Source organism: Planobispora rosea (assembly GCF_014648175.1).
In the GTDB taxonomy this organism is placed as follows: domain Bacteria; phylum Actinomycetota; class Actinomycetes; order Streptosporangiales; family Streptosporangiaceae; genus Planobispora; species Planobispora rosea.
Map to the genome: position 1 here is coordinate 114284 of NZ_BMQP01000004.1, position 57526 is coordinate 171809.

General features: G+C 72.3%; 52 protein-coding genes (1 of these 52 only partly in view). 11 read left to right on the plus strand and 41 right to left on the minus strand.

The window, feature by feature from the left end:
* Positions 1-42: 42 nt before the first annotated feature.
* Positions 43-354, plus strand: a complete 312-nt coding sequence (locus IEZ08_RS05260) for an AzlD domain-containing protein (protein ID WP_068922713.1) — start codon at positions 43-45, stop codon at positions 352-354.
* On the opposite strand, the gene IEZ08_RS05265 is transcribed toward IEZ08_RS05260, so the two are convergent.
* Both IEZ08_RS05265 and IEZ08_RS05270 read right to left on the minus strand, forming a co-directional pair.
* The gene (locus tag IEZ08_RS05265; protein ID WP_068922712.1) at positions 323-1591 is read right to left on the minus strand and encodes a sensor histidine kinase; all 1269 of its coding nucleotides are present in this window, start codon (positions 1589-1591) and stop codon (positions 323-325) included. The genes IEZ08_RS05260 and IEZ08_RS05265 overlap by 32 nt on opposite strands.
* Positions 1591-2277 carry a response regulator transcription factor gene (locus tag IEZ08_RS05270; RefSeq protein ID WP_068922711.1) on the minus strand — a complete coding sequence of 229 codons (687 nt, stop codon included), beginning with the start codon at positions 2275-2277 and terminating at the stop codon, positions 1591-1593. The genes IEZ08_RS05265 and IEZ08_RS05270 overlap by 1 nt, the downstream gene beginning before the upstream one ends.
* 141 nt (positions 2278-2418) lie before the next feature.
* Here IEZ08_RS05270 and IEZ08_RS05275 point away from each other — a divergent pair, with 141 nt between their 5' ends.
* Both IEZ08_RS05275 and IEZ08_RS39345 read left to right on the plus strand, forming a co-directional pair.
* Positions 2419-4551 (plus strand): MMPL family transporter, encoded by a 2133-nt coding sequence (locus IEZ08_RS05275; protein WP_189241775.1) that lies wholly within the window; start codon positions 2419-2421, stop codon positions 4549-4551.
* Positions 4552-4653: 102 nt separating this feature from the next.
* Positions 4654-6285: a serine/threonine-protein kinase gene (locus IEZ08_RS39345; RefSeq protein ID WP_203863226.1), complete on the plus strand. Its 1632-nt coding sequence runs from the start codon at positions 4654-4656 to the stop codon at positions 6283-6285.
* A gap of 101 nt (positions 6286-6386) precedes the next feature.
* Here the strand turns inward: IEZ08_RS39345 and IEZ08_RS05285 are convergent, their stop codons facing one another.
* From IEZ08_RS05285 to IEZ08_RS05295, 3 genes are read right to left on the minus strand one after another with little or no spacing between them, the layout of a single operon-like run.
* Positions 6387-7316: an RluA family pseudouridine synthase gene (locus tag IEZ08_RS05285; protein ID WP_068928632.1), complete on the minus strand. Its 930-nt coding sequence runs from the start codon at positions 7314-7316 to the stop codon at positions 6387-6389.
* A gap of 2 nt (positions 7317-7318) precedes the next feature.
* Positions 7319-8068: a signal peptidase II gene (locus IEZ08_RS05290; RefSeq protein ID WP_068922708.1), complete on the minus strand. Its 750-nt coding sequence runs from the start codon at positions 8066-8068 to the stop codon at positions 7319-7321.
* Complete coding sequence (locus IEZ08_RS05295; protein ID WP_068922707.1) at positions 8032-8451, minus strand: TraR/DksA family transcriptional regulator; 420 nt, start codon at positions 8449-8451, stop codon at positions 8032-8034. The genes IEZ08_RS05290 and IEZ08_RS05295 overlap by 37 nt, the downstream gene beginning before the upstream one ends.
* Before the next feature lie 465 nt (positions 8452-8916).
* Between IEZ08_RS05295 and ileS the strand changes: the two genes are divergently transcribed.
* Complete coding sequence (gene ileS / locus IEZ08_RS05300; protein ID WP_068928631.1) at positions 8917-12084, plus strand: isoleucine--tRNA ligase; 3168 nt, start codon at positions 8917-8919, stop codon at positions 12082-12084.
* Positions 12085-12312: 228 nt separating this feature from the next.
* Here the strand turns inward: ileS and IEZ08_RS05305 are convergent, their stop codons facing one another.
* From IEZ08_RS05305 to mraZ, 18 genes are all read right to left on the minus strand, one after another.
* Positions 12313-13935 carry a hypothetical protein gene (locus tag IEZ08_RS05305; RefSeq protein WP_189241776.1) on the minus strand — a complete coding sequence of 541 codons (1623 nt, stop codon included), beginning with the start codon at positions 13933-13935 and terminating at the stop codon, positions 12313-12315.
* 78 nt (positions 13936-14013) lie between these two features.
* Positions 14014-14871 carry a DivIVA domain-containing protein gene (locus IEZ08_RS05310; RefSeq protein WP_068922705.1) on the minus strand — a complete coding sequence of 286 codons (858 nt, stop codon included), beginning with the start codon at positions 14869-14871 and terminating at the stop codon, positions 14014-14016.
* Positions 14872-14922: 51 nt separating this feature from the next.
* Positions 14923-15216, minus strand: a complete 294-nt coding sequence (locus IEZ08_RS05315) for a YggT family protein (RefSeq protein WP_068922704.1) — start codon at positions 15214-15216, stop codon at positions 14923-14925.
* A gap of 79 nt (positions 15217-15295) precedes the next feature.
* Positions 15296-15802: a cell division protein SepF gene (locus tag IEZ08_RS05320; RefSeq protein WP_068922703.1), complete on the minus strand. Its 507-nt coding sequence runs from the start codon at positions 15800-15802 to the stop codon at positions 15296-15298.
* A gap of 120 nt (positions 15803-15922) precedes the next feature.
* Positions 15923-16627: a YggS family pyridoxal phosphate-dependent enzyme gene (locus tag IEZ08_RS05325; RefSeq protein ID WP_068928630.1), complete on the minus strand. Its 705-nt coding sequence runs from the start codon at positions 16625-16627 to the stop codon at positions 15923-15925.
* 203 nt (positions 16628-16830) lie between these two features.
* Complete coding sequence (ftsZ, locus tag IEZ08_RS05330; RefSeq protein WP_189241777.1) at positions 16831-18204, minus strand: cell division protein FtsZ; 1374 nt, start codon at positions 18202-18204, stop codon at positions 16831-16833.
* Positions 18205-18452: 248 nt separating this feature from the next.
* The gene (locus tag IEZ08_RS05335; RefSeq protein WP_068922701.1) at positions 18453-19124 is read right to left on the minus strand and encodes a cell division protein FtsQ/DivIB; all 672 of its coding nucleotides are present in this window, start codon (positions 19122-19124) and stop codon (positions 18453-18455) included.
* Between the two features lie 251 nt (positions 19125-19375).
* Positions 19376-20782, minus strand: coding sequence for a UDP-N-acetylmuramate--L-alanine ligase (murC, locus tag IEZ08_RS05340; RefSeq protein ID WP_068922700.1), 1407 nt, complete (start codon positions 20780-20782; stop codon positions 19376-19378).
* Between the two features lie 151 nt (positions 20783-20933).
* On the minus strand, positions 20934-22022 hold the full coding sequence (gene murG / locus IEZ08_RS05345) for an undecaprenyldiphospho-muramoylpentapeptide beta-N-acetylglucosaminyltransferase (protein WP_068922699.1): 1089 nt from the start codon (positions 22020-22022) through the stop codon (positions 20934-20936).
* A 27-nt stretch (positions 22023-22049) separates the two neighbouring features.
* The gene (ftsW, locus tag IEZ08_RS05350) at positions 22050-23540 is read right to left on the minus strand and encodes a putative lipid II flippase FtsW (protein ID WP_084779921.1); all 1491 of its coding nucleotides are present in this window, start codon (positions 23538-23540) and stop codon (positions 22050-22052) included.
* Positions 23537-24913 carry a UDP-N-acetylmuramoyl-L-alanine--D-glutamate ligase gene (gene murD / locus IEZ08_RS05355; protein WP_068922698.1) on the minus strand — a complete coding sequence of 459 codons (1377 nt, stop codon included), beginning with the start codon at positions 24911-24913 and terminating at the stop codon, positions 23537-23539. Before murD ends, ftsW begins: the two co-directional genes overlap by 4 nt.
* Positions 24914-24962: 49 nt before the next feature.
* A complete protein-coding gene (gene mraY / locus IEZ08_RS05360) occupies positions 24963-26018 on the minus strand; it encodes a phospho-N-acetylmuramoyl-pentapeptide-transferase (RefSeq protein WP_068922697.1) in 1056 nt (351 codons plus the stop codon).
* Positions 26015-27490, minus strand: a complete 1476-nt coding sequence (locus tag IEZ08_RS05365) for a UDP-N-acetylmuramoyl-tripeptide--D-alanyl-D-alanine ligase (protein ID WP_189241778.1) — start codon at positions 27488-27490, stop codon at positions 26015-26017. The genes mraY and IEZ08_RS05365 overlap by 4 nt, the downstream gene beginning before the upstream one ends.
* A gap of 12 nt (positions 27491-27502) precedes the next feature.
* Positions 27503-29047 (minus strand): UDP-N-acetylmuramoyl-L-alanyl-D-glutamate--2,6-diaminopimelate ligase, encoded by a 1545-nt coding sequence (locus IEZ08_RS05370; RefSeq protein ID WP_068922695.1) that lies wholly within the window; start codon positions 29045-29047, stop codon positions 27503-27505.
* A gap of 40 nt (positions 29048-29087) precedes the next feature.
* Positions 29088-30815 carry a peptidoglycan D,D-transpeptidase FtsI family protein gene (locus tag IEZ08_RS05375; RefSeq protein ID WP_068922694.1) on the minus strand — a complete coding sequence of 576 codons (1728 nt, stop codon included), beginning with the start codon at positions 30813-30815 and terminating at the stop codon, positions 29088-29090.
* Positions 30816-31510: 695 nt separating this feature from the next.
* Complete coding sequence (gene ftsL / locus IEZ08_RS05380; RefSeq protein ID WP_141703828.1) at positions 31511-32080, minus strand: cell division protein FtsL; 570 nt, start codon at positions 32078-32080, stop codon at positions 31511-31513.
* Positions 32058-33056 carry a 16S rRNA (cytosine(1402)-N(4))-methyltransferase RsmH gene (rsmH, locus tag IEZ08_RS05385; protein WP_068928628.1) on the minus strand — a complete coding sequence of 333 codons (999 nt, stop codon included), beginning with the start codon at positions 33054-33056 and terminating at the stop codon, positions 32058-32060. Before rsmH ends, ftsL begins: the two co-directional genes overlap by 23 nt.
* Positions 33057-33437: 381 nt before the next feature.
* Entirely contained in the window at positions 33438-33869 is a 432-nt protein-coding gene (gene mraZ, locus IEZ08_RS05390; RefSeq protein WP_068922692.1) for a division/cell wall cluster transcriptional repressor MraZ, read from the minus strand.
* A 657-nt stretch (positions 33870-34526) separates the two neighbouring features.
* Between mraZ and IEZ08_RS05395 the strand changes: the two genes are divergently transcribed.
* From IEZ08_RS05395 to IEZ08_RS05405, 3 genes are read left to right on the plus strand one after another with little or no spacing between them, the layout of a single operon-like run.
* The gene (locus IEZ08_RS05395; protein WP_068922691.1) at positions 34527-35504 is read left to right on the plus strand and encodes an AAA family ATPase; all 978 of its coding nucleotides are present in this window, start codon (positions 34527-34529) and stop codon (positions 35502-35504) included.
* A gap of 55 nt (positions 35505-35559) precedes the next feature.
* Positions 35560-36816: a DUF58 domain-containing protein gene (locus tag IEZ08_RS05400; RefSeq protein ID WP_307815301.1), complete on the plus strand. Its 1257-nt coding sequence runs from the start codon at positions 35560-35562 to the stop codon at positions 36814-36816.
* On the plus strand, positions 36813-39245 hold the full coding sequence (locus IEZ08_RS05405) for a transglutaminase TgpA family protein (RefSeq protein ID WP_189241779.1): 2433 nt from the start codon (positions 36813-36815) through the stop codon (positions 39243-39245). The genes IEZ08_RS05400 and IEZ08_RS05405 overlap by 4 nt, the downstream gene beginning before the upstream one ends.
* 342 nt (positions 39246-39587) lie before the next feature.
* On the opposite strand, the gene IEZ08_RS05410 is transcribed toward IEZ08_RS05405, so the two are convergent.
* From IEZ08_RS05410 to IEZ08_RS05475, 15 genes are all read right to left on the minus strand, one after another.
* Positions 39588-39986 (minus strand): SCO2097 family morphological protein, encoded by a 399-nt coding sequence (locus IEZ08_RS05410; RefSeq protein WP_068928627.1) that lies wholly within the window; start codon positions 39984-39986, stop codon positions 39588-39590.
* 147 nt (positions 39987-40133) lie between these two features.
* Positions 40134-41372 carry a DNA polymerase IV gene (locus tag IEZ08_RS05415; protein ID WP_189241780.1) on the minus strand — a complete coding sequence of 413 codons (1239 nt, stop codon included), beginning with the start codon at positions 41370-41372 and terminating at the stop codon, positions 40134-40136.
* 37 nt (positions 41373-41409) lie between these two features.
* The gene (locus IEZ08_RS05420) at positions 41410-42168 is read right to left on the minus strand and encodes a methyltransferase domain-containing protein (protein ID WP_068922687.1); all 759 of its coding nucleotides are present in this window, start codon (positions 42166-42168) and stop codon (positions 41410-41412) included.
* A gap of 250 nt (positions 42169-42418) precedes the next feature.
* Positions 42419-42829 (minus strand): transcription antitermination factor NusB, encoded by a 411-nt coding sequence (gene nusB, locus IEZ08_RS05425; protein ID WP_068922686.1) that lies wholly within the window; start codon positions 42827-42829, stop codon positions 42419-42421.
* Positions 42829-43389, minus strand: coding sequence for an elongation factor P (gene efp / locus IEZ08_RS05430; RefSeq protein WP_068922685.1), 561 nt, complete (start codon positions 43387-43389; stop codon positions 42829-42831). The genes nusB and efp overlap by 1 nt, the downstream gene beginning before the upstream one ends.
* 26 nt (positions 43390-43415) lie before the next feature.
* Positions 43416-44519 (minus strand): M24 family metallopeptidase, encoded by a 1104-nt coding sequence (locus IEZ08_RS05435; protein ID WP_068922684.1) that lies wholly within the window; start codon positions 44517-44519, stop codon positions 43416-43418.
* A 121-nt stretch (positions 44520-44640) separates the two neighbouring features.
* The gene (locus IEZ08_RS05440; protein ID WP_141703826.1) at positions 44641-44991 is read right to left on the minus strand and encodes a phosphatase domain-containing protein; all 351 of its coding nucleotides are present in this window, start codon (positions 44989-44991) and stop codon (positions 44641-44643) included.
* Between the two features lie 7 nt (positions 44992-44998).
* On the minus strand, positions 44999-45811 hold the full coding sequence (locus IEZ08_RS05445) for an SDR family NAD(P)-dependent oxidoreductase (protein WP_068922682.1): 813 nt from the start codon (positions 45809-45811) through the stop codon (positions 44999-45001).
* 172 nt (positions 45812-45983) lie between these two features.
* The gene (locus tag IEZ08_RS05450; protein WP_068922681.1) at positions 45984-46322 is read right to left on the minus strand and encodes an ArsR/SmtB family transcription factor; all 339 of its coding nucleotides are present in this window, start codon (positions 46320-46322) and stop codon (positions 45984-45986) included.
* Positions 46319-46771 carry an SRPBCC family protein gene (locus IEZ08_RS05455; protein ID WP_229802933.1) on the minus strand — a complete coding sequence of 151 codons (453 nt, stop codon included), beginning with the start codon at positions 46769-46771 and terminating at the stop codon, positions 46319-46321. The genes IEZ08_RS05450 and IEZ08_RS05455 overlap by 4 nt, the downstream gene beginning before the upstream one ends.
* A 224-nt stretch (positions 46772-46995) precedes the next feature.
* Positions 46996-47328, minus strand: a complete 333-nt coding sequence (locus tag IEZ08_RS05460) for a hypothetical protein (RefSeq protein WP_141703824.1) — start codon at positions 47326-47328, stop codon at positions 46996-46998.
* A 174-nt stretch (positions 47329-47502) separates the two neighbouring features.
* Positions 47503-48798 (minus strand): dicarboxylate/amino acid:cation symporter, encoded by a 1296-nt coding sequence (locus IEZ08_RS05465; protein ID WP_068922679.1) that lies wholly within the window; start codon positions 48796-48798, stop codon positions 47503-47505.
* A 78-nt stretch (positions 48799-48876) separates the two neighbouring features.
* On the minus strand, positions 48877-48960 hold the full coding sequence (locus tag IEZ08_RS40590; RefSeq protein ID WP_373294331.1) for a putative leader peptide: 84 nt from the start codon (positions 48958-48960) through the stop codon (positions 48877-48879).
* Positions 48961-48999: 39 nt separating this feature from the next.
* Positions 49000-49287, minus strand: a complete 288-nt coding sequence (locus tag IEZ08_RS05470; protein WP_189241781.1) for a hypothetical protein — start codon at positions 49285-49287, stop codon at positions 49000-49002.
* 223 nt (positions 49288-49510) lie between these two features.
* Positions 49511-50551 carry an LLM class F420-dependent oxidoreductase gene (locus IEZ08_RS05475; RefSeq protein ID WP_068922677.1) on the minus strand — a complete coding sequence of 347 codons (1041 nt, stop codon included), beginning with the start codon at positions 50549-50551 and terminating at the stop codon, positions 49511-49513.
* Positions 50552-50821: 270 nt separating this feature from the next.
* Between IEZ08_RS05475 and IEZ08_RS05480 the strand changes: the two genes are divergently transcribed.
* Positions 50822-51697 (plus strand): endonuclease/exonuclease/phosphatase family protein, encoded by an 876-nt coding sequence (locus IEZ08_RS05480; protein WP_229802934.1) that lies wholly within the window; start codon positions 50822-50824, stop codon positions 51695-51697.
* Positions 51698-51712: 15 nt separating this feature from the next.
* Here IEZ08_RS05480 and IEZ08_RS05485 read toward each other — a convergent pair whose 3' ends face one another.
* From IEZ08_RS05485 to IEZ08_RS05495, 3 genes are read right to left on the minus strand one after another with little or no spacing between them, the layout of a single operon-like run.
* On the minus strand, positions 51713-52276 hold the full coding sequence (locus IEZ08_RS05485) for a nucleotidyltransferase family protein (RefSeq protein ID WP_068922675.1): 564 nt from the start codon (positions 52274-52276) through the stop codon (positions 51713-51715).
* The gene (locus IEZ08_RS05490) at positions 52273-53496 is read right to left on the minus strand and encodes a vWA domain-containing protein (protein ID WP_229802935.1); all 1224 of its coding nucleotides are present in this window, start codon (positions 53494-53496) and stop codon (positions 52273-52275) included. The genes IEZ08_RS05485 and IEZ08_RS05490 overlap by 4 nt, the downstream gene beginning before the upstream one ends.
* Positions 53480-54376, minus strand: coding sequence for an AAA family ATPase (locus IEZ08_RS05495; protein ID WP_068928625.1), 897 nt, complete (start codon positions 54374-54376; stop codon positions 53480-53482). Before IEZ08_RS05495 ends, IEZ08_RS05490 begins: the two co-directional genes overlap by 17 nt.
* A 120-nt stretch (positions 54377-54496) precedes the next feature.
* Here IEZ08_RS05495 and IEZ08_RS05500 point away from each other — a divergent pair, with 120 nt between their 5' ends.
* From IEZ08_RS05500 to IEZ08_RS05510, 3 genes are all read left to right on the plus strand, one after another.
* Positions 54497-55837, plus strand: coding sequence for a TrkH family potassium uptake protein (locus IEZ08_RS05500; protein WP_068928623.1), 1341 nt, complete (start codon positions 54497-54499; stop codon positions 55835-55837).
* Complete coding sequence (locus IEZ08_RS05505) at positions 55830-56498, plus strand: potassium channel family protein (protein WP_229802936.1); 669 nt, start codon at positions 55830-55832, stop codon at positions 56496-56498. Before IEZ08_RS05500 ends, IEZ08_RS05505 begins: the two co-directional genes overlap by 8 nt.
* A 118-nt stretch (positions 56499-56616) precedes the next feature.
* On the plus strand, positions 56617-57526 hold the 5' portion of the coding sequence (locus IEZ08_RS05510) for a putative bifunctional diguanylate cyclase/phosphodiesterase (RefSeq protein WP_176728445.1). Its footprint extends 1448 nt past the window's final position; 910 of the gene's 2358 nt are visible here — the first part of the coding sequence; its start codon is at positions 56617-56619; the stop codon falls past the right edge of the window.

The following is a 57526-nucleotide window of genomic DNA, read 5'->3' on the forward strand; positions in this document are numbered from 1 at the left end:
CCGTCCGGCACCTCCGGCACCCCTCGTCCGGGGAGGACGCCGATGAGCGTGTGGCAGGCCGTCGTGGCCGTCTGCCTGGGCTGTTACGCGTTGAAGCTGGCCGGTCTCTCGGCGCCGCGCCGGGTGCTCGACCACCCGGGCGTGCAGCGCTTCGCCGCGCTGGTCCCGGTGGCGCTGCTGGCCGCGCTGATCGCGGTGCAGACCTTCGCCCACGGCCAGGCCCTGGAGCTGGACTGGCCGCGCACCGCCGGGCTGGGGGCCGCCGTGCTGGCGCTGCTGCTGCGCGCGCCGTTCCTGGTGGTCCTGGCGGCCGCGGCCGCCGTCACGGCCCTGCTCCGCCTGGCCGGTCTGTGACGGGGAGCGCCGTACGGCCTGCGGCCCGAAGCTCCGCACGGTCCGCGCCCGGAAGCGTCACGCGGAAGACCGCGCCGCCGCCGGGGCGGGAGTCCGCCTCCGCCCGGCCGCCGTGGGCGGCGGCGACCGCGGCCACGATGGACAGCCCGAGGCCCGCCCCGCCCCGGCCGCGGTCGTCCTCCCTGGCGCGGCCGGCGGTGCGGGGGACGCGGTAGAAGCGCTCGAAGACGAGCCTGCGCTGCTCCTCGGTGAGGCCGGGGCCCTCGTCGGCGACCTCGATCACCGCCTCCTCCCCGGCTCTCAGGACCCGGACCGCGGCCGGGGTGCCCGGCGGGGTGTGGGCGAGCACGTTGGCCAGCAGGTTGCCGGTCACCTGGCGGAGCCGGGCCTCGTCGCCGGGCACCTCGACCGGCCCGCCGTACTCGGCGGAGATCGGACGGCCCGGCTCGACGGCGCGGGCGTCCGCCACCGCGTCGGCCACCAGCCCGGTCAGCTCGACCGGGGCGCGTTCCAGCGGGCGTCCCTGGTCCAGGCGGGCGAGCAGGAGCATCTCGTCCACCAGCGTCCCCATCCGGGCCGCCTCCGCCTCGATCCTGCGCATCGCCGTGGCCAGGTCCTCGGGGCGGGTGGCCGCGCCGCGCCGGAACAGCTCGGCGTAGCCGCGGATGGTGGCGATGGGTGTGCGCAGCTCGTGGGAGGCGTCGGCGACGAAGCGGCGCAGCCGGTCCCGCGACTCCTCCCGGTCCCGGAACGCCTCCTCGATATGGCCGAGCATCGCGTTGAGGGCGTGGCCGAGGCGGCCCGCCTCACTGCCGGCCGGAGCCGTCTCGATCCGGCGGTCGAGGTCGCCCGCGCCGATGTCCGCCGCCGCCTCCACGATCCGGTCCAGCGGACGCAGGCCCCGGCGGACCAGGTGGGCGGCGAGCAGGGTCAGGCAGGCCAGCGTCACCACCGAGGTGACGATCATGACGCGGGCCACCCGGCCGGTCAGCTCGTCGGAGGCGGCGAGCAGCGCCTGCGGCGTGTCCATGGCCAGCAGCCGGGCGCCGCCGGGCCCGCGCCAGTCCTGCAGCGCGCCGAAGGTGGCCCCGGCGACCGTGCCGAGGGCCAGGGCGACCAGGCCGACGACCGTCACGACCAGCCGGCCGCGCAGGGAGACCGGCAGCCGGGGCCGCAGGGTGCCGGGGAAGCCCGGATGCTCAGCGGAGCCGGGAGAAGCGGCGGGGCGGGGCGGCATCAGTCTTCCCGGGGCAGGCGCAGGACGTAGCCCACACGGGGCACGGTGTGGATGAGGGGCGGCCCGGAGACGTCGACCTTGCGGCGCAGGTAGCTGATGTAGGTCTGGACGACGCCGTCGTTGCCGCCGAAGTCGTACTCCCACACGTGGTCGAGGATCTGCCGCTTGGAGACCAGCCTGCCCGCGTTGGCGGTCAGGAAGCGCAGCAGCTTGAACTCCGTGGGGGTCAGGTCGATGCGCCGTCCGTCCCGCCGGACCTCGTAGGCGTCGTCGTCGATGACGAGACCGGCGAAGGCCAGGCGGCCGGTCTCCGGCCCGGCGCGCTCCGTCCGCCGCAGCACCGCACCGATCCGGGCGACGAGCTCCTCCAGGCTGAACGGCTTGGTGACGTAGTCGTCCCCGCCCATCCGCAATCCGCCGATCTTGTCCTCGGTCGCGTCGCGGGCGGTGAGGAACACCACCGGCACCTGCGATCCGGCGGTCCTGATCCGCCGGCACACCTCGGTTCCCGGCACGTCGGGCAGCATCACGTCCAGGACGATCAGGTCGGGGCGGAAGGATCCCGCCGCCGACAGCGCCTCCGCGCCCGTTGCCGCCACCGCCGTCTCGAAGCCCTCGTAACGCAGGGCGGTCGCCACGAGGTCGGCGAGGTACGGCTCGTCGTCCACCACCAGTATCCGGCTCACCCCGCCAGTCTCCCCCGGCCGATCTTCAAAAGGTCTTAGAGAACTCTGTGAAACCCGGCCCGCAGAGATTCACAGGGATTCACAGAGCGCTCCGAGAACGGCCACACGGCCGCTGAAGATCACTCTGGTGCGCTGGAGGCCATGGAGAGACTCTCGGTTTCCGTCCTGAGACACAGGCGGCTGGTCACGCTGCTGGCCGTATGCGCGTTCCTGGTGGGACTGGCCGCGACCCCGTTCGCGATCCAGCGCCTGTCCGAGGAGTACGCCCACCCCGGGATGCCCGCTTTCGAGGCCAACCGGGAAATCGTCCGGATCTACGGCAACGGCGGTTACCAGCGGCCGTTCGTGCCGGTCGTGGTCCTGCCCGCCGGCATGCGGGCGGAGGAGGAGAAGGAAGTGATCGGCAGGGCGTTCGCGGCCGTCTCGGCGGAACTGCCCCGGGCCCGCGTGGTCTCCTACGCCGACACCGGCGACGCGCGGCTCGTCGGCGCGGACGGCCGGACCACGTTCGGGCTGGTCTTCCCCGGCACGTACTCGGACGGCAGCCCGCCGGGCGGCGGACTGGGCGAGACGCCCGACGAGGGACCGGTGATCACGGCGGTGATGGCCCGGGTCCTGCCGCGGGGCAGCACCGTGCACGTCACCGGCCTGGACGCCCTGGCGCCGAGCGTGGACGCGGGCGGAGTGGACGTGCCCACCAAGATCGGCATCGGCGTGGCCGCCACCGTGGTCGTGCTGTTCCTCGTCTTCCGGTCGGCCCTGGCGCTCGTACCGCTCCTGGTCTCCGCCCTGGCGATCTTCGCGTCGTTCGCCGTGATCCTGCTGCTGACGCTGGTGATGACCGTGCACGACGTGGCGCTGACCACCATGCCGCTGCTCGGCCTGGGCATCGCCGTCGACTACTCGCTGCTGCTGGTGGCCCGGTGGCGGGAGGAGCAGGCCGGCGGGTACCGCGGCGACGAGGCCGTGCACCGGGCGATGCGGGGAGCCGGGCGCGCGGTGCTGTTCAGCGGGATCGCGGTCGCGATCGGCCTGGTGACCATGGTCGTGCTGCCGGTCCCGTTCCTGCGCAGCCTCGGCCTGGCAGGCATGATCATCGCAGTGGCGAGCGTGGCCGTCACGCTCACCGTCCTGCCGGTCCTGCTCGCCCTCGCCGGGCGGCGGCTGGACGCCCGGCGCAGGGCCGGGGACAGGCCGTTCCGCCGGGAGGCGGAGGCCGGGCACGCCTGGTCGGCCTGGGCCCGCGGGGTGGTACGGCTGCGCCGGCCCGCCGCGCTGGCGGCCGGCGGCCTGCTGGCCGTCCTGGCCGTGGCCGCGCTGGACGCCGATCTCGGTCTGCCCGAGAGCGGCGACCTGCGCACCTCGGGCGCCGGGTACGAAGGACTGTCCGCGCTGCGCCGGGCGGGCGTCCCGGCCGGTTCCATCACCCCGTTCGACGCGCTGGTCACCGGCGACCCGGCGCGGGCCGTCGCGCGGATCGAGGCCGTCGAGGGCGTCGCCGCCGTACTGGCGCCGGACACCCCCGCCTGGCGGCGGGACGGCACCGCGGTCGTCACCGTGCTGCCGGTCGCGGAGAGCGGCGCCGCCGCCGGGCAGGAGATCGTCACCCGGGTCCGGGAGGCGGCGGGCGCGGACGTCCGGATCGGCGGCGGCGCCGCGCAGAGCATGGACTTCCGGGCGCACGCGTACGGGGCCTTCCCCTGGATGCTCGGGCTGATCGCGCTCGTCACGTTCGTGACGCTGGCGCGGGCGTTCCGCTCCCTGCTGCTGCCGGTCAAGGCGATCGCGCTCAACCTGCTCTCGCTGGGCGCCGTGGTCGGCGCGATGGTCCTGCTCTGGCAGTACGGCTGGGGCACCCGCGAACTGCTCGGCATCCAGCCGACCGGCTCGATCGGCGAGTTCGTCCCCTTGACGATCTTCGCTTTCCTGTACGGCCTCAGCATGGACTACGAGGTGTTCCTCCTGGCCAGGATGCGCGAGGAGTACGACAGGTCAGGCGACACCGGCCACGCGGTGGTCGAGGGGGTGGGCCGTACCGGACGCCTGGTCACCTCGGCCGCGCTGATCCTGTTCGTCTCCTTCACCGCCCTGGCCATGACCCCCGAGCTGGACGTGAAGGTGTTCGCCAGCGGCTTGGCCCTGGGCATCCTGCTGGATGCGACCCTCATCCGGGGCGTCCTGGTCCCGGCGGTGGTCGCGATGATGGGCCGGTGGAACTGGTGGCTGCCCGCCTGGGCGGCCCGGCCGCTGCGCGTGGAGCCGTCACCCCGATGAGCCCTCCGACGCGGGCGGAGCCGTCACCTCAGCGGACCATCCGACGGCGAACCATCCGCGATGCCCGGATTATCCCGCCAGATCCAGGGTAGCCGCAGGCTCATGTCCGACTCTCAAGAGCTCATCGCCGACCGGTACCGGCTGCTGGAGCATATCGGTCACGGGGGAATGGGCACGGTCTGGCGGGCCCGGGACGAAGTGCTCGGCAGGCATGTGGCGGTCAAGGAGGTCATCCCCTCCCCCGATCTGACCGCCCCGGAGCGCGAGGTCTTCACCGTCCGCACGCTCCGGGAGGCTCGGGCCGCCGGGCGGATCGGCCATCCCGGCGTGGCGACCGTCTACGACGTGATCGAGGAGCGCGGGCGGCCGTGGATCGTCATGCAGCTCGTGGACTCCCGGACGCTCGGGGCCGCGATCAGGGACGACGGCCCCCTGCCCCCGTACGAGGTGGCCCGGATCGGACTCGACGTACTCGGCGCGCTGGTCGCCGCGCATCGCGTGGGCGTGCTGCACCGCGACGTCAAACCGGACAACGTGCTGCTGGCGACCGACGGCCGGGCCGTGCTGACGGACTTCGGCATCGCGGTCCTGGAGGGCGACTCCTCCGTGACCAGGACCGGTGCGATCATCGGCACCCCGGCCTTCATCGCGCCGGAGCGGGCGGCGGGCGGCCCGGCGGAGTTCGCCTCGGACCTGTGGTCGCTCGGCGTGACGCTGTACATGGCGGTCGAGGGGCACTCCCCCTTCCAGCGCGCCCACCCGCTGGCGACACTCGCGGCGGTCATGCATGACGCCCCGGCCCCGCTCCGGCGGGCCGGAGCACTGGGACCGGTGATCTACGGTCTGCTCCACAAGGACCCCGCGCGGCGGATGTCCGCCCAGGAGGTGCAGCGGCACCTGATGGCGATCGTCTCCGGGATCGCCCCGGAACCCACCATGCCGTCCGTGCCGGTCGTCCCGCCCGCCGAACCCGGCTCCGAGCGGCCGTCCGCGGAACCGGCCGACGGAACGCCGGCCGTACCGCCCGTGGTGCCCTCCGCCGCGGCTCCTGCCGCTCCCCCGCCGGCCGCCCCCGGGCTGCCCGGCGGGGCCGTTCCCCGGCCGGGGCGCCGCCGCTCCCTGATCGCCGCGACGACGGCGACGACCGTCGCGGTCGCCCTGACCGCCGGGGCCGCGGCCTGGATCACCTCGAAGGACACGGCCGTGGAACCGCGGAGGGCGCCCGCCTCCGTGAGCGTCCCCTCCACCGGGGCGTCCCCCTCGGAGGGACCCGTGGAGTCGAACTCCGCCGAGGACGCGGGCGGCCCGTCCGCGGAGACGGGCGGGGGCCTGCCCTCCTCCCCGCCGGCCTCGGACGGCCGTGGGGAACGCACCCGGGAGCCGTCCGGCGAGCCCTCGGAGAAACCCTCGGAGAAACCCTCGGACAAGCCGTCGGAGAAACCCTCGGAGAAGCCCTCCCCGGACGAGACGGACGACGACGGCTCCGGTGGCGGGTCCGGCGACGACGAGGGGCAGGATCCCGGCAGGAACGAGGACTCCCCCGGCCAGGTCGACCCCCGCAGCGAGGTGAACGTCTCCGACTCCGACGGACTCGGGAAGGAGTCCGGGAAGGAGACCAAGACCGGCACGAAGGCCAAGGACGACAAGCGCAAGGACGACAAGCGCAAGGGCGACAAGGCCAAGGACGACAAGGGCGGCAAAGCCAAGGGCGGCAAGGTCGAGGGCAGCGCGTAGGACGTGCCGGCCGGTCCCCGCCACGGCGGGAGATCCCGCGGGGCCCGTCCGGCGCGACGGCGGGACGCGCCCGGCGGGCCGGGCCCTCCCCGCCCACCGCCCTACATGTCGCCGCTGACGGCCTTCAGGGCGTGGGCCAGGTCGGCGGGGTAGTCGGTGGTGAAGCTGACCCACTCGCCCGTCGAGGGATGCTCGAAGGCCAGGGAGACGGCGTGCAGCCACTGCCGTCCGACACCCAGGCGCGCGGCCAGGGTCGGGTCCGCGCCGTACAGCATGTCCCCGACGCACGGGTGGCGCAGCGCCGACATGTGGACCCGGATCTGGTGGGTCCGGCCGGTCTCCAGTTTGATGTCGAGCAGCGTCGCGGAGCGGAACGCCTCGATCGTGTCGTAGTGGGTCACCGAGGGCTTGCCCCCCGCCACGACCGCGAACCGGCCGTCACCGAAGGGATGCCGGTCGATCGGCGCGTCCACGGTGCCGCGCAGCGGGTCGGGATGGCCCTGGACCAGCGCGTGGTAGCGCTTGTCCACCGTGCGCTCCTTGAAGGCCCGCTTCAGGTGGGAGTAGGCGTGCTCGCTCTTGGCCACCACCATCGCACCGGTGGTGTTGGCGTCCAGCCGGTGCACGATGCCCTGCCGCTCCGCGGCGCCGCTGGTGGCGACCCGGTGGCCGGTCCCGAGCAGCCCGCCGATCACGGTGGGACCGGTCCAGCCGGTGGTCGGGTGGGCGGCCACGCCGACGGGCTTGTTGACGACCACGATGTCGTCGTCCTCGTAGACGATCGTCATGCCGGGGATGGGCTCGGCCACCGGAGTGGGGGCGGCGGGCGGCGGCGGCAGGGTGACGTCCAGCCACTCGCCGCCCTGGATCCGGTCGGACTTGGCCGCGGGCGCGCCGTCCACCAGCACGTCGCCGGAGGCGATCAGCTCGGCGGCGCGGGTGCGGGAGAGCCCGAACAGCCGGGACAGGGCGGCGTCCAGGCGCTCGCCCTCCAGCCCGTCGGGAACCGGGAGGCTCCTGTGGTCGGCCATGGTCATGCGCCCCCTTTCCGCCCGGTCTCGCGCGTCCCGTCGATCTGGTAGCCCCGCCAGGCGAAGAACACCGCGAGGATGCCGCCGCAGACGATCCCCGCGTCGGCGACGTTCCAGACCGGGAAGTGACCGGGGAAGGTCTCGATGAAGTCCACGACGTGGCCCTGGAAGGGCGCGTCCCGGCCGAAGCCCGAGGGCCAGCGGAAGACCCGGTCGGTCAGGTTGCCCAGCGCCCCGCCGAGCAGCAGGCCGAGGGTGACGGCCCACGGCAGGCTGCGCAGGTGGCGCGCGGTGCGCAGGATCGCGATCACCACTACGGTCGCCACGCAGGTGAAGACGATCGTCATCCCGACGCCGAGGTTGAAGGCCGCCCCGGGGTTGAAGAGCACCCGGAACTGGAGCAGATCGGGGATGACGACCACCGGATCCCGGCCCTCGAGGGTTCTCAGCACGACGGTCTTCGTGATCAGGTCGAGGACGTAGACGATCGGCGCGATCGTCGCGAGCACGGCGATGCGCCGCGCCGCCGGCGGGGCGGCGGGAGCGGCTGCGTCCTCCGAGGCGGCGGCCGGCTCCTCCCTGCCGTCGCCGGCGGCACCGGCCGGGCTCCCCGGAACGGTACCGGCGGCACCGGCGGCCGGGCTCCCCGGGCCACCGGCCGGGCTCCCCGGGACGACACCGGACGGCGGCGTCCCGGCCGGCTGCTCGTCGCCGGTCAGCGGCGCTCCTCCCGCTGTTTGCAGGCCACGCACAGCGTCGCCCTCGGGAACGCCTGCAGGCGCTCCTTGCCGATCGGCTGGTGGCACGATTCGCACACTCCGTAGGTCCCCGCGTCGATCCGGGCGATCGCTCGCTCGTTCTGCGCGATGAGGTCGCGCGAATTCAGGGTAAGGGCGATCTCGCGTTCCCGTTGATACGTCCGGGCCCCGGCGTCGGCCTGGTCGTCCCCCGCACCGTCGGTGACGTCGTTGGATGCGATCTCCGACTCCGCCCGGGCGATCTCGGCGGTCAGTTCCTCGATCTCCGTGGCCAGCCGCTCGCGGACCTCGGTGAGTTCCTCGGCCGTCCAGGGGGCGGCGGGACCGTTCTGTGCCGGAACCACCGCGTTCTTCTCCGCGCGTACGGTCGTGGCCATGTCGGCCTCCTCACTCGGTCGAACCCCTACCAGGGCGGTAAACGGTGCGGGAAGCTTAGGCCGCCCATAACAGAACGGCAAACGCCCCACTAACCTCTTTGCCAATCCCGTACCATCCGCGCTCTTCCTCCTCATTCCGCTCCGCGGCGGATATCGGGAAGCCGGGAAGGCGCCGCGTGCGTTATCGTTTGAGTTCGCAAGGCGTCGACGGGGACGAGTACGTCCGGACCTCCTCGCACGAGCGACCCGGGGACGGTGGAAGCCCGGGGCGAGAGCCGGAGGGAAGATCACCCCTGAGCCGCCGGAAGAACGGTCCCCTGCCCGCTGGGGGGCTCAGTAGACCCGGCCGCGTCCCCAAAGAAGAGGGCTTCCGCCACGCGGAGGCCAAGGAGGGTGGTACCGCGGGACCGCACGGTCTCGTCCCTCCACGCCACTGCCAGCACCAGCGTGGAGGTCCCGGTTCCGATGTCCGCCCATTTCCGCCCCCTTCCCGCGCAGGTCGATCTGCCCGCGCTCGAACACGAGGTGCTCGGTCGCTGGCGGGACGGCAAGATCTTCGAGCGCTCGGTCGAGCAGAACGCCGGGGGTCCCGCCTGGGTCTTCTACGAGGGCCCGCCCACCGCCAACGGCATGCCCGGCGTCCACCACATCGAGGCCCGCGTCTTCAAGGACGTCCTCCCCCGGTACAAGTCCATGCAGGGCTACAGCGTGCCCCGCAAGGCCGGCTGGGACTGCCACGGCCTGCCCGTCGAGGTCGGGATCGAGAAAGAGCTCGGCCTGTCCGGCAAGAAGGACATCGAGGCGTACGGCATCGCCGAGTTCAACGCGCGCTGCCGTGAGTCGGTGCTGCGGCACGTGGACGCCTTCGAAGAGATGACCGAGCGGATGGGGTACTGGATCGACCTGTCCCAGGCCTACCGCACGATGGACCCGGCCTACGTCGAGTCCGTCTGGTGGTCGCTCAAAGTAATCTTCGACAAGGATCTCCTCTTCCGTGACTTCCGGATCACGCCGTACTGCCCGCGCTGCGGCACCGGCCTGTCCGACCACGAGCTGGGCCAGCCCGGCGGCTACGAGACCGTCTCCAGCCCGTCGGTCTACGTCCGGATGCCCGTCGTCTCCGGCCCGCTGGCCGAGCTCGGCGCGTCCCTGCTGATCTGGACCACCACGCCCTGGACCCTGGTGTCCAACACGGCGGTGGCCGTGCACCCCGAGGTCGCCTACGTCGCGGCCCGCCCCGCCGGCTCCGACGAGGTCCTGGTCGTCGCCGCGCCGCTGCTGCACGCCGCGCTGGGCGAGGACGCCGAGGTGCTGGCCACCTTCCAGGGCGCCGAACTGGAGCGCACCGCCTACACGCGGCCGTTCGAGCTGGTCGACATCCCCGGCGCCCACTACGTGGTCCTCGGCGACTACGTCACCACCGAGGACGGCACCGGCCTGGTCCACCAGGCTCCCGCCTTCGGCGCCGACGACATGGCGACCTGCAAGCGGTACGGCCTGCCGGTGGTCAACCCGATCGGCCCCGACGGCCGTTTCCTGGAGGACGTGCCGCAGGTCGGCGGCCAGTTCTTCAAGGACGCCGACGAGGGCCTGACCGCCGACCTGCGCGAGCGCGGCCTGCTGTACCGGGGCAGCCACTTCGAGCACAGCTACCCGCACTGCTGGCGCTGCCACACCGCGCTGCTGTACTACGCGCTGCCCGCCTGGTACATCCGCACCACCTCGATCAAGGAGCAGCTCCTCGCCGAGAACGAGAAGACCAGCTGGTACCCCGGGACGATCAAGTGGGGCCGCTTCGGCGAGTGGCTGCGCAACAACGTCGACTGGTCGCTGTCCCGCTCCCGCTACTGGGGCACCCCGCTCCCGCTGTGGGTCTGCTCCGCCGACGAGTCGCACGTCACCTGCGTCGGCTCGCTGGCCGAGCTGAGCGAGCTGTCCGGCCAGGACGTCTCCGGCCTGGACCCGCACCGCCCCTACGTGGACGACGTCGTGCTGCCCTGCCCCTCCTGCGGGGCCGAGGCGCGCCGGGTGCCCGACGTGATCGACGCCTGGTACGACTCGGGCTCGATGCCGTTCGCCCAGTGGGGCGCGCCGTACCAGAACCCGGAGATGCTCGAGACCGCCTACCCGGCGCAGTTCATCTGCGAGGGGACCGACCAGACCCGCGGCTGGTTCTACTCGCTGATGGCGGTCGGCACCCTGGTCTTCGGCCGCTCCTCCTACGAGAACGTGCTCTGCCTCGGCCTGATCCTGGCCGAGGACGGCCGCAAGATGAGCAAGCACCTGGGCAACGTGCTGGAGCCGATCTCGCTGATGGACCAGCACGGCGCCGACGCCCTGCGCTGGTTCATGGCCTGCTCCGGCTCGCCGTGGGCGGCCCGCCGGGTGGGCCACGCGACCCTGGAGGAGATCGTCCGCAAGGTCCTGCTGACCTACTGGAACACGGTCTCGTTCTTCACGCTCTACGCCAACGCCGAGTCCTGGGCCCCGTCCATGATCGGCCAGGCCCCGGCGTACGGCGAGCGCCCGCTGATCGACCGGTGGGCCCTGGCCGAGCTGCACCGGACGGTGGCCGAGGTCACCTCCTCGATGGACGAGTTCGACACCGCCCGGGTCGGGCGGCGGCTGGCCGAGTTCCTCGACGACCTGTCCAACTGGTACGTGCGGCGCTCCCGCCGCCGGTTCTGGTCGGGTGACGTCTCCGCCTTCGCCACCCTGTACGAGTGCCTGGAGACCGTCACCCGGCTGATGGCGCCGGTGGTGCCGTTCGTCACCGACTACGTCTGGGACGTGCTCCGCGAGGACGAGAGCCCCGCCTCGGTCCACCTGGCCTCCTGGCCGCAGGTGAACTCCGCCCTGCTGGACCCGGCGCTGTCGGAGCAGATGGCGCTGGTCCGCCGCCTGGTGGAGCTGGGCCGTTCGGCCCGTGCCTCCAGCGGGGTCAAGACCCGTCAGCCGCTCGGCCGCGCGCTGGTCGGCGCCCCGGGCTGGGCCGCGCTCTCCGCCGAGCTGCGCGAGCTGATCGCCGAGGAGCTCAACGTACAGACCCTGGAGGACCTGTCGGGCTTCTCGGCCGATCTGGTCTCCTTCACCGTCAAGCCCAACTTCCGGGCCCTGGGCAAGCGGTTCGGCTCCCAGACGAAGCTGGTGGCCGCCGCGGTGACCGCCGCCGACGCCGGGGAACTGGCCCAAGCCCTGCGGGGCGGGTCGCCGGTCTCGCTGGAGGCCGGTGAGCTGGGCACGGTGGAGCTGACCGCCGAGGACGTGATCGTCACCGAGCAGCCGAAGTCCGGCTGGGCGGTGGAGACCGGCGCGGTCGACACCGGCACCGGTGAGACCGTCGCCCTGGATCTGGCCATCACCGACGAGCTGCGCCGCGCCGGCCTGCTCCGCGACGTGATCCGTCTGGTCCAGGAGGCCCGCAAGGCCACGGGCCTGGCCATCACCGACCGGATCGACCTGTGGTGGTCCACCGGCGACGCCGACCTGGCCGAGGCCCTGCGCACCCAGGGGGGCACCGTGGCCGACGAGGTCCTCGCCCTGTCGGTCACCGAGGGCGCCGCCGAGGACGTCCCGTCCCACCAGGACTCCGACCTGGGCCTCACCTTCCAGCTCCGCCGCACCACCGCCTGACCCCGATACGCGCGGAGGGGCCCGGGGAACACCCCGGGCCCCTCCGCGCGTTCGACCGGGCCCCTCGAAGGCGCCCTCCGGCCCTCACGGAAGCACCAGGCGCGCCCCGCTACGACGCTCCCTCCGGACGCCCGTACCCTCCCGCAGGGGCACCGGGCATGGCGCCGGTACGGCGAGGGGGTACGGCGGGGTACGGCGCCGTGAGCGGCGATCAGCCGGTTACCGGGGCTACTGGCAGACCGAGCAAGCGCTCAGGCCGGATCTCTCGGCCTCGGCCCGGGACATGGTCTGCAGGCCGTCGTCGTCCACACCTCTGATGAGGGGGCAGGCGGTGCCGTGGAAACGGCGGGTGCCCATGATGACCTTCACCATCCCGGGCCGCTCCGCGGGCCTGTCCGCGGGCCGGTCGTCCTCCGGCGAAGCACCGTTCTCGTCTTCCTGAACCACGACGGCGGGGATCCCCCCGGGAGAGGTGTCCCTGTCGTCATCGGCCGGGGCCTCGGCGACGTCCTTCTCCGCGGCGGACGGGGTCCTGCCCGTCTCCGGGCTCTCGGCCGTCCCGGTCTCATCGGGAGACGCCGTCCTCGCCGTCGGCTCCTCCGTCAAGGTGGGGCCGGCCGATACCGGCTGCCCGGCGCGCCCGGGTGCGGTCTCGGCCGGCTCCACCGGCTCGGATGGGCCGGTCTGCTCCGCGGCGTCCCCGCGCACGGCGGCGGACTCCGCGACGGAACTCCGCGCGGCGGGGCCTTGCGGCTCCGCCACCGGAGGCTTGACGACCACGGTCTCGAAGGCGGTGTCCTCCGCGTTCTCGGCGTCCTTGGTGTCCTCGGTGTCCTCGGCGTCCTCGTCCTGCGGCCGGATATCGGACGGGGAGCCCATGGGCTCCCCGGGCCCGGACTCTGTGACTCCGGACTCTGCGGCCTCTGGCTCCGCGGCTCCGGGCTCCGCGGCTCCGGGCTCCGGCGCCGCGACGGGCTCCGTCCCCCTCTCAGGTCCGGGTCCGGGTTTCGGCGCGGTCGCCGCAGAGGACGCGATGTCGCGGCTGAACCAGCTGGTCGCCGCGGAGTCCTCGGCGGGCGGGGCGGGCGGCGTGGGCGCCTGCACCGGGAACGCCGGGGCGGCGGACGGAGTGGCGGACCCGTAGGGAGGGGCGAACCGGGCGGTGGCCTCGGAGACGGCCGGTTCGGCAGAAATCTGCCTGGAGGCGACCGGTTCGGGAGATGCGGGCCTGGAGGCGGCCGGGGGCGCCTGTTCCGCGAAGGACGCCGGGGAGCCCTGCCCCTCGGCGGTCTGCGGCGGCCTGGCGGGCCCCTGTGCCTCCTGGTCCTGCGCGGGGGCGTCCTGCGGCACGAGTCCGGCGGTGAACTCGGGCAGGCACGTGGTGCACGGGGTGAAGCCCTCTGCCCGGGCCTCCTCGTGGGTGAGCTCCTCGTACTCCCTGCCGGCCAGCTGGCGGCACCCGGCGACGTGGTAACGCCTGCGGCCGGGGATCACCAGGACGATCGACTCGGCGTCCAGCACGCCCGGCTGTCCCGCCGGGGCGGGGCGGGGCGGGGTCGCGGCCGTCTGCCTCGTGCCGTGCGGCGTCGCGGGCCGGCCCGCCGGAATGCGCTGCGGGTGAGACGCCATGGGCGGTGCGGGCACCGGCCCGGCCGGTCCCGTCCCCGGATGGGGGGACGGTGGAACCGCCCCGGCACGCCCTCCGCCGGGGAACAGTTCATGGCGTCGCAGCAGCGCCCCGATCACCAGGAAGACCGCAGACAGCATGCTGACCGCGATCGACCATATGACCAGGGGCGGCCTGCCCAGCACGACGCCCGCGATCAGCAGGACGACGGCCGTCAACACCAAACCAGCGCTGATAAGGATCACAGAGGAACTCCCGGGTACGGGTCAGGGGAATGACCCGACACCTTAGCGGTGGTCTCGTCAGCGACGATCGTTGTGCGGGCCCTCGGCACCCTGGAAGGCTCCGGGGTGCGGCGCGGGCTCACCGCCGAACGGGTTGGCGGGACCGGCCTGCAGGGGCTGCTGGGGCCCGGGAGCGCCGGCGTGGGACATGGCCGGCGGCCCGCCCACGATCGGGAAGCCTCCGCTGCCCTCGGCCGCGACGTTCAGCTCGGCCAGCTGGTTCTCCAGATAGAGCTTGAGGCGGCTGCGGTACTCACGCTCGAAGCTGCGAAGCTCCTCGACCTTGCGCTCGAGCTCGTCGCGGTTCTGCACCAGTGAGCCCATGGCCTGGCGGTGACGCTCCTGCGCGTCGCGCTCCAGCGTCTCGGCGCGGGCGCGGGCGTCGCCGATGACCTGCTCGGCCTGGCGGCGGGCCTTGGAGAGGATGTCGTCGGCCTCGCGGCGGGCCCGGGTGACCGTCTCGTCCGCCTCCCGGCGGGCGTCGGCGATCGCCTGGTCGGCCGTCTGCTGGGCCAGGGCGAGCACGCGGGCCGCGGTGTCCATGTTGTCCTCGGCGGGGGGCATGCCCATGCCGACGGGGACCGGCTGCTGCTGCACCGGCTCGGGAGCGCGCATCGGCTCCGGCTGCGGCGGCATCATCATCTCGGGCTTGGGCTCGACGGGCGCCGGCGCCATGGCCATGCCCATCCCGCCGGGCACCTTGCCCCGCATGCACTCCGCCAGCTTGGCGCGGAGCTCCTCATTCTCCTGGATGAGACGGTCCAGCTCGGACTCGACCTCGTCGAGGAAGGCGTCGACCTCTTCCTCGTCGTAGCCGGGCCTGAGCCTGGTCGTACTGAACTGCTTGTTCCGCACATCAGCGGGTGTCAGCGGCATTTTTCGGTCTCCTTGGCGCGCTTGGAGTCTGTCCTGAGGGACGGTACCCGATCAACGAGGTGGAAGCGCGGACACGAGTTGGATCAAGACCAAGACCACAATGAAGAGCACTGTGAAGCTTAGGTCAAAGGCAACCGTACCCAACCGGAGTGGCGGAATGAAACGGCGGAGGAACTTGAGAGGTGGGTCGGTGGCCGTGTATATGGCCTCCGCCAGTACCAGGACGGGCCCCGTGGGACGCCACTGGCGCGCGAACGCCTGCACCGTCTCAAAGATCATTCTGCCGATCAGCAGAACCAGATAGAGGGCCAGGACGAAGACCAGGATCCCGCTAACGATCTCCACGCTGTTGTCCTGCCTCCGTCCTGGTCCACTGCCCCCAGAAGGACGGGGTGGGCTTCGACTCGATGTGCATAGTGGAACTCTAACTCTGGTTGAAGAACCCGCGTTCCGCGATTCGGGCCTTGTCCTCGGCGGTCACCTCGACATTGGCAGGGGACAACAGGAACACCTTGTTGGTAACACGTTCGATGCTCCCGTGTAGGCCAAAGACGAGACCTGCCGCGAAATCGACGAGTCGCTTCGCGTCACTGTCAACCATCTCTGTCAGGTTCATGATGACCGGGGTGCCGTCGCGGAAGTGCTCCCCGATCGTCCGCGCCTCGTTGTAGGTGCGGGGATGAAGCGTCGTGATGCGAGCCAGATCGGTCGTACGACGCTCCAGGACGGCCGTGGCGGGCCGCGGAGCGGGCACCCCGGGATCGGTGGTGTCGTCCTCGCGTTCGTGGACCGTGCCGCCCCGCTCGTCACCACCGCGGCGCGAGTCGTCGAACTCCTCGTACTCGTCGTCGGTGTAGACGTCGTACCTCTCGTAGCGGTCATCCTCCACAAGACCGAGGTAGACCGCCATCTTGCGCATCGCGCCGGCCATCGTCGCTTCTTCCTCCGTCTTACTTCGATTGACCCGGGGTGGCAGCCATCCCCCCTTGGAGCTCACCGCCGATCGACCACTGACTGAACCTGTGAACGCCAAGGCCCACTTGGAGGGACATTACCTGACGAAGGGCTTGCGGCGACCGAGCAACGCCGTACCGACGCGGAGGTGTGTCGCGCCGTTCGCCACCGCCTCGGCCAGATCGCCGCTCATACCGGCGGAAATGATGTCGGCCCCCGGATGCGTGTCCCGTACGGCCTGCGCCAGCTCCCGCAGCCGGGCGAACGCCTTGCCCGGTTCCTCCTCCAGCGGGGCCACGGCCATCACCCCGCCCAACCGGAGCCCCGGGGCCGCGGCCACCGCGTCCGCCAGGGCCGCCACGTCCGGCGGCCGGGCACCCCCCCGCCCGGGGTCGTCGTCCAGCGCCACCTGAACCAGGCAGGTGACCTCGCGACCGGCCCTGGTCGCCTCGCCGCTGAGCGCGGCGACCAGGCGCGGGCGGTCCACCGAGTGCACGACGTCGGCGTAGCCGACCACGGAGCGGACCTTGTTGGTCTGCAGCTGGCCGATGAAATGCCAGGTAAGACCGAGATCAGCGCATTCGCGCGCCTTGGCGGCGGCCTCCTGGTCACGGTTCTCGCCCACGTCCCGCACCCCGAGCTCGGCCAGAAGCCGCACATCGGAGGCGGGATAGGTCTTGCTCACCGCGATGAGGGTCAGTTCCTCACGCGCCCGGCCCGCCGCCCGGCACGCCTCGGCTATGCGCGCCTCGACCCCGGCCAGACCGTCCGCGATCTCATCCCGTCGTGTTTCCGTTGTCACGTTCCCGCCGCTCAAATGCAGACAAACCAGCGGAATCCATTCTCGCGGCAGGGGCGGGATCCGCCACCACCGGTCCCCCGCGAGGGAGCGGACCGATGGACACGCGGCCGACGCAGGAGGGCGCACGAACGAGCGAAGCGAGTGAGCCAATGGACACAGCAGCACTGCGAACGCGGCCGACGCAGGAGGGCGCGTGAGTAATCTCACTTCAGGAAGTCGGGCACGTCCAGGTCCTCCCCCTGCTCCTCGAAGATCACCGGACCCTTGCGGTCGGCGGGCCTCGGGACGATGGAGGTCGGCTGCGCCGGCTCGGGCGTCGGCCGCGGGATGCTCACCGGTGGGTGCTCCCGCTGCTCCCGCTGCTCCCGCTGCTCCGGCTGCTCCACCGGCGGGGCGAGCTGGACCTGCGGCGGCGTGGGCGGGGTCTCCGTCACCGGAGCGGGCTGGGGCTGCGGCGGGGTGACCGGCCGTACCGGCGGGGGCGGCTGCACGGCCCTGGGCTCCGGCCGGGGCTCGCTCTTCACCGTGGGAGTCGCCGGGCGGGCGGGGGCGGTCGCGGGCGGCGGGGGGGCCGGGCGGGCCGCCGGCGTGCGCGTGGCCGTCTGAGGCGCCGTGGCCTTGGTGTTCGTGGGGACCTCGTCGAACCCGGCCGCGATCACCGTGACCCGGACCTCGTCGCCGAGCGCGTCGTCGATGACCGTACCGAAGATGATGTTGGCGTCCGGGGCCGCGGCGTTGGAGACGAGCTGGGCCGCCTCGTTGATCTCGAACAGGCCGAGGTCGGAACCGCCCGCGATCGAGAGCAGCACGCCGTGCGCGCCGTCGATGCTGGCCTCCAGCAGCGGGCTGGAGACCGCCATCTCCGCCGCCGCGACCGACCGGTCGTCGCCGCGGGCGTGGCCGATGCCCATCAGCGCCGAGCCCGCGTCGGACATGACCGACTTCACGTCGGCGAAGTCGAGGTTGATCAGACCGGGGGTGGTGATGAGGTCCGTGATGCCCTGGACGCCGGAGAGCAGCACCTGGTCGGCCGCCTTGAACGCGTCCAGCACGCTCACCTGGCGGTCCGAGATCGACAGCAGCCGGTCGTTCGGGATCACGATGAGGGTGTCGACCTCCGCGCGCAGCGTCTCGATGCCGGCCTCGGCCTGCATCGCCCTGCGGCGGCCCTCGAAGCTGAAGGGCCGGGTCACCACGCCGATGGTCAGGGCGCCCAGGGACCGCGCGATGTTCGCGACGACCGGAGCGCCTCCGGTGCCCGTGCCACCGCCCTCTCCCGCCGTCACGAACACCATGTCGGCGCCCTTGATGACCTCTTCGATCTCCTCACGGTGGTCCTCGGCCGCCTTCCGGCCGACCTCGGGGTTGGCCCCGGCACCGAGACCGCGCGTGAGCTCACGCCCGACATCCAGCTTGACGTCGGCGTCACTCATGAGCAGCGCCTGGGCGTCGGTGTTGATGGCGATGAACTCGACGCCCTTGAGTCCCTCCTCGATCATCCGGTTGACGGCGTTGACTCCGCCGCCGCCGATTCCAACAACCTTGATGACCGCGAGGTAGTTCTGCGGTGCTGCCACGACGAGGGGCCTTTCCGCTCGTTGACTTGCAATTTCATGCGGCACGGGGTCGTGCCGTCGTTTTCTCAACCCTCAACCTCAAGTTGAGATTTAGATTTATGTCAACCTGAGGATTGATACGGACAGTAGGAGCTACGCTCCAGGCGGGTCAACTAACCGCGCCGCAAGCACGCCCGGCGTGTCGCACCTGTCCTTTTCGCCAGACGCCCCGGCGGACGCCCCGAGGCCGCCCGCGACCTCGGGAGACGTCAGTCCACCGCGACGACGTCCGGCGAGCTCACATCATAGGAGTCCGCCGGTTGCCGGAGCAGGGCGGTCAGGACCCGCGCCTTGTCCTCTGCCCGGTCACGCCCGCCCCACATCACCGAGCGGCCGTCCCTCAGACGCAGCGAGACGGCCTCCGGGGACGGCGCCACCACCTCCGCCACCCGCCGGAGCAGTTCCTCCGGGAGCACGCCCACCACGGCCAGCGCCGCCTCGGTCGCCGGATCGCCGGGGCCCGGGCGGGACAACCGCAGCACCGGCAGGGTCGGCGGGGCGATGTCCTTGATCTCGACCACCACCCCGTGCCGGTCCACCACCGCGGCCTTGGCGCCCATCGGCACCGCCGCCACCGGCTCCCGCTCGACGACCTCGATCACCAGCGTGCCCGGCCAGTGCCGATCGGCCCGTACCGACTCGATCCGCCGGATCGCGGCGATGCGCCCCTCGACCTCGGCCAGGTCCACGGTGGCCAGGGGCTTGCCGTCGGCCACCCCCGCCGCCCGCTTGATCTCCGGAGCCGGGACGGCGAGATTGCCGGACACCCGGACCTCCCGGACACCGAGGACCGGTGAGACGAACACCAGCCAGGCCGCCGTACCCACGACCCCGACGGTGAGTAACGCCAGGAAGGCCGTCCGCCAGGCCCTGTTCGCCACGGCGCCCCTCCCACCGCGACGCCGCGCACCGCGGTCCGGAGACTGCGGGCGCTCCTCAGTCGGTTCACCGGCGCCCCCTCGCTGTGCCGACGGCGACGCTGCGCGCCGCGGCTCGGGGGCTGATAACCGGCTCCCGCCCTCGTCACGTCCTCGCTTCGCTTGCGGGCGCTCCTCAGTTGGTTCACCGGCGCCCCCTCGCTGTGCCGACGGCGACGCTGCGCGCCGCGGCTCGGGGGCCGATGGCCGTCGGCTCACCGGGAGGACAGCTCCGCCACGATCAGGGGGCCCAGTTCGGTCACGTCACCCGCACCCATGGTGAGGACGATGTCGCCCGGTCTCGCCCGGCCGGCCACCAGCGCGGGCACGGCCTCGCGCAGAGGAGCGTACTCGACCTGGGCGGCCGGGAGCGGTACCTTCTCCGCCACCAGGGCCCCGGAGACCCCCGGCTCGGGATCCTCCCGCGCGCCGTACACATCCAGGACGATCGCCTCGTCGGCCAGCCCGAGCGCGGCGCCGAACTCGTCGGCGAAGAACCTGGTACGCGAGTACAGGTGAGGCTGGAAGACCGCGATGACCCGGCCGGAGCCGGAGAAGGAGGCCACCACGTCCCGCGCGGCGCGCAGGTCGGCGGCGAGCTCGGTCGGGTGATGGGCGTAGCTGTCGAAGACCGCCACCCCCCCGGCCTCTCCCTTGGCCTCGAAGCGCCGCTTGGCCCCGGTGAAAGCGGCCAGACCATCGCATATAGCAGAGAAGGGGACACCCAGCTCCGCGGCCACGGCGATGACGGCGGCGGCGTTGAGGGCGTTGTGGCGGCCCGGAACGGCCAGCCTGACCTCACCCTGGCCACGGACCGTGAACCGCACGCCCATGCCGTCGGGGACGATGTCACCCACCTGGAGGTCGGCGCCCTCGGCCTCGCCGTACGTGATCACCTTCAGGCCGCGCCCATGGGCGAGCGGCACCAGCTCCGCCGAGCCGGGATCGTCGACGCAGACCACCAGGGATGTGCCGATCCTCTCGACGAAGCGGGCGAAACTATCGTGGACCGCCCGCGGATCGCCGTAGTTGTCGAGGTGGTCCGGCTCGACGTTGGTCACCACCGCGATGTCGGGGGCCAGCATCAGGAAGGAGCCGTCGCTCTCGTCCGCCTCGGCCACGAACACCTCGCCCGTGCCCTCGTCGGCACCCAGGCCCGTGGTGACCAGCTGACCTCCGACGCAGTAGGACGGATCGGCGCCGCACTGCTGCAACGCCACCGTGAGCATCGAGGTGGTGGTGGTCTTGCCGTGCGTCCCCGCCACCGCGACCGCGGCCCGTCCGGTCATCACCGAGGCCAGCGCGGCGGCCCGCGGGATCACCCGCAGGCCCCGCCGGAGCGCCTCGCCCAGCTCGGGGTTGGAGTCGCGGATCGCGGTGGAGACCACCACGGTGTCGACGTCCTTGATGTGCGAGGCGGCGTGCCCGATATGGACGACGCCTCCCAGCTCGCGCAGGGCGGTCACCATCTCCGAACCGCGCGCGTCGCTGCCCGAGACCGGGACACCCCGCTTGAGGAGAATGCGCGCGATACCGGACATCCCGGCCCCGCCGATCCCGATGAAGTGGACCCGCCCGAGATCCTCGGCCGCGACCGGCTCCACCAGTTTGACCAAGCTCATCGGTCGCTCACCGCTCCTCATTCGCTACGCGGACGATCTCATCCCTCGACCGCCCACTCCGCTCACCGCGTCGGGCTCGCTCCCCGCTCATCGGTCGCTCACCGCTCCTCATTCGCTACGCGGACGATCTCATCCCTCGGACGGCCGCCCATCACGATCTTCCCTGCGACGCGATCTGGAGCACCCTCCGGGCCAGTGTCACGTCGGCGTCCTTGCGGCCCATCCGGGAAGCGGCCTCCGACATGGCCACCACACGCTCGGGGTCGGACAGGATCGGCAGCACGTTGCCGATGATCCACTCCGGCGTCAGGTCGGCGTCGTCGACCATGATCCCGCCGCCCGCCTGCACGACCGGGGCGGCGTTGAGCCGCTGCTCGCCGTTGCCGTGCGGGAGCGGGACGTAGGCGGCGGGCAGGCCCACCGCGGTCAGCTCGGCGCACGTCATGGCTCCGCTGCGGCACAGGGCGAAGTCGGCGGCGGCGTAGGCGAGGTCCATCCGGTCGACGTACTGCAGCACGACGTACTGCGGGTCACCGGGAGGAGGCTCCTGCTCCAGCGTGTTCTTCGGGCCGATGACGTGCAGCACCTGGACGCCCGCCCGGCGCAGCGCGGGGGCGGCGGCCAGGGCTGCCCGGTTGAGCGACCGCGCGCCCTGGGAGCCGCCCGTGACCAGAAGGGTGGGCAGGTCGGCCTCCAGCCCGAACCAGGAGCGCGCCTTGTCGCCCATGGACAGCCGGTCCAGACCGACGATCTCGCGCCGGAGCGGGATGCCGATGTGCTCCGCCTTGGGCAGAGGGGTGTCCCGGTGCCCGGTGAACACGTGGTCGGTCAGCCGCGCGCCCAGCCGGTTGGCGAGGCCGGGACGGGGGTTGGCCTCGTGCACCACGATCGGCACGCCGCGCCGCCGGGCCGCCAGGTAGGCGGGGGTCGCCACGTAGCCGCCGAACCCGACCAGGACGTCGGCCCGGACCCGGTCCATGATCTGCGCCGCCGTGGAGATGGCGCCGGCCAGGCGTCCGGGCACGGTCAGCAGCTGCGGTGTCAGCGCACGGGGCAGCGGCACGGCGGGAACGAGCTCCAGCTCGTATCCCCGCGCGGGGACGAGCCTCGTCTCGAGACCCCGCTCTGTGCCGAGACAGGTGATCCCGATGCTCGGATCCAGTTGCCGCAGCGCGTCGGCCAGGGCCAGCGCCGGCTCGATGTGACCGGCCGTTCCGCCGCCGGCGAGGACCACTCTCACAGGTCGGTCCTTTCGCTTATGTCTCACTCATCGTCTTCCGCGGCCCGGCCGCCTCGTCGTTCCCGGGCCGCCCAGGCCAAGCCAGCTTAGAGCCCGCGCCGCCGGTCCGGGGCCACGTGCGATGAGAGCGTCACGCGCACCGGGCTCCTGTTTGGCGAACGACAGCAGCATGCCGAGCGCGGCGAGCGTCGGCAACAGCGCCGATCCGCCGTAGGAGACCAGCGGCAGCGGGATGCCGGTGATGGGCAGGACACCGATGACCGCGCCGATGTTGACGATCGCCTGACCTGCGATCCAGGCCGTCGCGGCGGCCGCGGCGAGCCGGACGAACGGGTCCCTGACCCGGGTCGCGACCCGCAGCCCGGCGTAACCCAGCAGGCCGAACAGGGTGATCACGACCAGCGTCCCCATCAGGCCGAGCTCCTCTCCGAGGATGGCGAAGATGAAGTCGCTCTCGGCGTGCGGGAGCCAGTTCCACTTCGCCCGGCTGTACCCCAGGCCGAGCCCGAACCAGCCGCCGGTGCCCATCGCGATCTGCCCCTGGACCGCCTGCAGTCCCGTGTCGCTGGCGTTCTCCCAGGGGTTGAGCCAGCCCTCGATCCGGTCCAGGCGGTAGCCCTCGGTGACGATCATCACGACGGTGGCGAGCACCGCCACCCCGAGGATCCCGCCGAACAGCCTCAGCGGCGCCCCGACCACCCACAGCAGCGCCAGGAAGATCATCGTCAGGACGATCGTGGTGCCGAGGTCGCTGCCCAGCATGACCAGCAGGGCCAGGAGCGCGGTGCCCGGCATCAGCGGGATGAGCAGGTGGCGCCACTCGATCATCCCGTTGCGGGCCTTGCGGGCCAGCAGGTCCGCCCCCCACAGCAGCAGGCCCAGCTTGGCGGGCTCGGACGGCTGCAGGTAGATCGGCCCCAGGTCGATCCAGCGCTGGGCGCCGAGCTGGGAGGTGCCGACGAACAGCACCATCACCAGGCCGATGATGGACAGCGCCATCAGGGGATATCCGGCCAGCCTGAAGAACCGCACCGGCAGCCGCGAGCAGGCCCACATGATCGGAATGCCGATCGCGGCGGAGATCGACTGCTTGAAGAACCAGTAGAACGGGTCCCCCATCTCCTGCAGCGCCTCGACGCTGGAGGCGGACAGGACCATCATCAGCCCCAGGACCATCAGCAGCGCGCTGACGCCCAGGAGCAGGTGGTAGGAGAAGAGGGGACGCCCCAGCAGCTCACGCAGGCGCCCGGGCAGGCCCTCGGCGGCGGCCTTCCCCACGGGCGGGCCCTTCGGGGACGCCTCCGGGGCGGCGTCCTCCGGCGCGGCCACCGGATCGCCCTCCCACAGGGGACGGCCCTTCCGCGGGACCGGATCGCCCTCCCGCACGGGACGGCCCTTCCGCGGGACCGGATCGCCCTCCCGCACGGGACGGCCCTTCCGCGGGACCGGATCGCCCTCCCGCACGGGACGGAGCCTCCGGGAGGCGGGCACCTCCCCCGGCGTGACACCGGAGGTCATTCGCCCTCCTCCCGTCGCCGGGCCGCGAGCCGGTGCACGGCCTGGGCGAACGCCTCCCCCCGGGCCGGGTAGCCGGTGAACATGTCCAGGGAGGCTCCCGCCGGGGCCAGCAGCACGGTGTCTCCGGGGGTGGCGAGCCGGGCGGCTTCGGTGACGACACGGTCCATGACCCCAGTGTCCTGCCCGGCCACCTCAACCACCGGGACATTCTCGGCGTGTCGCGCCAGGGCCCGGCGGATCCGCTCGCGGTCGGCGCCCAGGAGCACGGCGCCGCGCAGCCGCGGGGCGGCCTGCCGTACCAGCTCGTCCACGTCGGCGCCCTTCAGCTGCCCGCCGGCCACCCAGACGATCGCCGGGTAGGCGGCCAGGGACGCGGCGGCGGCGTGCGGGTTGGTGGCCTTGGAGTCGTCGACGTAGTCGACCCCGCCGACGCGGGCGACGTGCGCGATCCGGTGCGGGTCCGGCACGAAGTCCCGCAGCCCCTGCCGTACGGCCTCGCACGGCACCCCGAAGGCCCGCGCCAGGGCGGCCGCGGCCAGCGCGTTGGCCACGTTGTGCGGCGCGAGGGGCCGGACGTCCTCCAGCGCGGCGAGCTCCTCCGCAGTGCGGACGGGGTCGTCGGTGAACGCCCGGTCCACCAGCAGGTCCTCGACCACGCCGACCTGCCCGGGGCCCGGTGTCCGCAGTGTGAAGCCGATCGCCTCGGGGTACGGCGCCGCCAGGCGGGCGGACCACTCGTCGTCGGCGTTGTAGACCACCGTCCCGGCCCGGGCGAAGATCTCCCCCTTGGCCCGGGCGTACTCCTCCATGGAGCCGTGCCAGTCGAGGTGGTCGGGGGCGACGTTGAGCACCGCGGCGGCGTACGGGGCCACGCTGGGCGCGCGGTGCAGCTGGAAGCTGGACAGCTCCACCGCGAGGACGTCGTACGGCCCGGCGGCGGCCTCCACGACCGGGACGCCCACGTTGCCGACCGCGAGCGCCTTGTGCCCGGCCGCCGTGAGCATCGCGGTGAGCATCCGCACCACGGTGGTCTTGCCGTTGGTGCCGGTCAGCGCCAGCCACGGCGCCGCGCCGTCGGGACGCAGCCGCCAGGCCAGCTCGACCTCGCCGATCACCTCGATCCCGGCCCCGGCCGCGGCGACCAGCAGCGGATGGTGCGGCGGCCAGCCGGTGGCGACGACCGTCGAGGTTCCCCCGGGCAGCTCGGCGGGCTCGCCGAAGCGGACCTCGACCCCCTCGGCGGCGAGCTCGGCGGCGACGGCGCGCTGCCGCTCCCCGTCCACGCCCTCCAGGACCACCACCCGCTCGCCGCGCCGGGCCAGCAGACGGGCGGCCGCGGCGCCGGACACCCCGGCGCCCAACACACAGAACATTCGGACTACGGATCCTTACTGGGAGGAGCGGTACGGCGGGGGGAAGGGACTACTTGGGCACCCATTCCACGTAGAACAGGCCGAGACCGGTCGCGGCGAACAGGCCCGCGACGATCCAGAAGCGGACCACGATGGTCGTCTCCGCCCAGCCCGCCAGCTCGAAGTGGTGCTGGAGCGGGGCCATCCGGAAGACCCGTTTCCCGGTCATCTTGAAGAAGCCGACCTGGATGATCACCGACATGGTGATGACCACGCACATCCCGGCCAGGATGATCAGCAACAGCTGGGTCCGGGTGGTGATGGCCAGGCCGGCGATCACACCGCCGAGGGCCAGCGAGCCGGTGTCGCCCATGAAGATCTTCGCGGGCGGGGCGTTCCACCACAGGAAGCCGATCAGCGCGCCGAGCACGGCGGCGGCGACCACGGCCAGGTCGAGCGGGTCGCGGACCCAGTAGCAGTTGGGGCCGAGCTGGCTGGTGCAGCTGTTACGGAGCTGCCAGTTGCCGATCAGGATGTAGGAGGCCAGCACCGCGCCGGTGGCGCCGCTGGCCAGGCCGTCGAGGCCGTCGGTGAGGTTCACCGCGTTGGAGAAGCCCACGATCATGATGAGCACCCAGATCGTGAACCCGATGATGCCGATCGAGGGACCGAAGTCGCGCAGGAACGACACCCGGGTCTCGGCGGGGGTGATGGCGTAGGCGTCGGGGAACCGGGTCACCAGGACGGCGAAGACCGCGCCCACGATGAGCTGGCCGAGCGCCTTGGCGCCGCTGCGCAGGCCGAGGCTGCGCTGCTTGTAGATCTTGATGAAGTCGTCGAGGAAGCCGACCGCGCCGAGTCCCGTCATCAGGAAGAGCACGAGCAGGCCGGAGACCGTCATCTCGTGCGGCGGGATGAGGTGGGCCACCCCGTAGGCGATGAGCGCGGAGATGACGATCACCGTGCCGCCCATGGTGGGGGTGCCGCGCTTGTCGTGGTGGCCGGAGGGTCCCTCCTCCCGGATGCTCTGGCCGTAGCCGCGGCGGGAGAACAGGCGGATCGCCAGAGGGGTGCCGAAGATGGACAGCAGCAGGCCCACCGCCGCGGCGATGAGGATGTCCCTCACCGGCCGTCACCTCCGAGCAGCGCCTCGGCCACCCGCTCCAGCCCCGCGACGCGCGGTCCCTTGACCAGGAGCACGTCGCCGGGCTTCAGCACCGCCTCCAGGGCGGCCACGGCCGCCGCCACGTCGGGGACGTGGGTCACGACGGTGCGCGGGCCGCCCGGCGGCGCCGCGGTGTCCGGGGGCTCCGCGGGACTCACGGTCTCCGTCCCCGCGGCGGCGTCCCGGAGGCCGTCCGGTACGGCTCCCGCGGCGCGGGCCCCGGCCAGGATCGGCCCGGCGTCCTCGCCGACGACGAACAGCCCGGTCAGCCCCGCGCTCCCGGCGAGACGGCCCACGCCCTCGTTCAGCGCGTCGCTCTCCTCGCCCAGCTCCTTGAGGGAGGCGATGACCGCGAAGCGGCGGCGGGTGCCCGCGAGGGCGTCCAGGGCGCCGAAGGCGGCGCGCATGGAGTCGGGGTTGGCGTTGTAGGCGTCGTTGATCACGGTGACGCCGTCGGCGCGGTCGGTGACCTCCATCCGCCAGCGGCTGCGGGGCTCGGCCTCCGACAGCTCCTCGGCGATGGTGGTGACCGGCAGGCCGAGCTCGTAGGCGGCCGCGGCGGCGGCCAGGGCGTTCTCCACGGCGTGCTCGCCGTACAGGCGCAGGCTGACCGGCGCGGCGCCCGAGGGGGTGCGCAGCGTGAAGGAGGCGCGGCCCCGGTCGTCGACGGTCACGTCCTCGGCCCGTACGGTGGCCGTGGCGGCCCGGCCGTACCAGGTCACCCGGGCGGAGGTGCGCTCGGCCATCGCGGCTACCAGCGGGTCGTCGGCGTTCAGCACGGCCACGCCGTCGGCGGGCAGCGCCTCCACGAGCTCGCCCTTGGCCCGGGCGATCGCCTCCTTGCCGCCGAAGACGCCGATGTGGGCGGTGCCGACGTTGAGGACCACGCCGATCTTCGGCGGGGCGATGCGGGCCAGGTGGGCGATGTGGCCGACGTTGCGGGCGCTGAGCTCCAGCACCTGGTAGCGGGTGGTCTCGTCGGCCTTCAGCACGGTCAGCGGGTGGCCGATCTCGTTGTTGAACGAGCCGGCCGGGGCGATCGTCGGGCCGATCCTGGAGGTGAGGCGGGCCAGCAGGTCCTTGGTGGTGGTCTTGCCGGCCGAGCCGGTCACGCCGATGACCGTGGAGTCGGGCAGCTCGGCGCAGACGGCCGTCGCGAGGGCCGCCAGCGCGGCCTGCGTGTCACCGACGATCACCGCGGGGACCTCGACCGGCCGCTCCGCCAGCACGGCCACCGCGCCGGCCTCGACGGCCTGGGCGGCGAAGTCGTGGCCGTCGGCCCGTTCGCCCTTGAAGGCGACGAACAGCGACCCCGGTACGGCGGCCCGGGAGTCGATGACGACCGGGCCGCGCACCACCGCGCGGGGATCGGCCATACCCGTGAGGGCGCCCGAGGTGATCTCGGCGATCCTGGCCAGTGGCAACGGGATCATGATGTGGGTTCCCTACTCTCCATACGTGCTTCGGCGCCCGGTCCGGTTCCGCCGTCTGACGATCGCATCGGCCACCACCTGCCTGTCGTCGAACGGGAGCACCTGGTCGCCGACATATTGGCCCTGCTCGTGGCCCTTACCGGCCACGACGACGACGTCGCCGAAGCCCGCCCGGGTGATCGCCAGGTCGATGGCCGCCGCCCGGTCCGGCTCAATGATCACATGCGCGCGCTCCTCCTCGGGCACGCCGAGGACTCCGTCCATCATCTCGGCCAGGATCCGCAGGGGATCCTCCGAGCGAGGGTTGTCGCTGGTGAGGATAGCCACATCCGCCAGGCGCGCGGCGGCCTCCCCCATCATCGGGCGCTTGCCCCTGTCCCGGTCGCCCCCGCAGCCCAGCACCACGGTCAGCTTTCCGGCCGTGACCTCGCGCACCGAGCGCAGCACCGACTCCACCGCGCCCGGCTTGTGGGAGTAGTCGACGATCACCTGGAAGTCCTCGCCGCCCGGGACCCGCTCCATCCGGCCGGGCACCCCGGTCAGCGTGCCCACGCCCGCCGCGGCGGTGTGCAGCGGCACCCCGGCCTCCACCAGGGAGACGATCGCGCCGAGCGCGTTGGCCACGTTGAACGGGCCGGGCAGGGACACCGTGACGTCCTCCTCGACCCCGCCGGGGCCGACGACCCGGAAGACGCTGCCGTCGGCGCCCAGGCGCACGTCCGCGGCCCGCCAGTCGGCCTCCCCGGCGCCCCGGGCGGAGAAGGTGGTCATCGGGATCTTGGCCGTGCCGTAGAGCTCGCGCCCGTGGGCGTCGTCGATGTTGACGACGCCCACGCGGCTCATCTCGGGCGTGAACAGCCGGGCCTTGGTCGCGAAGTAGTCGTCGAGGTCCTTGTGGAAGTCCAGGTGGTCCTGGGAGAGGTTGGTGAACAGCGCGACGTCGTAGAAGACGGAGTCGACGCGGCCCAGCGCCAGCGCGTGGCTGGAGACCTCCATCGCGGCGGCGGTCACGCCCCGCTCGCGCATGAGGGCGAACAGGCCCTGCAGGTCGCTGGCCTCCGGCGTGGTCAGCTTGGGCGCGAAGTGCAGGTCGCCGACGTGGATCTCCACCCCGCCGACCAGCCCGGCCTGGTGGCCCGCGGCCCGCAGGCCGGCCTCCAGCAGGAAGGTGGTGGTGGACTTGCCGCTGGTGCCGGTGACACCGATGATCATCACGTCTCGCGCGGGCTCGCCGTACACCCAGGCGGAGACCCGGCCGAGCAGGGCCCGCGGGTCCTCGACCACCAGGACCGGCAGTCCGGTCGCGACCGCGGCCTCGCGGCCCTCGGGGTCGGTCAGGATCGCGGCGGCCCCGGCGGCCAGCGCCTGGGCGGCGAAGTCGGCGCCGTGCGCCGCCGCTCCGGGCAGCGCGACGTAGAGGTCTCCGCGCCGGACCTGGCGCGAGTCGATGGTGACCCCGGAGACCGCGGCCAGCGCCGCCCGCGACGTGCCCGAAGGCGCGCCGAGCAGACTCGCTAGCCCGGACAGCGGCCGGGGCGGACTGGTTGAGGGTCGCATGGACGACGGGGGACGCACGGCGAGAGCGTACCGTTCCCGCTCACTCCCCGGCGCGTATCCGCACCGCGGGCGGGGTCGTTCCGGTGGGCGGGACCTTCTTGCTCTTCAACGCGAACGTCATCACTTTCTTGAACACGGGGGCGGCGATCTCCCCACCGTAGTGGCCCTCGCGGGGGTCCTGGATCACCGCCAGGACCACCAGGCGCGGCTTGTCGGCCGGGGCGAAGCCGACGAAGGTCGCGGTGTAGCCGCAGTACCCCTGGCAGGCGGCGTCGTAGCGCATCGCGGTACCGGTCTTGCCGGCCACCCGGTACCCGTCGATCGCGGCCAGCGTGCCGGTGCCGCCCTCGCTCACCGCGGCCTCCAGCATCGTGGTGACCTCCCTGGCGGTGCGTTCGCCGACCACCCGCGTCCGCTTGCCCGGCGCCGCCGGCACGAACACGTCCTTGTCGTCGGTGGTGCCCGCCACGATGGACGGGGTGACCCGCACCCCGCCGTTGGCGATGGTCTGGTAGACGCTGGCCGTCTGGAGCGCGGTGACCGAGACGCCCTGCCCGTAGGCGATCGTGCAGCGCTGGCTGCCGAGCCAGTCCTTCCACGACGGCAGCAGCCCGGCCTCCTCCCCGTAGAAGCCCGCCCCCGGCTTGGACCCGAACCCGAAGCGCTGGAGCATCTCGTGGAGCTTGCGGTCCCCCACCTTCTGGGCGGCGAGGATGGTGCCCACGTTGCTGGAGGTGGCGACCACGCCGGAGAAGGTCAGCCGCTCGGTGGGGTGCGGGTGCGAGTCCCGCAGCACCTGGTCGGCGCACCGGATCTCGTCCTTCACCGTGAACACCGTCTCGGGCCGTACGGCCCCCGACTCCAGGGCGGCGGCGGCGGTGATGACCTTGTTCGTGCTGCCGGGCTCGAACACGTCGGCCACGGCCCGGTTGACCCAACCCTCCGCCGGGGTCTTCTCCCAGTTCTTCAGGTCCAGCTCGGGGGCGTTGGCGGCGGCCAGCACCTGCCCTGTCTGCACGTCCATCACGATGACGCTGCCGGTACGGGCGCCGGTGGCCTTCACCTGCTCGCCGATCGCCTGCTGCGCGGCCCACTGGATGTCCCGGTCGATGGTGAGCCGCACGTCACGGCCGGCCACCGGGGTCTGGCGGGTGGTGCGGGTCATCGGGATCCGCTCGCCGTCGCGGCCGGTCTCCATGATCTGCTCGCCGTCGCGTCCGGCCAGCAGCTTGTTGTGGAGCAGCTCCATGCCGCTCAGCCCGTAGCCGTCGTCGCCGACGAAGCCGATCAGGCTGCCGGCGAGGTCGCCTCCGGGGTAGTCCCTGAGGTACCTGTGCTCGCTCCCGACGCCCTTGAACTTGTGCGCCAGCACCTTGCGCGCCACCGCCGGGTTGACGGTCCCCACCGGGACGTAGCGCTTGGCGGGATCGGAGAGCTTGGCCGTGATCTGTTCCTTCGGCACGCCGAGCTCCGCGGCCAGCGTCGCCGCCACCTTCTCGCGCTCGGCGGGCACGACCACCCCGGGGTCGAGGAAGATCTCGCGCGCCTCGACCGTCAGGGCGAGCTCGTGCCCGTTGACGTCGGTGATCGAGCCGCGCCGCGCGGGGATCTTCTCCTCCTGGACGCGCCGCTCGGCCGCCTCCGCCACGTACACCTTGGAGTCCAGACCCTGGAGCTGGACCAGGCGCCCGGCGAAGATGGACAGCACGAAGGTCATGGCGATCAGGCCGATGTGGATCCGCCTGTTGGGGTTGCCCAGGCGCAGCACCGCGGGCGGGCGCGGCGCCCGGGGCGGCTGGGGGTGCCGCGGGGGGCGCGGCGGCCTGCCGCCCGCCCCGCCGTCTCCGCCGTCCCCGCGCCGCGGCCGCGCGGGGCCGCGCCCGCCCGCGGACCGCGGCGTGCCCGGGCGCGGCCTCTCCGGGCGCGGCTCCTCGGACTGCGGCCTCTCGGGGCGCGACGCCTCGGAACGCGGCCTCTCAGAGCGCGGCTTTCCGGGACGCGGCTCCTCGGACCGCGACCCCTCGGGCCGCGGCCTTGCGGGCGCTGCGGAGCGTGCCGTCCCCTCGTCGCGACCCGGCCGCGCGCTCGTCCCCTTACCCGGCCGCCCGCTCCCGTCGGCCCGGCCCTGTCCCGTGCTCCCGTCCGCGCGACCGGGCCTGCCCGGCTCCCTGCCCGGCCGCCCGGTCCCGTCCGCACGGCCCGGCCGCGCCGTTCCGTCCGCACGGCCCGGCCGTCGCGGACCTCCCGAACCGCCGTACCCGCCCGGGGATCGCGGCCGTCCCGTGCCCGGCGAGCCCGGCAGGCCGGACCTGCCCGTGCCCTCCGGGCCGTCCGGGCGCCCCTGCCGGTCCGCGCCGCCGGGCCTTGCCTGTCCTTCGGGGCGGCCGGACCCCTCGGGGCGGCCCGGACCACGACGGCCGGAACCCCCGCGGCCGGACCCCGGACCGCGGCCACCGCTGTCCTTCACTGGTTCGCGCCCGGCGCCCGCTCTTGCCCGCCGGGCATCCGGACGTCGTCGGTGACCGGGTTACCGGCGGAGCTCCCCGGGTCGAACGGATCGACGGAGTCCCAGGCGCGCAGCTTGCCGCGGCCCTCGGCGTCCCTGGCGATGGCGCCGGGCATCTCCGCGCGCCTGTTGCCGTCCTCCAGCAGTTCCTTCTCCTGGGTCAGCTTGGTGATGTCGTTGCCCAGGTCGCGTTCCCGGAAGGATCCCTGGGCCAGGACGGTGTTGAGCAGCAGCAGCGTGACCAGCCCGCCGCAGAGCAGGCCGACCAGGAGCAGGACGAAGGGAGCGCGCGGCGCGCGGCCCCGGCGGGGCGCCGGGACCGGGGTGCGGGATTCGGCCGGGGCGCGGAGCGCGGCCGGAGGCTGAGCCGTGACGGGGCCCGGAACCGCGGGCCGGGCGGCCGGCTCGGCCTCGACCGGCCTGGGCCTGCGCCTCGGCGGCGTCGCGCGGGGAACGCGCGCGGGCCGTACGCCGCGGCCGGGAACGGCGCGACGGACGTCTGACTCACTCCTCGTCAACTGCCTCACGGATCCTCTCTACTGCCCTGCATCGGGCGGAGGCCGCCCGCGGGTTGCGGGCCACCTCCTCCTCACCCGGGAGTTCTGCCCCCCTCGTCACGTGGGCGAACCGCGGCTGGTGAGCCGGGAGCGGGACGGGCAGGCCGGGAGGGCCGGTGTCCCTGGTCCGCGCCGTGAAGACCTGCTTGGTCATGCGGTCTTCGAGGGAGTGGTAGGCGAGCACGACGGCGCGGCCGCCGAGCGTCAGCGCGTCGAGCGCGGCGGGCAGTGCGCGTTCCAGTGCCGTCAACTCCGCGTTCACCTCGATTCGCAACGCCTGAAAAGTCCTTTTTGCGGGGTTTCCCCCAGTTCTCCGCGTAGCTGCGGGAATCGCCGTCCGGACGATCTCCGCAAGCCTCTTGGTCGACGTTATGGCTTCCTTGCCCCGTTCCTTTGCTATTAGGTGCGCGACACGCGGGGCGAATCTTTCTTCGCCGTAATCCCGCAGGATCCGGATCAGCTCTCCCACGGGGTAGGTGTTGACAACGATCTCCGCGGTCAGCTCCTCGTCCCGGTCCATCCGCATGTCCAGCGGCGCGTCGTAGGAGTAGGCGAAGCCGCGCTCGGCCTCGTCGAGCTGGGGCGAGGAGACGCCCAGGTCGAACAGGGCTCCGTCGATCCGGGGCCGGCCGGCCTCGGCCAGCACCTCGGGGAGCCTGTCCGAGACCGCGCGGACCAGGGTGGTCCGGTCGGCGTACGGCGCCAGCCGGGCCGCGGAGCGCTCGATCGCCGTGGGGTCGCGGTCGATCCCGATGAGGTGGAGCGAGGGGTGGGCCGCCAGCAGCGCCTCGGCGTGGCCGCCGAGGCCGAGGTTCGCGTCGACGAGGACGGGCTCGGGCCGGTCCAGCGCGGGCGCCAGCAGTTCGAGGACGCGGTCGAGCATCACGGGTATGTGGGCAGGGGCGCCGGCGGGGACGTCACCGCCCGGAACCCGGAGATCAGACATGTCCTTCTCGGCGCGCATCGCAGCGCCCCCCTCTCGCCGCCTCGCTCGCGGATGTGCGGCGGACGCTCATCGGTACGTTGGAGCCTTTTTCCTGACGTGGACCTCAGTCCAGCGCCTGTTTTTCAGAAGCAGACCCTAGAGGACCGCGCGTCACACGCGACGCGGCGCCGTCCGGGCGCCGCGCGGCAGAGTAGGCGGTTGACAGAAGGTCGCCAGAAAGGCTCTCACCGGCCCCCACTCCGGGCCGTCCGGCCAGGTCCCCATCCGCACCCGCTTGTCCGCTCGTCCACCTGACACCGGGGAAGGTGCATCAGCTGGCATGCGGCTGGTTGCGGGTGGAGACCTCGCCGAACGACGTTCACCGATAAGTCGACCGTGAAATCACAGAATCCCTGGCAGCACCTCCTCCGACAGATCGGCGAACGCCTGCTCTTGGTCGGCCAGATAGGTGTCCCAGGCCTGCGCGTCCCAGATCTCCAACCGGGTGTTGGCTCCGATGACCACGCAGTCACGGCGCAGGCTGGCGTATTCACGCAGAGCCTGCGGAATGGTGACACGCCCCTGCTTGTCGGCGACCTCGTCGGACGCGCTGGCGAAGAAGACACGGCTGTAGTCACGGACCGCCTTGGCGGTCACCGGCGCCGTGCGCAGGGCCTCGGTGATGCGCCTGAACTCCTCTACGGGAAAGACGTAGAGGCAGCGCTCCTGGCCTTTGGTGATCACCAGACCCTCCGCCAGCTCCTCACGGTACTTCGCCGGCAGGAACAGCCGTCCCTTGTCGTCGAGGCGCGGATGATGGGTGCCGAGGAACACCGGACCCACCTCCCGTGCCTAGCGGAGCGCTCAGCGCTACAGCCTCTGCCCTCCACTGCGCACCACCATACTCCACTTCTCTCCACCGTCAACTGATTCCAACCGTGTTCACGCGCGAATCGACCGATATTTCCCCAGTTCAGGAGGGGTGGTGCAGAGTGGGGCAGGCAACGGCCCCCGGTGCTGGACTGGCGTGTCGGAAGGCCCCCTCCACGACGGACGATCATGAGGGATCACCCCCCGTCCGGGACGCTCCGCGGACGGCCCGGCGGGAGCCCCGGAAGCGGGGCCCGGAAGCGGGGCCCGGAAGCGGGGCCCGGAAGCGGGACGGATCGGCGGGGAGGAGACGCGGTGGAGGGAAGCGGTGGAGCTGAGTGGTGGAGGGAAGCGGTGGAGCTGAGTGGAGCGCGGACCACCGCGGGCCCCCGCTGACCACGGAATCTCACGGAATCCGTACATCCGCCGCGAGATAATGCGACGAACATGCCGCACACTGTGGCATGTTCATCCACAAAACAGCCATGATGCCGCATAAAGTCGCCCTGGAACCCGTGGCGACGTAGTGTCGGTACTCACAATGGGATAGGGGCCACCCAGGTCCCGCTTGAGTTGATATGTACCCCCCGGCGCGCCCCGCCGCACCTTCATGGAGGCCTGGTGGCAGTAACCCATGACGTCCCCCCTCGGCTCGACGATCTGGTCGCCACCGCGCACCGGATCCGCGAGGCGATCGAATCGGTGATCGAGGGCAAGGGCGACGTCGTCCGCCTGACTCTGACCGTCCTGCTCGCCGAGGGGCACCTCCTCATCGAGGACGTGCCCGGCGTCGGGAAGACGATGCTCGCCAAGGCGCTGGCACGATCCATCGACTGCCCCGTGCGCCGTGTCCAGTTCACCCCCGACCTGCTGCCCAGCGACATCACCGGAGTGAGCGCCTACAACCAGCAGACCCGGGAGTTCGAGTTCAAGCCCGGACCGGTGTTCGCCAACATCGTGGTCGGCGACGAGATCAACAGGGCCTCCCCCAAGACGCAGTCGGCCCTGCTGGAGTGCATGGAGGAGCACCAGGTCACCGTCGACGGGACGACCTACCGGCTCGACGCCCCCTTCATGGTGATCGCCACCCAGAACCCCATCGAGATGGAGGGCACCTACCCCCTCCCCGAGGCGCAGCGCGACCGCTTCACCGCGCGGATCGCGATGGGCTACCCCGAACCCGCCGCCGAGCTGGAGATGCTCGACGTGCACGGCGCCGCCTCCCCGATCGACAAGCTGGAGCCGGTGGCCACCACCGCCGAGGTCAAGGCCCTGATCGAGGCGGTCCGCGCGATTTACGTCTCCCAGGCGATCAAGCGGTACGCGATCGACCTGGTGACCGCCACCCGGCACTCCCCCGACCTGCGGCTCGGCGCCTCCCCGCGCTCGACCCTGCAGCTCGTCCGCGCCGCCCGGGCGCACGCGGCGCTCGCCGGGCGCGACTACGTCATCCCCGACGACCTGCAGGCCCTGTGCGTCCCCGTCCTCGCCCACCGCCTGCTCCCCAGCGTCGAGGCCCAGGGCCAGCGCCGCCTGCCCGAGCAGGTGATCAACGACCTGGTCCGCCGGGTGCCCGTCCCCGAGGCGCAGGCCCGATGAGCGGGCGCCGCGCCGGGGCGGCGGCCGCCGTCCCGCCGGGCGGGGCGGTGACGTGATGTCGGGTTTGAGAGCGCTCACCACCCGCGGCCGCTCCTTCATCGGCTCCGGCCTCGCCGCGCTGATGTGCGCGTTCTTCCTGGGCGAGCACGACCTGCTGCGGGTGGGGGTGCTCATCGTCTCCCTGCCCCTGCTCGCGGCCATGGTGGTGGCCCGGACCCGCTACCGGCTCAGTTGCGCGCGGCGCCTCGACCCGCCCCGGGCGGAGGCCGGCAGCGAGGCCACGGTGACCCTCCGGCTGGAGAACGTGACCCGGCTGCCCACCGGCCTGCTGATGATCGAGGACACCGTCCCCTACGCGCTCGGCGCCCGCCCCAGGTTCGTCCTGGACCGGGTGGAGCCCCGCGGCATCCGGGAGATCGACTACCGGGTCCGCTCCGACCTGCGCGGCAGGTTCGTCATCGGCCCGCTCTCGATCCGGATCGGCGACCCCTTCGGCCTGGTCGAGCTGACCCGGTCGTTCACCGTGAGCGACACCCTGGTGGTGACCCCGCAGGTGGTGCCGCTGCCCCACGTCCGCCTGTCCGGCGAGTGGACGGGCGGGGGCGACAGCCGTACCCGGAGCGTGGCCGCCGCGGGCGACGACGACGTCGCGCCGCGCGAGTACCGGCAGGGCGACGACCTGCGGCGGGTGCACTGGCGCTCGACCGCCAGGCACGGGGAGCTGATGGTCCGCCGCGAGGAGCAGCAGTGGCAGAGCCGGGGCGCGCTCCTGCTGGACACGCGGCGGTACGCGCACCGGGGCGAGGGGCCGCGCTCCTCCTTCGAGACGGCGGTCTCGGCCGCGGCCTCGATCGGCGTGCACCTGGCCCGTGAGGGGCTGGGACTGCGGCTGGTCACCGACCAGGGCCCCGAGCACCTGACCGACAGCGGGCTGAGCTGGTCGCTGCTGGACACCCTCGCGGTGGTGCGGACCAGTTCGGCGCGGTCGCTGGAGTACGGCGTCGCCGCCCTGCGCCAGGGCGGCGGCGACGGGCTGATCGTGGCCGTGCTGGGCGGCGTCACCGTCGAGGACGCGCAGAACCTCGCCCGGATCCGGCACGGCAACATGACCGGTGTGGCCGTCATGCTGGACGTGGCGGGCTGGGAGCGGCCCGACCTCCGGGACGGGCAGGAGTACCAGGCGGCGCAGGCGGCACTCGCCGGAGCGGGCTGGCGCATCGTACGGCTCCCCGCCGGCGCCTCGATCGCGAGCGTGTGGCCGGCCGCCGCGCAGCGCGGGAGATTCGCACTCAGCGGGGGTGGAGGCTCATGAGACTTCCCATAGCGGCGGGCGCGGCCACCGGAGCGGTCGCCATCACCCTCTACCCCCTGTTCCAGGGGGGCGCCTGGTTCTGGGCGAGCCTCGGGGTCATCCTCGTGGTCACCGGGGTCGGCGTGCTGGCCACCCGCTACACGCTGCCGACCTGGCTGGCGCCCCTCGCCCAGCTGCTCGCGGTCTGGATCTACCTGACGGCGGTGTTCACCGGGGACGAGGCCTGGGCCCGGGTGGTGCCCACCAAGGAGTCGCTCTTCGGCCTGGCCAAGCTGGTGGTCCTCGGTTTCGACGACATCCAGCGCTTCGCCGTACCCGTCCCGGACAACCCAGGCATCGTCCTGCTGACCTGCGGCGGCATCGGGATGATAGCGATCATGGTCGACTTCTGCTCCGCCCGCCTGCGGCGGAGCGCGCTGGCCGGATTGCCGCTGCTGTCGTTGTTCGTGGTCCCCGCCTCCTTCCTCAGCGACCCGCTCAGCTGGGTGGCGGTGATCATCGGCGCGCTGGGGTTCCTGGGGCTGCTGGCCGCCGACGGGCAGGAGCGGGTCAGCCACTGGGGCCGGGCGGTGCTGGTGCGCCGGACCCCGTCCTTCGTCGCGCCCCGTCCCGCCGCGGACCCCGGGACGCTGCGGTTGTCGGGCAAGCGGGTCGGCTTCACCGCGATCGCGCTGGCCATCCTGCTGCCGTCCCTGCTGCCCACCCTGGAGCCCGACCCGCTGTTCGGGTTCGGCGTGGGCAACGGCAACGGCAAGGGCGGCAACTCCATCAGCGTCCCCAACCCGATCGTCAACCTGCGGGGCGAGCTCTCGCTGCCGGCCAACTCCACCGTCCTGACCTACAGCAGCAGTGACAACCTCCCGCGCTACCTGCGGCTCTACTCGCTGGACAACTTCGACGGCGAGCAGTGGACGATGCCGGAGACCCGGGGCCGCCCCGACGACCTGATCTCCGACGGGCCGCTGCCCCCGCCCCCCGGCCAGGGCCCGAGTGTGCCCACCTCCCCGGTGAACCTTGAGATCACGGTGAGCGAAGAGGTCAGGAACATGAACTTCCTGCCCCTGCCGTACCCGGCGAGCCGGATCCGGATCGAGGGTGACTGGAGGCCCGACCGGGACACCCTGATGGTCTTCTCCACCAGGGACACCGCCGGGGGCCTCACCTACCAGGTGGTCAGCCAGGAGCCCCGGCCCGAGGCCGAGCAGCTCAAGGACGCCGGGCCCGTCCCGCAGGCGATCGCGCAGAGGTACCTGGCCCTGCCCGAGAACCTCCCCCGTGAGGTCGCCGACAAGGCCAGGGAGGTCACCGAGGCGGGCGACACCCCCTACGAGAAGGCCGTCAAGCTTCAGGAGTTCTTCACCACCACGGGCGGGTTCAGCTACACGCTGGCCACGCAGGGCCACGACGGACCGGCGCTGACGGACTTCCTGCTCAACAGCCGGGCCGGGTACTGCGAGCAGTTCGCCGCCGCGATGGCGGTGCTGGCGCGGGTCGTGGACATCCCCTCCCGGGTCGCCATCGGCTACACCGGCGGCACCAACGTCTCCGGGCGGTGGAACGTCCGCACGCACGACTCGCACGCCTGGCCCGAGCTCTACTTCGAGGGGGCGGGCTGGCTGCGCTTCGAGCCCACCCCGTCCGGCCCCGCCGGGCAGGGCACCGCGGCGCGTCCGGCCTACACCCTGCCGGAGCTCCCCACCGCCGGGAGCGACGAGCCCACCTCGCAGCCCAGCGCCGGCCCCACCGGATCGGACACGCCCACCGGCGCGGCGACCAACCCGCGCAACCCCTTGCTCGACCGGGACTTCGGCGGTGCGCCAATCGTGGTGGACGAGGGCATGCCGATGGCCGCCAAGATCGGCATCGGCGCCGTGTTCGCGCTACTCCTCCTCCTGATCCCCGCGATTCTCCGCTGGGAGAAGCGCGCACGCCGCCGCCGCGTCTACTCGCGCCCGGCGGTGGTCGTCGAGCCCGCCGCCCAGGGCGGCGGGCAGGACACCGGCCTCGTGGCGGTCAGGAGCAACCGGGGGCAGGCCGGGGTGACGGCCGCCTGGGCCGAGTTCGACGACGCCCTGTGCGACTACGGCATATCCCGCGAGCCCAGCGAGAGTCCCCGGGCGCTGGCCCGGCGCCTGAGCGAGCGGTACGAGTTCGCCCCGGAGGCCGCGGCGTCCATGGCGAAACTGGCCGAGGCGGTGGAGCGGATGCTCTTCGCCCGGACGCCGGCCGAGACCGGTTCGCTCCGCGAGGACGTCCGGCTGGTACGGCGGGCGCTGGCCGCCACCGTGTCACGCGGCAGGAGGATCCGGGCGGTGCTGCTGCCGCCCTCCACGCTGCTGCGGGCGCGGAGGCTGGGCGCCCGGGTGCTCGACGGCTTCGACCGGCTGGAGAACATCCGGATCAGTCGTCCCGCCCGCAGGAACGCGTGAGGGAGCCCGCGGGGCTCCCGGGAAGATCATCCAGAGGGGACGGGAAGAGGGGGCCCGGCGAGAGCCGGGCCCCCTCTCCGTCCGTGCGGCGGGTCCCCCGAGGCGCCGGCCCGACCCGCGACCGGTGACGGCTCCGCAGCCGCTCCTTCGTCCTCCGGGGGCGCCTTCTCCGTCCTTCGGGGACGTCTTCGGAGGGCTGGGGACTTTTGTCCCCGAACGCCTTCACGGTCCCCTGAGCCTTTACGGGCTCGCCGGAAGAAACACGTGGCGGATCGCACGAGCCGCCCCCGGCTGGGGACGGCTCACGTCATGATCGGCGAGTCCGGGAGCGCCGGCAGGAGGTCAGCGCTCGTCGTGACGACGGCGCCAGCGCTCCTCCATCCGCTCCATGAACCCGGGCCGGGAGCCGCCGGCGCGGCGTCCCTGCCCACCATCCGGACGCGCGGACGGCCCGGTGGTCTCACCGAACCCGTTCATCCGCTTCCAGCTGGATAGACCCCACAAACACGCGGCGAGCATGACCACGAAACCGCCGACGCCGAGCGGGATGAGTTGAATCACAACGCCGACCATCAACAGGACGACGCCCAGGACGAAGCCGAGGGAGGCCTTGACCAGGCGGCGCTTGTAGTGACTGCGTGGATCACTGATCCTGACGGTATTGGCCCACTTCGGGTCCTCGGCGTAGAGGGCCTGCTCGATCTGGTCGAGCAGGCGCTGCTCGTGCTCAGAGAGCGGCACGGCGCCTCCCAAGGACGGCCCCAGGACGGGGAAGACGGTGACGGACGACACGGGGTGTCCGAACCTCGCGGTCGGTTATCCCCAGAATACGAGGCTGTAGACGTAGACGAAAGAAAACGTCCAACGTAGTCCAAACCGGAGGCGACGTCATGGGTCCATTCCATCAAACGGAGGAGGGACGAGCGAGGCCGGGAGCACGACGTCCCGGCCGAATCTCCGGGCGGCCCGGTCCATCGCCCGCTCGGCCTCGCGCCAGCCGGACTCGCGCTCCCCGAGGCTGAGCTGCCGGGCCACCTCGTCGGCCGGGAGCAGGTTCTCCACCCGCACCCCCACCAGCCGAAGTGCCGTGTTTTCCAGGCCTGAGGCGGCGTAGAGATCGCAGGCGGCCGCGTAGAGCTCCTGGGCGACGTCGGTGGGCTCCCGCAACGTCCGCGACCGGGAGAGAGTCGTGAAGTCGGCACGGCGGAGCTTGACGATCACCGTGCGACCGGCGTGGCCCCCCGCCCTCAGCCGGGCGGCGACCCGCTCCGACAGCCGGAGGATCTCCCGGCGGATCCGCACTGGATCTTCAATATCTGTGACGAATGTCTCCTCCGCGCCGATGCTCTTGTCCGGCGCGTGCGGCGTCACCCGGCGCTCGTCGCGGCCCCAGGCGAGGGCCGCCAGATGGGTGCCGGCCGCGGGGCCGAGCTCGCGCCTGAGGGTCTCCACAGGGGTCCGCGCGAGGTCGCCCACGCTCCTGATCCCGAGCCGCGCCAGGGACCGCTCCGTGCGCTCCCCGACGCCCCACAGGGCCGCCACCGGCAGCGGGTGCAGGAACTCGACCGCCTTCGCCGCGGGGACGACGAGCAGACCGTCGGGCTTGCAGTGCTGCGAGGCGAGCTTGGCCACGAACTTGGTGCTCGCCACCCCGACCGAGCAGGTGATGCCGTGTTCCGCGGCGACCCTGGCGCGGATCATGGCGGCGATCGCGGCGGGGCGGCCGAGCCGCTTGCGCGCCCCCGCGACGTCGAGGAAGGCCTCGTCGGAGGCTATCGGCTCCACCTCGGGAGTGATCTCATGGAAGATCTCCATGACGCGGCGGGAGACCTCCGTGTACTTCCCGCGGCTCGGCGGGATGATCACGGCCTGGGGGCAGAGCCGGCGGGCCCGGGTCATGGGCATCGCCGAGTGCACCCCGAACCTCCTGGCCTCGTAGGTCGCGCTGAGCACCACGCCGCGGGCGCCGGGCGCGCCGATGATGACGGGCGCACCCGCCAGCTCCGGGCGCTCCCGCAGCTCGACGCTGGCGAAGAAGGCGTCCATGTCCACGTGGAGGATGGGACAGCCTGTGTCGTCGTCACCCAGGTCCGAACCCGGGCGCGGCACCTGCTGTTTTCTTGACACGGCGCCATCCTATGCGAACGCACGTTCGACGCAAGCCTCATCGGTGGCCGAGAATGTGCAGCTGAGCTGCGATGTCCCGCAGGACCGGATGCTCCGCCGCCGCCTGCTCCAGCGCGATCAGGGCGCTCGCCGCCCCCGGCTCGCCGTCGAGCAGCCTGCTCGGCACCAGGTCCGCGAAGATCCGCACCCCGTGCGTCTCCCCGGGCGTGAACCCGGTGGCCGCCAGGAGCTCGGTCAGCTCCTCGCGCGTGAAGCGCCGGGGCGTGGGATCCCGGTCGCCCCAGCGTCCCCGGGGGTCGGTGAGGACCTGGCGGGCCTCGTCGAACCGCCCGGTGGCCGCGCGGTGCAGCGCGGCGGCGAGCGGACCGGCGGCCAGCACGCTGACCGTGCCGCCCTCGCGCAGCAGGCCGCCCATCGCGGCCAGGGCGCTGACGGGATCGTCCACGTACTCCAGAACGCTGTGGCAGAGCACCAGGTCGGCCGAGCCCGCGGGGAGGAGCTCTCCCAGGTCGGCGGCGTCACCCTGGAGCGCCCGCACCCGCACCCCGGCCTCGGCGGCCCGGCGCTCCAGCGCGGCCAGCGAGTCGGGGCTGGGATCGACGACCGTGACGGCGTGCCCCAGCTCGGCCAGCGGAACGGCGAACCCCCCGGTTCCGCCTCCGGCGTCGACGATGTCGAGCCGTCCGCGGCCGGTCGCGGCCACCCGGCCGGCCAGCACTGTCCGCAGGACGTCCCAGACCACGGCGGTACGGACCGCCGGGGCGCCTGATGTGCGTGAGAGGCCTACGGCGTGCAACTTCGGATCGCCTCCTCGTTCGGTGACGAGCCCAGCTTACGCCGCGCGGCGCCCCGCCGCCCCGGGGCGGATCACCTTGGGGACCGGGACGGGTCCCCGAGGGAGCCCGGAGCCCGACACCCCCGGGAACCGCCGCCGGACTCGGGACATGCTTCCTGGATCCTCCACCGTGGCGGCCGCGACGGGTCCGGGGCGGATCCGTACGGGCGCGGAGATCGCGGCGGGCGAGAAAGATCCAGGAGAACGCGCCCTACAGCGCCAGGGACGGCTTGAGCTGCTTGAACCGGGCCAGCAGGCCGTTGACGAACTGCGGCGACTCGTCCGTCGACAGCTCCGAGGCCAGGCCGACCCACTCGCTGATGACGACGCCCTCGGGGACGTCGGGCATCCAGAGCAGCTCGTAGGTGCCGCCGCGGAGCAGGTTGCGGTCGACCGCGGGCATGCGGTCGAGCGTCCAGCCCTCGGCGTAGGTGGTGATCAGCTCGTCGATGCGGGCCCGATGGCGGCACACGCCCTCGACGAGGGTCGCGGTGTACTCGTTGACCGGGGGTTCTTTCCGCTCCAGGCGCTCGGTGAGGACCCGCAGCGGGTCCTCACCTCGCGCCTCGGCCTCGAACAGGATGTCCAGCGCGCGCCTGCGCGCCTTACCCCGTGCTGACATCAGGCGCGGCCGAGGTAGTCGCCGGTGCGGGTGTCGACCTTGACCTTCTCGCCCGTCGTGATGAACAGCGGGACCTTGATCTCCGCTCCGGTCTCCAGCTTGGCCGGCTTGGTGCCGCCGGTGGAGCGGTCGCCCTGCAGGCCCGGCTCGGTCTCGGCGATGATCAGCTCGACGGCCGCGGGCAGGTCGACGTAGAGCACGTTGCCCTCGTTGACCGCCACGGTGGCGAGCATGTTCTCCAGGAGGTAGTTGGCGGCGTCGCCGACCGCGGCCCGGGAGACGTGGAGCATGTCGTAGGTCTCGGTGTCCATGAAGACGAACTCGTCGCCGTCCATGTAGGAGAACTGCATCTCACGCTTGTCGACGTTGGCCACCTCGACCTTGACGCCCGCGTTGAAGGTCTTGTCGACGACCTTGCCGGACATCACGTTCTTCAGCTTGGTGCGCACGAACGCGCCACCCTTGCCGGGCTTGACGTGCTGGAACTCCACAACCGTCCAGAGCTCACCGCCCTCGAGCTTGAGCACAAGGCCGTTTTTGAGGTCGTTCGTCGTCGCCACTGGTTTCTCCTGCGTACGGCCGCTCTTTAAAGGACAAGCAGCTCTTTGGTCGTCCGTGTGAGGAGCTCCGGTCCGTCCTGACGCGTCACGAGTGTGTCCTCGATGCGGACACCGCCCCTGCCCGGCAGGTAGACCCCGGGCTCAACGGTGACCGGAACTCGATCGTCAAGTCTACCGTGCTCCCGCCCGGGCTCCGGCGTCGCCGGGGACAGGAACGGTTCCTCGTGGATCTCGAGCCCGACCCCGTGGCCCAGGCCGTGGCTGAACTGCTCGCCGTACCCCGCCGCGGCGATCACGTCGCGGGCCGCCGAATCCACCTCACAGGTCGCGGTGCCGGGCCGTACGGCGTGCCGGCCCGCGCGCTGGGCGGCGCGGACCAGCTCGTACAGCTCGCGCTGCCATGCGTCGGGCTCACCGATCGCCACCGTCCGGGTCATGTCGGCGTGGTAGCCCTCGTACAGCGCCCCGAAGTCCATCGTGACCAGGTCGCCGCGCTCCAGCGGCCGGGTGGTCGGCATGTGGTGCGGCACGGAGCCGTTGGGGCCGGACGCCACGATCGTGGCGAAGGCGGGCTTGTCGGCGCCCAGCTCCGTCATCCGCGCCTCCAGCGCCCTGGCGACCTCCCGCTCGGTCACCCCGGGCCGCAGCGCGGGCAGCACGTCGGCGAAGGCCTGGTCGGTGAGGGCGCACGCGGTGCGGATCAGCTCGATCTCGGCCTCGTCCTTGATCCGGCGCACCGACTCCACCAGCCCGGTGAGCCGGATCAGGTCCGCCCCCGACTCCTCGCCGAGGCGGAAGTAGTCGGCGACGGGCATCTGGTGGGCCTCGACGGCGACCCGGGACGCGCGGGTGACGAGGGCGCCGGCCACATCGCGCTGCTCGACCACTTCGATGTCCCCGCAGAGCGCCCGGGCGGTCTCGGCGTAGCGGGAGTCGGTGGCGAGGGCGGCCTCGCCGCCGGCGGTGACGAGCACGGCCGCGTTGGAGCTGACCAGGCCGGTCAGGTAGCGGACGTTGACGGCGCGGGTGACCAGGATCGCATCCGCCTCGTGAGCGGGGAGCAGTGCCGCGAGACGCTCGCGGCGCCCGGCGTGGGTGCCGGACCGGGTGCCCGAAGGGGTGGAGGTCATGGCTGAATGCTATTGACCATGCCGTCGTGTGTCGTCATCTGCACGGCCGGGGTCTCGGCCGGCCGGCGGCCACGAGATCGCCTCCACGCGCAGGCCTCCGGCCGGATCCCGGGCGGGACGGTCAGTAGTCGCCCTCGGCGGCCTGGACCACGGTCAGCCCGAGGGAACGCCACATCGCCACCACCCGCGCCCGGTCCTCGATGACCGCCGCGACCTCCCGGTGGGCGAAGTGCTCCCGGTAGACCTCGGCCTTGAAGACGGTGTCGGGGCGGCGGTCGCCGTCCGGCCTCAGCCACAGCCCCTCGGCGGCGTCGAAGTGCCCGGGATGGGCGCGCAGCCAGCGCTCGGTGGCCCGGCGGGTGCGCTCGGGCCGGCCCGACACGTAGGCGATGGGATGACCGGCGAGGATGAGCGCCCGGACGATCGCCACGACGGGAAGAACGGAGCAGCTCGGCCTTGCCTGATCCGGCATGACGGCCTCAGTCGACAAGCGCGCCGGCGGACAGATTGGCGATCGTCCCGGTCATGGCTCCAGCTCGGTCCGAAGCCAGGAACGCGGCCGTCTCCGCGATCTCGGAGAGCGTGGGCAGTCTCTTCAGAAGCGTCCCCTGCGCCATTCCCCCGCCTTCGAGCAATTCCTGGACCGACTGCCCGGCCGCCGCAGCGGTTTTCCGGAAGAGGTCCTCGGTGTACGAACCCGCCGCCGGCGCGTCGACGGCGGCGTGAGGACGGATGCCGACAACCCGGATGTTGCGGGGGGCGAGCTCCGCGGCCAGAACCCGCGAGAAGGCCTCTTTTCCGGCCGCGCTCACACTGTGCCCCAGAATGCCGCCCACGGCCAGTTTGGAACCCGGCTCGGACAGAGTCAGGATGACGCCGGGGCGCTCGCGGCCCATGTGCCGTGCCACGGCCTTGCTGGTGATGAACAGCATCCGCAGAAAGCCGTCGACCGGCCGCATGAACTCCTCCAGCGACAGGTCCGCCAGCGAAGTCCCCTGGTCGTGCATGACGCTCACGGCGTTGAGGGCGATGTCGATGCCGCCGGCCGTCGCCGCGACCGCGTCGGCGTGCTTCTCGACCGCCCGCTGGTCGAGAACGTCAACGTGCGCGGTCTCGACTGTTCCGCCCGTGGCGGCGATATCACGCGCCACGGCGTCGAGTTTCGCCTGCGTCCGCCCGGCGATGAAGACTCTCGCGCCTTCCCTGGCGAATACCCGTGCGACTGCGCCGCCGATGGCGCCACCGCCTCCATAGACCACCGCGTTCTTATCACTAAGCAGTAACCCGCTCATATTTGTCCTCATAAAGATGGCTCATTCTTCCGGATGATTACGCGGAATCGATGCTCACGCCGTCGCCGTCGCCGTCGCCGTCACCGTCGCCATGGCGAGGGCGAGGGCGACGGCGAGAGGGTGCCGGCGTCGGTCGAGGGGCCGCCGGAGACCTCGTCCGGCGGCCCGTCGGTCAGGCGTCCTTCTGGCGCTGGATCTGTTCCGCGATGCGCTTGATGCGGTTCAGTCGCGCATCCCAGGTTCTGCCGACGTCGTTCAGCTGCCGGACGGCGCGGGCGAGTTGCGCCTCGTCGACCTCGTAGCGCCGCTCGCGGCCCGTCGGCGTCGCGCGCACGAGGCCCGCACGATCGAGGACGGCCAGATGTTTGGTGACCGCCTGGCGCGAGATGGGGAGACGATCGCTCAGACTGGTCGGCGTACCGACCCCTTCCGCGAGCAGCAGGTCGAGCAGGCGGCGCCTGATCGGGTCGCCGATCGCCGACCAGAGCTCGTCGTCGACGGCGACGGTCATCGCGCCACCACGGAAGGAGCGTAGCCCTGCAGCCTGGGCAGGAACATGTCCCAGCCGCGCTCGTGGTCGTGGAAGGTCTCTTCGAGCACAGCGGCCTCCCAGCCCTTCTCCCGCCAGCCGCTCTCGGTCAGGCGCAGAATCGTGCCGTTGCCGGAGGGCTCGAGTTCGAAGGTGACCAGAAGGGAGTTGCCCGCATCGGGCAACCGGCCCGCGGGGGCGATCCAGCGGAACGCGAACCTGCGCGGCGGATCCACGTCGACCACCGCGATCCGTTCGACCCCGGCGCGGTCGCCCCACACCAGTTCGCCGACCGCACCCGGCGCAGGCTCGAACGACGCGTCATCGGACCACCACATCCTGATGTGTTCGGGGCGGCTCACCACATCGAACACGATCTCCGGCGCCGCGTCGAGGAGGATCTCGCGCTCCAGCGTTCCGAACTCCATCATCGACCTCCAATAAGCAACCATCGGTTGCGTATGACCCTAGCAGCCGGACCGGGGAACCCGCAACCTTATGTTGCGCGAAGGTCGCGAGGGCGACGTGGGCGAGCGCTTGATCTCAGCCGTGGCGGACCCGGTCCGCGGCGTCCGTCAGGGGACGGTCGACGTCATGCCGGGGAGAACGCCGACGCACACCGCCCCGCCCTGGCTGTGACGCCGCGCTGCCCGGGTCAGCAGACGCCGGGCAGCGCGCACACCTTCGCCGCCATTTCGGCGGCGGTGCCGCGCAAGGTCTTGACGGCCCGCTTCTGCGGGTAGCCGAGAGAGTCCAAGTCTCCGGAGTAAATCATCAGGGCGCTGCCCTTGCGTGCCACGACGCCCATCAGCAGCGGAGACCATTCTTTGTTGAGCTTGTCGTACATCATGAGGCGCATCAGCACGGCCTCGTCCGCCAGCCGCGTGCGGTTCACCACCCACCGGGTTCTCCCGTCGCCGGACCAGCTGTACGGCTTGCCGTGCGGCTGGGTCGCGCACCGCCGGGCGTCGGCGAGCAGCTTCCTCATGGCCGTCCTGGCCGCCCTGGAGTCCCGGTAGATCACGAGTTGTTCGCTCGCGTGCGAGGGCGCACTGGTGTCGTGGGTGATCGTGCGGTCACCGGCATGAGCCCTCCTCTGCGGAGACGGCGGCGGGCGGGAGCCTTTCCGGCTCCCGCCCGCCGCCGTCTCCGCCGGAGAGGACTATGCGGAGACGAGTTCCTGCTCCTTCTCGGCCTTGACGGCGGGCGCCTCGTCGAGGGACTGCGCCGGGGCGTTGAAGACAGCCGTGTCGAGGCGGCCCTCGGCCCGGCCCACCAGCACCGGGACGACGAGCTGGCCCGTGACGTTGGTGGCCGTACGGATCATGTCGAGGATCGGGTCGATGGCCAGCAGCAGGCCGACGCCCTCCAGGGGCAGGCCGAGCGTGCTCAGGGTGAGGGTCAGCATCACGATCGCACCGGTCAGGCCCGCGGTGGCGGCGGAGCCGACCACGGAGACGAAGGCGATCAGCAGGTAGTCGCCGAGGTCGAGCGGGAGGCCGAAGACCTGGGCCACGAAGATGGCGGCGAGGGCGGGGTAGACCGCGGCGCAGCCGTCCATCTTGGTGGTGGCGCCGAACGGCACCGCGAAGGAGGCGTAGTCGCGGTCGACGCCGAGCCGGTCGACGGCGATCCGCTGGGTGAGCGGCATGGTGCCGACCGAGGAGCGGGAGACGAAGGCCAGCTCGATGGCGGGCCAGGCCTTGCGGTAGAAGGTGAGCGGGCTGACCCTGCCGACGGAGGAGAGCAGCACCGGGTAGATCACCAGCAGAACCACGGCGCAACCGATGTAGACCCCGGCGCTGAGCTTGGCCAGCGGGGCCAGCAGGTCCCAGCCGTAGGTGGCCACGGACTTGCCGATCAGGCCCGCGGTGCCGATCGGGGCCAGGCGGATGACCCACCACAGGGCCTTCTGCACCAGTTCGAGGACGGAGCGGCTGAAGGCGAGGAACGGCTCGGCCTTCTCGCCGACCGCCATCGCGGCGGCGCCGAGGACGACCCCCAGGAAGACGATCTGGAGGACGTTGAGCTCGGTGAAGGCGGTGACGATGTTGGTCGGGACGATGCCGGTCAGGAAGTCGATCCAGGTTCCGGCGCCCTCCAGGTCCACGGCCTTGGCGCCCTCGGTGGCGATGGTGACGCCGCGGCCGGGGTTGATCAGCAGGCCGAGGCCGATGGCGGCGGCGACCGCGGCCAGCGAGGTGACCATGAACCACAGGAGTGTCTTGCCGGCGAGCCTGGCGGCCCCGCTGACGTTGCGCAGGTTGGCCACGCTGACCACGACGGCGGTGAAGACCAGCGGCGGGACCGCGAGCTTGAGGAGCTGGACGAAGATCTTGCCGACCTCGGTCAGGGTGTCGGCGAGCCAGGTGACCTCACCGGCCCGGGCGACGAATCCGAGGGCGACGCCGACGAGGAGGCCCAGCAGCAGTTGCAGGGAAAAGGAGAATCTCTTCACGAACGCGACTTTCGAAAAAGGGCATGCCGGAGCGGACACGGCCATGCGGGGTGAGGAAAAGAAAGGCGAGGAACGCGTTCAGCGACAGAGATCGCTGCTGAGGCGGCACAGGTCGACATGGATTCGGCCGACCAGCCGCACGAGCACCAGGGAGAACCTCACGGAGGGTTTGAACAGCTCGTGACTACGGCCGATTCCCCATTACCGATGTGATCTGAGACACGGTGGCGGTTCTTCGATGATTCTCCGGTGATTCTTCGGCCCGAGCGGTCTGGGCGCCCGCCAGACCGTCTGCGAACCGGTACGGCCTGCGCGGCCCGCTCCTTCGATTCCGTGGAACATGACGTCCATCCGGGACGTCGTGGTGATGATCAGGTCTTCGGCGTCGCGGCGGGCGAGCCGTACGGCGACCGCCTCCTCCAGGAGGGAGACCACCTGGTTGGGCTGCTGCAGGAGCCGCGGCCACGGGACTGCGACGTTCTCGCTCATGCCTCCACGACATTTGAAGTAGTGAGCGGCTTCGAGGAAAACATGGCGCTCCGTGAGCACCCGTGTACAGAAAACGAGAAAGCGGGGGCCCCGGGTGGCCGCTCGCCCTTGAGCGGCCACCCGGGGCCCCCGCCGTACGGAGTTCCCCGGGGAAGTCCTTCCGCGTCAGGCCCCCGGGAAACCCGAAGAGTTCCAGGAGAGGACGGAAGGACTCACAGAGACGTCAGGAGACGAGCTCCTTGATCTTCTCGATGAGGCGGATGCGCTCCTCGTGCGTGCGGGCCAGCGGGGTGACGTTGATCGTCGTCACGCCCGACTCCCGCATCGCCTGGACGCGGTCGCGGACGAAGCCCTCCGAGCCGATCAGCGACATCGACTCCAGCAGCTCCTGCGGGACGAGCGCGGCGGCCTCGTCCTTCTTGCCGGACAGGTACAGCTCCTGGATCTGCTCGGCCTCCTTCTCGTAGCCGTAGCGCCGGGCCAGGTCGTTGTAGAAGTTCTTGCCCTTGGCGCCCATGCCCCCGATGTAGAGCGCGGCCATCGGGCGGCCCAGCTGCAGCCAGCCGGAGACGTCGTCGCCGATGGCCAGGCTCGCCTGGGCGATGACGTCCAGTTCGCCGAGGGCGGGGTCGCGCCTGGCCTTTCCGGCGGCGATGGAGGGACCCCAGACGTCGGCGGCCTTCTCCGGCATGTAGAAGATCGGCTCCCACCCCTCGGCGATCTCGGCGGCGAGCTCGACGTTCTTGGGGCCGATGGCGGCGATCACGACGGGGATGCGGTCGCGGACCGGGTGGTTGATGATCTTGAGTGGCTTGCCCAGGCCGGTGCCCTGGTCGGCGGGGAGCGGGACCGTGTAGTGCTTGCCCTCGTAGGTGACGCGCTCGCGCTTCCAGACCTGGCGGCAGATCTCGATGACCTCGCGGGTACGGCCCAGCGGCGCGGTGTACGGCACGCCGTGGAAGCCCTCGATGACCTGCGGGCCGGAGGCCCCCAGGCCGAGGGTGAAGCGCCCGTCGGAGACGTAGTCCATGCCAGCGGCGGTCATGGCCAGCAGCGTCGGGGTGCGGGAGTAGACCGGCAGGATGCCCGAGGCGATCTGCAGCCGCTCGGTCTTGGCCGCGATGTAGCCCATCTGGCTGACCGCGTCGAAGCTGTAGGCCTCGGCGACGAAGACGATGTCGAGTCCGGCCTTCTCGTAGTCGGCCAGCTCGGCCACCGTCTCCTTGAAGCCGCCCGAGTAGTTCAGGGCCATACCGATGCGCATCGTGGGGTCGTCCTTCCGCTCGCGCCCGCAAAACCGAATGTTGTTCCGTTGTCTCCGCAACAAAGGCTATCGAGTCAGCGGCCGAGCACCAAGCCCGCACGCCTCCCACACAACTCCGCACGAGCCCGCGCGTCCCCCGCACAAGCCCGCACGTCCCCCATTCAAGCGGGGTAGCCTACGCATTTCGGGGCAGAGACATCTTTCCGATCCGGTGGGACGAACGGTGGACGGTGGAGGATCCGCCAGAGAAAGGGGCATGCGCTGAGACGAGTGATCATCGTGGGGGCGGCCGCGCTGGCCCTGCTCCTCGGCGGACACCGGCTCCTGCCGGAACTGGGCGGGTTCACCACCGTGCTGGAGAGCCTGCTCCCCTGGCTGGGCGCCGCCGTCCCGCTTCTGGTGATCGGCGCGCTGTTCACCCGCTCGTGGAAGGTGGTCGCCGCCGCACTGCTCCCCGCTGCCGTGTGGGGAGTCATGTTCGGCCCCGATCTGCTGCGCACCGCGCCGGGCGGGCCGAGCGACCTGGCGGTCGCCACCCTCAACGTGGGCGTGGCCAACTCCGACTCCGGCAAGGCCGTACGCGCCCTGGCCAAGGGCCGGGACCTGTTCGCCGCCCAGGAGCTGACCCCCGGCGGCCCCGCGGCCGAGGAGCTCAGCAGGCACTTCCCGCACCGGGTGCAGGTGAGCACGATCGGGCTGTGGAGCCGCTTCCCGATCACCGAGCACCGGACGGTGGACATCGGCCTGGACTGGACCCGGGCGCTGCGCGCCGTCGTGGAGACGCCCAGGGGGAAGGTGACGGTCTACGTCATGCACCTGGCCTCGGCCCGGCCCGGCGAGACGTCCCAGCGGGACCGCACCCTCGCCCACGCGCGGCGGGTCATCGAGGCGGACGGCAGCGAGAACCTGCTGCTCCTGGGCGATCTCAACACCGCCACCACCGACCGCAAGCGCTCCGGCCTGGTGCCGCCGCTCTCCGACGCCCATCTGGAGGCGGGCGCCGGTTTCGGCTTCACCTGGCCGGCCTCCTTCCCGGTCACCCGGCCCGACCACATCCTCTACCGCGGCCTCACCGCGACCAGCGCGAGCGTGGAGCACGCCGTCGGCAGCGACCACCGCGCCGCCGTGGCCTCCCTGCGCCTGTGACCGTCCGTCTCCCGGTCACAGCCGCGCGAGGTCGGCGGGCGTGTCGATGTCCGCGGGGTCACCCGCGTCGTCGCAGGGAACCTCGACCACCAGCTCGGGGTGGGCGCGCAGGAACGGCCGGGCTCCGACGTCGCCGACGGCGAGCTCGGCGACCTCCGCGAAGTGCTCCCTGGCGATCAGCACCGGGTTCCGCTGCGCGCCGCCGTACGTCGCGACGGCGAGGGTGGCGCCGTCCAGCGCCGCCCCGGCCAGCCGCCGCACCACCGGCGCCCCGATGAGCGGCTGGTCCACCAGCGCGACCACCACGTACCGGGCGTCGGGGGGCAGCGCGTCGAGGCCCGTCCGGAGCGAGGAGCCCATCCCGCTCCGCCAGTCGGGGTTGCGCACGGTCACCGCCCCCCGCACCTGCACGGTCGCGGCCCCGAGCACCACCACCACCGGATGGCAGCCGCCGTCGTGCAGCAGTCTCACCCCCCGGTCCACCAGGCGTTCCCCCCGGTACTCCACCAGCGCCTTCGGCGTGCCCAGACGTGACCCCGACCCGGCCGCCAGCAGCAGCCCCGCGACGTGCGATCTCATGGAAGCCTTCTTCCCCGCGGCGGCCGTTCCCGCACCCCCGACAGCAGGCCGGCCAGTTCCTCGAAGGCGGCGAGGCTGTGCCCGGCCACGAAGTCGTCGACGTACGGCAGCGCCGCGCGCATCCCGCCGGTGAGCGGCCGGTAGCCCTCGTGGCCCTTGTGCGGGTTCACCCAGATCACCCGGTGCGCCGTACGGGACAGCCGGGCCATCTCCGCGCCGAGCAGGGAGACGTCGCCGCGCTCCCAGCCGTCGGAGGCGATCACCACCGTCGCGCCCCGCGCGTCGCCCAGGGCCAGGAGCCTGCGGACCTCCTCGCCCAGCCGGGTCCCGCCGCTCCAGTCGGGTATGACGCGCGAGACGGCGGTCATCGCCGTCTGGGGATCGCGGTGGCGCAGCTCGGCGGTGAGCCGGGTGAGGCGGGTGCCGGCGCTGAACACCTCGGTGGCACGGGGCTCGGACCTGACCAGCGCGTGGGCCAGGCGGAGCAGGGTGTCGGCGTAGGGGGTCATGGACCCGCTCACGTCCACCACCAGCACGACCCGGCGGGGTCTGGTCCGGTGCTCGCGGTAGCGGAGTCCGGCGGTCTCACCGCCGCGCCGCAGGGTCTCCCGGATCGTCCGGCGGGCGTCCGGCCGCCCCCGGCGCGCCGGCCGGAACCGCCGTGATCCGCGCCGCTCCCTGACGGTCCCGAGCAGGGCGAGCAGCCGGTGCGCCTCGGCCAGCTCCGCCGCGCCCATCGCGGCCACGTCGCGGTGGCGCAGCACCTCCGTCGCGCTCGCCCCGGCGGCGAGCGCCGGCGCCTGCCCGCCGTCCTCCCCCCGGTCCCGGGACCCGCCGGCCAGGGAGGCGTACCGGATGAGGGTGACGGCGTCCGGCCGCGCGCGGCCCGCCCGCAGGCCGCCGAAATAGGCGCGGAAGACCCGGTCGTAGCGGGGCAGGTCGTCGGCGGAGGCGCACAGGGTGAGCCGGCCCGCCCAGTAGACGTCGGCGGGCCGGGCGGCGTCCAGATGGGACAGGGCGCGCAGCAGGTTCTGGGTGCGCTCGTGGTCGGCGGGCACTCCGGCCGCCCGCAGGGTCCTGGCGAACCCCGTCATGACCGTGACCAGCTCCCCCGCCGCCCGTTCACCCGCCGCCCGTTCACCCGCCGCGCCCCCGACGCCTCCGTCCTCCGGGGGACCGGATCCCCCGGCCGCACCGGAGCCGTCAGCCGCGGGACGCACCGGGGAACCCGCCGGCGAGCACGGCCTCGTGGTCCTCGCGGTGCTTGAGCAGGGCGCCCAGCGTGGCCGCGGCCAGAGCGGGGTCGAGCTCGCGGGCGCCGAGGGTCAGCAGGGCCTCGGTCCAGTCCAGGGTCTCGGCGATCCCGGGCGGCTTGACCAGGTCCGCCTCGCGGAGCCGCCGCGCCGCCGCGGCGACCTGCTCGGCGAGGGTGGCCGAGCACTCCGGGAGCCTGCGCAGCAGGATCGCCACCTCCCGCTCGAAGGAGGGGTGCTCCAGCCAGTGGTAGAGACAGCGCCGCTTCAGCGCGTCGTGGACCTCGCGGGTGCGGTTGGAGGTCAGCACGACCACCGGCGGGGTCCGGGCGCGGACCGTGCCGAGCTCCGGGATGGAGATCGCGAAGTCGGACAGGACCTCCAGCAGGATCGCCTCGAACTCCACGTCCGCCCGGTCGATCTCGTCGATGAGCAGCACGCACGGCTGGGTCTCGAGCGCGCGCAGCAGCGGCCGGGCGATCAGGAAGCGCCGGTCGTAGACCTCCCCCTCCAGCCGGGCGGCGTCGGTGACCCCGCCCGCCTCGGCCGCCTTCAGGTGCAGCAGCTGGCGGGCGAAGTCCCAGTCGTAGAGGACCTGGGAGCCGTCGAGACCCTCGTAGCACTGCAGCCGGATCAGCGGCGCGTCCAGGACGGCGGCGAGGGTGCGGGCCAGCTCGGTCTTGCCGACCCCGGCCTCGCCCTCCAGGAACAGCGGCCGCCCCATCCGCAGGGCGAGGAACGCCGCCGTGGCCAGCCCCTCGTCGGCGAGGTAGGCCTCCCGGTCGAGCAGCTCCGCGAGCCGTCCGGGCGACTGGAGGTCCGATGCCGTGTTCGTCCGCCTCAGCACCACCTCAGGCTACGTCCCGGGCGGCCCGGCGAGCCAGCGCGCGGCGGGGCGGGCGCGACATGAAGCCCGATCAGGGTAGGAGTGATCGAGACCGGACGGAAGCAGGCGTATCCTCTCCCGGTGGGATACGCGGCCAGGCAGATCAACACCCCGTCGAGGGTGGTCGTCCTCGCGTTCATCTTGGTGATCGCGGCCGGTACGGCGCTGCTCTCGATGCCTGTCTCCGTCGCGGAGGGCCAGCGGGTCTCCTGGGTCTCGGCGCTGTTCACCGCGACCTCCGCGGTGTGCGTCACCGGCCTGGCCGTGCACGACACCGCCGCGCACTGGACGGTGTTCGGCGAGGTCGTGATCCTGACGCTGATCCAGATCGGCGGGATCGGGATCATGTCGCTCGCCTCGATCCTCGCGGTGATCGTCTCCGGGAAACTGGGGCTGCGCGCCCGGCTCAACACCCAGGCCGAGACCAAGACCCTGGGACCGGGCGACGTCCGCCAGGTGATCGTGGGCGTCGTCAAGATCACGTTCCTGGCGGAGGCGGTGACGGCCGCCGTCCTCACCGCCCGTTTCATGACCGGGTACGGCGAGCCGTTCGGCCGCGCCCTCTACTACGGGGTCTTCCACTCCGTCTCGGCGTTCACCAACGCCGGGTTCGCGCTGTGGCCCGACAGCATCATGCGGTTCGTCGGCGACGTGTGGATCTGCCTCCCCCTGGCTCTGGCCGTGGTCGCCGGAGGGCTGGGCTTCCCCGTCTACGCCGTCCTGCGCAAGGACTGGCGGCGGCCCTCACGCTGGTCGCTGCACGCCAAGATCACCTTGGGGGCGACCGCGGTCCTGCTGTTCGGCGGCGCCCTGGCCGTCACGATCCTGGAGTGGAACAACCCCGCCACCTTCGGCCCGCTCGCCCCCGGCCTGCGGATCCTGGCCGGGTTCTTCCACAGCGCGATGACCCGCAGCGGCGGGCTGAACTCCGTCGACACCTCCCAGATGCACGAGAACACCTGGCTGGTCAGCGACGTGCTGATGTTCATCGGCGCGGGCAGCGCGAGCACCGGCGGCGGCATCAAGGTGACCACGTTCGCCCTGCTCGGCTTCGTCATCCTGGCCGAGGTCCGGGGCGAGCCGGACGTCACGGCGGGCCGCCGCCGCATCGCCGAGCACATCCAGCGCCAGGCCCTGACCATCGCGCTGCTCAGCGTGGCCTGCGTGGTCGTCGGCACGCTCGTCATGATGATGCTGACGCCGTTCACCCTCGACCGCGTACTGTTCGAGGTGGTCTCCGCGTTCGGCACGGTCGGGCTCTCCACGGGGATCACCGCCGACGTCGGCCCCGCGGGCCACCTGGTCCTGACGACCCTGATGTTCATCGGGCGGCTCGGACCGGTGACCCTCGGCGCCGCGCTCGCGCTGAACACCCAGACCCGCAGGTTCCGTTACCCGGAGGAGCGACCCCTCGTTGGCTGACAAGGAGAGCCGCGGCGACGCGGTGATGGTCATCGGTCTCGGCCGGTTCGGCGGCGCGCTCGCCACCGAGCTCGCCGTACGCGGCGTCGAGGTGCTCGGCGTGGACAACGACTCCCGCAACGTTCAGGAGTTCTCCGCGCGGCTCACCCACGCCGTCTGCGCCGACTCCACCGACGCCGACGCGATGACGCAGCTGGGCGCCGCCGAGTTCGGCCGGGCCGTGGTCGGCATCGGCACCGACATCGAGTCGAGCGTGCTGACCACCTCGATCCTGGTCGACCTGGGCCTGGCCGACATCTGGGCGAAGGCGATCAGCCGCCAGCACGCGCAGATCCTGCGGCGGGTCGGCGCCCACCACGTGGTGCAGCCCGAGGCCGACATGGGCGAGCGGGTCGCGCACCTGGTCACCGGCCGGATGCTCGACTACGTGGAGATCGACGAGGACTACGCCCTCATCAAGACCAAGGCCCCGGCCTGGGCCGCGGGCCGGGCGCTGCGCGAGCTCGGCATCCGCAAGACCTACGGCGTGACCGTCGTCGGAATCAAGAAGCCCGGGGTGGGGTTCACCTACGCCACCCCCGACACCGTCATCCAGGCCGGCGACACCCTGCTCGTCACCGGGGACGCCGACGGGACCGAGCGGTTCTCCGAGGAGACCTGAGCCGGAGCGGGGCCCGGCCGCCCCCGCGGCCGGGGACGAGAACACCTCAGGATCGCTCCCCGTCCGCCGATGGAACCATCGTCATGGAGATGAACACGGCATGGCGGAGGGCGGAACGATGACAGCTGACCTGCGGGAGCGAACCGCCCCATCGCCCACACCCACGCCCACCATCCTGAGCCGTGTCCGCGCCCGGCCGGTGTTCTGGGCTCTCACCGCGCTCGCCGTCCTCAGCACCGGCGCGTTCGCCCTCTCGGCGGTGTTCCCCCCGGGATGGCCGCTCCCGGCCCGGATCCCGTCCATCGCCTCCACCGCACTGGCCGCGTTCGCCTGCGCCCGCGTCTCGACGTCGCTGGCCGGGGCGATGCGGTCGTTCTGGCAGCGGCTCTGCCTGTCCATGGGGCTTCTCTCGGCCGGGCTGACGGTCGGCGCCTACCAGGCGTTCCTCAATCCCGGCCTGCCGGAGCGTCATGTCGGTCCGGTGAGCATGGGACTGTACCTCGGCGCCCTGGTGGTCACCATCTGGGCGCTGCTGCGGCTGCCGATCGGGCAGCGCTCGCGCCGGGCCCTGCTGACCCTGGGGCTCGACGCGGGGGTCGTCATGCTGGCCGCGGCGCTGTTCGCGTGGCATCTGACGTTGCGCACCGCGCCGAGCCTGCTCACCGCCACGGGCATGTCCTGGTCGGTGCTCGTGGTCGTCGCGCTGTGCTTCCTGGAGGTGCTCACCGCCGTCAAGCTGGCGCTGACCGGTGCCGGCCCGCTGCATCCCCGCGTCCTGACCGCCCTGGGGATGTCGGTCGTCGTGGGGGCGGCGAGCAGCGCGCTCGCCCCGCTCCTGCACGACAGGCCGTACCTCTCCACCACCAGCCTCGCCGTCCCGCTCATCGCCTTCCTCACCGGTCTCGCCGCCGAGCGGCAGCGGCGGGTCATGGACGAGCCGGCCACCGCCCCGCGTCGCCGTCGGCGGCCGTTCAGCCTGCTGCCGTACGCCGCCATCGCGGTGACCGGCGCCCTGCTCCTCATCTCGG

Bases quoted from the DNA above. Each gene is read 5' to 3' on its own strand.
- IEZ08_RS05365 (WP_189241778.1), bottom strand. From the start codon at position 27,490: ATGATCCCGTTGCCACTGGCCAGGATCGCCGAGATCACCTCGGGCGCC.
- IEZ08_RS05405 (WP_189241779.1), top strand. From the start codon at position 36,813: ATGAGACTTCCCATAGCGGCGGGCGCGGCCACCGGAGCGGTCGCCATC.
- ftsW (WP_084779921.1), bottom strand. From the start codon at position 23,540: ATGACCTCCGGTGTCACGCCGGGGGAGGTGCCCGCCTCCCGGAGGCTC.
- IEZ08_RS05295 (WP_068922707.1), bottom strand. From the start codon at position 8,451: ATGGCCACGACCGTACGCGCGGAGAAGAACGCGGTGGTTCCGGCACAG.
- IEZ08_RS05440 (WP_141703826.1), bottom strand. From the start codon at position 44,991: ATGCCGGATCAGGCAAGGCCGAGCTGCTCCGTTCTTCCCGTCGTGGCG.
- IEZ08_RS05265 (WP_068922712.1), bottom strand. From the start codon at position 1,591: ATGCCGCCCCGCCCCGCCGCTTCTCCCGGCTCCGCTGAGCATCCGGGC.
- IEZ08_RS05455 (WP_229802933.1), bottom strand. From the start codon at position 46,771: ATGATGGAGTTCGGAACGCTGGAGCGCGAGATCCTCCTCGACGCGGCG.
- IEZ08_RS05450 (WP_068922681.1), bottom strand. From the start codon at position 46,322: ATGACCGTCGCCGTCGACGACGAGCTCTGGTCGGCGATCGGCGACCCG.
- IEZ08_RS05260 (WP_068922713.1), top strand. From the start codon at position 43: ATGAGCGTGTGGCAGGCCGTCGTGGCCGTCTGCCTGGGCTGTTACGCG.
- IEZ08_RS05320 (WP_068922703.1), bottom strand. From the start codon at position 15,802: ATGGCCGGCGCGATGCGCAAGATGGCGGTCTACCTCGGTCTTGTGGAG.
- ileS (WP_068928631.1), top strand. From the start codon at position 8,917: ATGTCCGCCCATTTCCGCCCCCTTCCCGCGCAGGTCGATCTGCCCGCG.
- rsmH (WP_068928628.1), bottom strand. From the start codon at position 33,056: ATGTCTGATCTCCGGGTTCCGGGCGGTGACGTCCCCGCCGGCGCCCCT.
- murD (WP_068922698.1), bottom strand. From the start codon at position 24,913: ATGTTCTGTGTGTTGGGCGCCGGGGTGTCCGGCGCCGCGGCCGCCCGT.
- IEZ08_RS05370 (WP_068922695.1), bottom strand. From the start codon at position 29,047: ATGCGACCCTCAACCAGTCCGCCCCGGCCGCTGTCCGGGCTAGCGAGT.
- IEZ08_RS05400 (WP_307815301.1), top strand. From the start codon at position 35,560: ATGTCGGGTTTGAGAGCGCTCACCACCCGCGGCCGCTCCTTCATCGGC.
- IEZ08_RS05485 (WP_068922675.1), bottom strand. From the start codon at position 52,276: ATGAGATCGCACGTCGCGGGGCTGCTGCTGGCGGCCGGGTCGGGGTCA.
- IEZ08_RS05285 (WP_068928632.1), bottom strand. From the start codon at position 7,316: ATGGCCGACCACAGGAGCCTCCCGGTTCCCGACGGGCTGGAGGGCGAG.
- IEZ08_RS05470 (WP_189241781.1), bottom strand. From the start codon at position 49,287: ATGAGCGAGAACGTCGCAGTCCCGTGGCCGCGGCTCCTGCAGCAGCCC.
- murC (WP_068922700.1), bottom strand. From the start codon at position 20,782: ATGAGCTTGGTCAAACTGGTGGAGCCGGTCGCGGCCGAGGATCTCGGG.
- IEZ08_RS05445 (WP_068922682.1), bottom strand. From the start codon at position 45,811: ATGAGCGGGTTACTGCTTAGTGATAAGAACGCGGTGGTCTATGGAGGC.
- IEZ08_RS05310 (WP_068922705.1), bottom strand. From the start codon at position 14,871: ATGCCGCTGACACCCGCTGATGTGCGGAACAAGCAGTTCAGTACGACC.
- IEZ08_RS05435 (WP_068922684.1), bottom strand. From the start codon at position 44,519: ATGACCTCCACCCCTTCGGGCACCCGGTCCGGCACCCACGCCGGGCGC.
- IEZ08_RS39345 (WP_203863226.1), top strand. From the start codon at position 4,654: ATGTCCGACTCTCAAGAGCTCATCGCCGACCGGTACCGGCTGCTGGAG.
- IEZ08_RS05460 (WP_141703824.1), bottom strand. From the start codon at position 47,328: ATGAGGAAGCTGCTCGCCGACGCCCGGCGGTGCGCGACCCAGCCGCAC.
- IEZ08_RS05475 (WP_068922677.1), bottom strand. From the start codon at position 50,551: ATGCGCATCGGTATGGCCCTGAACTACTCGGGCGGCTTCAAGGAGACG.
- nusB (WP_068922686.1), bottom strand. From the start codon at position 42,829: ATGTCAGCACGGGGTAAGGCGCGCAGGCGCGCGCTGGACATCCTGTTC.
- IEZ08_RS05275 (WP_189241775.1), top strand. From the start codon at position 2,419: ATGGAGAGACTCTCGGTTTCCGTCCTGAGACACAGGCGGCTGGTCACG.